The organism is Corynebacterium lipophiloflavum DSM 44291 (assembly GCF_000159635.1).
GTDB classification, from domain to species: Bacteria; Actinomycetota; Actinomycetes; order Mycobacteriales; family Mycobacteriaceae; genus Corynebacterium; species Corynebacterium lipophiloflavum.
The window spans coordinates 2,368-50,241 of the sequence record NZ_GG667196.1; the positions used below are offsets into that span (position 1 = coordinate 2,368).

Below are 47,874 nucleotides of genomic sequence, written 5' to 3' on the forward strand. Positions count from 1 at the left end.
CTCATGTGTTCATGGGGTCCCTCACCGGCAGTTACAGATACACCACGCTAATGGACTCCACCCTTCGGGCATTACGCCTTCGGCAGCTAGCGCGGGCCATCTGCGGAAAAGATCGCCAAGACTCATCTGGAGATCACCCAGGCTGCGGACGAAATCGGCGTGAACAACGCGTCCTTCCGAGTCCACCACTTCGCGCTGCAGGCCTCCGCCCCGATGCCGCTGCTGTGTGCTGTCGCGGCCACCACCAAAAACATCGAGGTGGGCACCGGCGGCATCGACATGCGCTAGCGCATATCGGGGTTGTAGCGTTTGAGTCATTGACTCCCGTCGTCTACAAGTACCTACACACTTGATCGGGGCTGCACGTTTCAGGGTCCGGGTGCGCGGCGTCCTGTCTGAGGTCCGCGATAGTGTCGCGCAGCACGGAGAGCTGCGCGATCTGCTGCTCGATCTCAGCGAGGCGCACGTCAAGCAGGTCGCGCACGTGCTCGCAGGGCGCATGGCCGCCGTCGCGGATGTCGAGGATCTGGCGGATCTGGGCGAGGGTGAGGCCCGCGGCCTGGCCGCGGTGGACGAAGTCGATCCGAGCGACCGTCTCGGGCGCGTAGTCGCGGTATCCGGACGGCGTGCGCTCGGTCGGGGGCAGAAGGCCCTGTTCCTCGTAGAAGCGAAGGGTCTTCGCGGTAGTGCCCGCCCTCTCGGCGAGTTCTCCGATCCGCATTGCTGTCTCCCTCCGTGGCCGCGCTTGACCTTCCCCTGCACTGGAAGGTCTAGTATGGCTGAGACAGAGCAGAAAGCCAAGAGTTGACAGGAGCAGCGATGCCTACGAAGTACGATCTCGCCATCATCGGATCGGGAGGCGGCGCGTTCGCCGCTGCGATCCGCGCCAGCACGCTCGGGAAGTCGGTGGTGATGATCGAGCGTGGCACGCTCGGCGGCACCTGCGTGAACACGGGCTGCGTGCCGTCGAAGGCCCTCATCGCCGCCGCCGATGCACGGCACGTCGCCGCCGACGCCGCCGACCGGTTCCCGGGGATCGCGACGACGGCAGGCCCAGTGGACATGCCCGCGCTGATCGCCGGGAAGCAGGCGTTGGTCGAGACGATGCGGGGCGAGAAGTACGCCGACGTCGCCGATTCATACGGGTGGCACGTCCGGCGGGGAGACGCCGGGTTCGCGGGCACCCCGGACGCGCCGGTGTTGGAGGTCACCGCCGCAGACGGAGCGGTCGAGACGATCGAGGCCGAGCACTACCTGGTCGCCACCGGTGCGCGGCCGTGGTCTCCGCCGATCGACGGCCTGGACGAGGCCGGGTACCTGACCTCGACCACGGCGATGGACCTGACCGAGGTCCCCGAGTCGATGCTGGTGCTCGGCGGCGGCTACGTCGCCCTGGAGCAGACGCAGCTGTTCGCCCGCCTCGGCTCCCAGGTCACGCTGCTGGTGCGGTCCCGGCTCGCGTCGAAGGAGGAGCCGGAGGTGTCCCGGACACTGCAGGAGGTGTTCGCCGACGAGGGCATCCGGGTGGTCCGCCGCGCGGTGCCGACCCGGGTGTCCCGGGACGCGGCGACCGGGCAGGTCGTGGTTACCGCGGACGTGTCCGGCGGCTCGCAGGAGTTCCGCGCCGACCAGGTGCTCGTCGCCTTCGGACGCCGTCCCGTCACCGACGGCTTGAACCTCGATGCGGTCGGGGTGAAGACCGGGGACTCCGGCGAGGTGGTCGTCTCCGACCATCTGCAGTCGTCGAACCCGCGGATCTGGGCCGCGGGCGACGTGACCGGGCACCCGGAGTTCGTCTACGTCGCGGCCCACCACGGCACCCTCGTCGCCGAGAACGCGTTCGCCGACGCCGACCGGTCCGTCGACTACTCCCATCTGCCGCGGGTGACGTTCACCGGACCGGCGATCGGCGCGGTCGGGATGACCGAGAAGGAGGTCGTCGCCGCGGGGATCCGCTGCGACTGCCGCGTGCTGCCCCTGGAGTATGTGCCCCGGGCGGTGATCAACCGCGACACCCGCGGGTTCATCAAGATCGTCGTGAACGCCGATACGAGCGAGATCCTCGGCCTCACCGCCGTCGCCAAGGACGCCGGGGAACTCGCCGCCGCAGGCGTCCACGTGCTCGGCAAGACCATCGCCGAAGTCGCCGACGCCTGGGCCCCCTACCTGACCATGACCGAAGGCATCCGGATCGCCGCGAAGTCCTTCACCACCGACCCGTCACTGCTCTCGTGCTGCGCATGAACGGCAACGCATGCAATCGGAGAGATCTCATCCGGAAGAGGTGCAGACGATGAGCGCCGATCACGACCGCGACGAACGGCGCGCCGGTCCCATCGTCGCCGCAGGGACCGGGCTGCTCCTACTGGCATGCTGCGCGCTTCCGTTGCTGCTCTGCTGCGGCCTGCCGCTCATCGCGGCGGGCGGAGCACTCGCAGGCGTCGGAGGGCTCCTCGGCAATCCCTGGATCATCGGTGCCGGGATCGCCGTCGCGATGGCCGTCACGGCCGGGATGCTCGTCAGGCTACGGCGGCGGCACCGAGGCCGCAGGACTGGCTGCTGCGAAAATCCTTCGACTGCTGGTCGGAACCGGTAGCTCGATCGGATCCAGCCATCACCGCCAACGGGGCCACCTCGGCATCCCGCGGCCCTTCCAGGTCTCCACGAGACCGGCGACCCAGCGGACGGACGCGAAGAGTCCGTAGCCGGCCCCGGCGAGGCCCATGGAGACCACGAGCCAGCGACCGATCCCGAGCCACACGCTCCCGTCCACGTCGAGGGCCCACTGAGCGCCCGTGATAAGCCCGGCGACGGCCATCCAAACACCCGCGACGATCACTGCGACCGGCAGCAGCGCGAGGCACATCGACGCGGCGACAGACCAAAGCTGACGGGCCTCCAGCTTCGCCGTTGTGGCGATGATCTTTTCGGCCCGCTCGTTCGCGGCGTCAATCTTGGCTGTTGCCACGGCCCCGGCGTCGGCAGCGGCCCTCTCGATCGACTGCACAGCCTGATCCCGGGCCGTGCTGATCGCGCTCGTCGCCTCGGCGCTGGCTTGGGTGATCGACTCCCGCCAGGCCTTCTGCGCACCGTTCGCGGCCCGCTCGAACTTAGCCCGGCTCTCATCGAGATGCTTGGCGGCAGCCTCGGACTTAGAGGCTGAGCCCTTCAGACTCTCCCCGTTGAGGTTCACGCTCATACCCGCGAGAGTGGACGCGATTCCGGCGAGCAGTTCGCTGTTCTCGTTCGACTCCGGCGGCGGCGACGTTGAGGTCAGCTGATGCGAGATCGCGGAGAGCTGCTTCTCCTGCTCCTCGGTGTCCACCTTCACGAACCCCGCGAGCTTCTTCTGCTGCTCGGTCAGCGTGGCGATCCTCGTATTCTGCGCCTCGACGGCGGCGAGGATCGAGGTCAACAGCTCCATCGTCTCCGGACTGCCGAGCGGCTGCGGCGACTGCACGGGCCCGTTCTGCTGCTTCAGCCTGTCGAGCGCTGCGCTCATGTTCCTGCTCCATCTGCTGCTGGTGGTAGTCGAAGAACGCCTGCGCGCCCTCCGGGGTGAAGTCCGCCGAGAGTGCGCTCGTGCGCTTGCGGCGCTCGGCACGCCCGGACTCGCCGCGGCGGTCCTCGATGTAGAGCGTCCAGGTCTCCTGCCCGGCGCGTTTGCCCTTCTTGCTGACGGGGCTGTGCAGCCGCATCCGTGGCACCCGATCCCCGTCATCACCGAGCTGCTGGTTCTGCTCCTCGATCACCGAGACCAGACCGGCCTTGTCCACCGCGCGGGGATCGGCCAGTGCGGCGCTCATCCGGTCGCCCATCTCGCGGTCGAGCGACCCCTCGGCGAAGTCTTCGCGGCGCAGCTCCCAGTCCTTCGGCGCGTGCTCCAGCCGCTTCACGACCGAGAGCCCGTGCTCTCGCATCAGCTCGTCGTTCGCCGACTGCACGCCCTTCTGATTCCCGGCCTTGCGGTCGTGGAACGTGCGATAGTCCGAGAGCGCCTTTCCCGTGCGGTTGTTGTGATTGAGAACCAAAATATGGTTGTGCGGCTTCTTTCCCCGCCCATCCACGTGACTGACGACGAGGCAGTCGGAATCCGGGTGCATCTTCTTGGCGAGCTGGTAGCCCAGGTCGTTCACCCGCTGCACGTGTTCGGGGTTCTTCGGGTCGAACTCCTCGTCGCTGAACGACTGGCGGTAGTGCAGCGCCTCGACCTCGCGCGTCGTGTTCTGCGTGAGCGCCCGTGCGCGCGCCGAGAACGCGCCGGGGCCTCCCGGCACTTCGCACGTGATCGCGACGCCCCGCTCGTCCTCCTTCCCGCGGATATAGTGCTCGGTGTCGGCGGCGCTGGTGCTCGGGCTGTAGTGGGTGGTGCTCATGCGACCGTCCGATCCCCGAGCAGGGCGCGGACCTCGCGCAGCAGCTCGATCAGCTCGGGCACCTCCGACGACAGCGCCACCGCCTCACCGGCACGTGCCCGGTGGTCCAGGTCGTTGACGTTGATCGCCAGCGGGCGGATCTGCGCGGCCAGCTCGCGCGCGTCCGCCGACGCCCGCACACGCGCCTCGACCCCGAGCAGGTGCGCGGCCACGGCGGCGTCCAACTCCTCGCTCCGAGCGGGAGGCGTGGAGGGCATCGCGTACGGCGGTCCGCACCCACGTGCTCGGAGCCAGCCCGAGCCGCTCGCGGAAATCAAGGAGTATTTGGAGGTTATCAATGAGAAGCTCGACATTCTCCTTCGCCAGCGCAGAATTGATGCGCTGGCCCAGCTTGGCGGTATCCAGTACACGATTGAAGAAGCTGACTAACTCTACCGACGCGATAACAGCGTTTCGGCAACCACTTGGTCGAAGGTCGCCCACCTAGGATCAGAGCTGAATGGCATCGAGTCTTACGCCATCGAACAACTCGATGACGCAGTTGATCAACTTCGGAAGCAGAAGAACAACTCCAAGAAACTTGAAACCCTCCTAGCTGGGTTGAAAGGCGATCTGCCGCTTTGGCTGGGTGTGGCTGCTCGGAGCATCTACCTCCATGATCGGATGTATGTCTTTGAGATCGCCCACGTGAACGAGTTTGAGCCCCGCCAGCTGGATTCTCACCGAGAGGGAATCCACGACGCGCGCAAGGATCGATTGGAATCGACCACCCGACGTCTGCTCGAGATGGATACAGCCGTCCGTGAGACAGCCAAGTTGAGCAATCAGGTCTGGGTGACCAACCCGATTCGCGCACGCCACATCACTGCTCACGCGAACAGTATTCACGACATTATTAGTGTGTTCGCGCAGCATGTGCGGATGAGTGTGGAGGATGCGGAACGTCTCCAGGTCCAAGGCTGGCGTCAATCTGTGATGTCGCTAGCGGGAGACACGGTCGATGCCGCGAACCGCGCCCGTCAGTCAGCGGTGGATCAGGCGCAGAAGGCCACCGAGAAAATTCGCGACATGAACGACGACCGGCTGCTTGCGAAGGCCGCTGAAATCGAAGCCCGACGGGAGAAAAAGGAGAAAAGAGCGCTCGAATCAACCGACGACGAGAATCGTGCTGAGACAGATTCCCGTCCGTCGCGACGCGGTCTCCGCTTCCGCCGAGACGAGAAAGGGTTGTAGCGCACCTAGGCTGGGCGGCATGAACGACCTGACCATCGCGCCCGGCCCGGGGATCCCCGACGGTGCGGTCATCGCCGCCGCCGATCTCGCGGAGCGGTTCGCAAAGTCGTCGAGTCCGGGCGGCCAGGGCGTCAACACGACCGACAGCAAGGTCCAGCTTTCCATCGATATCACTGAAAGCGCATCGCTTACCGACGACCAACGCCGCCGCATCTTGCGCAACCTCGAGCACCGCTTGGACGGCTCCGTCCTCACCGTGTCTGCGTCGACCCAGCGGTCGCAGGTGCGCAACCGAGCTGAGGCACGCAAACGCATGGCCGCCCTGTTGCGCGAGGCCCTCGCCCCGCCCCCTCGCCCGCGGCGCAAAACGAAGCCGACGCGGGGCTCGGTACGGCGCCGTCTCGAAGCAAAGAGGCGGCGCTCGGAGCTGAAGTCGACGAGGCGACGGCCCCAGATTCCCTAATTCGGGCCTACGCCGAAGCAGCTTGGACCGGCTGAATCTGTTCGATCTCGGCGAGGGCCTTATCCTCCGCCACCTCAATCTCATACTGGTTCTGCAGATTCATCCAGAAGATCGGCTCGACGCCAAAGTATTCTCCGAGCCTGAGCGCGGTGTCAGCTGTAATTCCGCGTTTCCCGTGCACGATCTCGTAGATACGACGAGGGGGCACCCCGATCGATACGGCAAGCTTGTGCTGAGTGATTTCAAATCCCTCAATGAAATCCTCGAGAAGAATCTCTCCAGGATGAATCGGCGGGTAAAGCTTCTCCGACATGGCGTTCCTTAGTGGTAGTCCTCGATGGTCACTGGCTCGGGCCCCGAGCTCGTCCAGCGAAAAGTGATTCTCCACTGGTCATTGACCCGGATGCTGAAAGTCCCTTTCCTGTCGCCCTTGAGCGCCTCTAGGCGGTTCCCGGTCGGCACGCCGAGGGAGTCAAGAGAGACTGCCGCATCGAGCTGGTGGAGTTTCTTGTTCGCCGACTTGTGGATCCGAGGATCCAATTTCGGAACCGGCTCACGCAGAAACACCAGTTCTGTTTGTCGATTCCCGAACGACTGAATCATGCTTCACCCTATCCCCAATAACGCGAAGCGTCAATAACGCATCGCGTTAAACGTTGAACTTGAACTCCACCACGTTATGGCTACCGTGACATTAGAGCTGTCCACCACTCAAGCTGTCTCACTCCTACGTCATAGCCACAGTTCTGTCCCAGCGGAGTCACCGGCTGGCATAACGTACCGACGAACGCTGGTCGATCTGTCAGCGCTGTTCTGTTTGTCCAAGCCGCGGAGAACGAGAGCCTGCCACGAGTCCAGGCCCGACTTCAGCGCTTCCTTCTTGCCTTCCTGGCGTTGTGTTCGTTGTACTCGACGACCACTGCTTGGATATCCAATCCGTCGTCCATTGCTTTCCGTGCTCGCTCCAGTGCTCGATTACTCAGACCCTGCCATGCGATGTTTCCCTTGGAAGTCGTCTTGCAGCTGTAGCACGCCGGATCCGATTTGAGATCAAGGTGATGAATCACTGCGTACCCCTGGTGCCGCGTCAGTCCGAGCTTCTCCCCCAGCTTGCTCAGCTTGAGCGAGTACCGGTCGAAGGTGTCGACCTCGCGGTATGCGGCAGCTTCTTCGCCCTCCCGCGCTGGTCTAACAGGCACGTCCCCTCGCTTGGGGTCGATCCTGAGACTGATTTCCTGGACCTGATCCGAAGGACGTGGCGAACCGACGAGCTGCAAGCCCACCACCCCTGGGAACGCCGAGGTCCAGTCGGAGCTCTCCTTCAGCCCCCGCAAAGCGCGGTTGATCTCCGCTTCGGTCGGCGGCTCGGTCTCCCCGCGAGCGGCATGGTCGAGGGACATGAGGGGCAACAGGCGCGCCCGCGCCTCGGCGCTGCGCCGCTTGCCAGGACGCAATAGCTCCGCGATTTGCTCGGCCTCCTTACCGACCACGAGGCCGACATCGGTGGGCGGGGTGGCCGATACAGGGAGCACCCGCCCGGGCATCACGTCAGCGAGGTCCTGACCGGTGAGGCCGAGCAGCACCTTACGAAAGATCGTCACGGCCGACCGCAAGTGCAACCACAGCACGTCATCGCTCATCGCAATGACGTCGTGGGTCGCCGTGTCCCGATCATTCTTCAGAGCGAGCAGCACGACTCTGTCTCCCTCGTCGATAACACCCAACGACGTTTCCGCGACGGTGACGCACTTGCCGAGATCGAAGGAACGATCACTGCCGGAGAACTTGACCTTCTTGCGCTGCTCATAAATCGCGGCCTTCAACAGCATCTCAAAGGCGTGGGCGGCCAGCATGACCGTCGCGTGCTCACGCCCTGTCGGGCTCGGTCGATTGAACAGCTCGATGGCGAGGGTCAGCGACTCGACGGCGGTCTTGACGTACTGCTTCGTTTTTCGCGCGACCATCCCAGCCCACCAAATTAGTCTGCCAGGACCTGCTTGATCAGCGCGGCGATGTCGTCTCGTTGCACCTGATCACGGAACGTAACCTCGATGCCCTCCGAGCTCATCGACTCGAAGAACCGTCGCGCCGCTGTCATCCTGAGTTTCTCGCTTTCTCGCAGGTCGGAGCGCTTCTTGACGTCCTTGGTCTCAATGATGAAGTTGAGCGACAGCCCGCCGTCCTCGCGCTTCAGCACGTACATGAAGTCCGGGCTTGTTGTTCCGCCGAAGTACAGGGGCACCTTGATCGACCGGCGTGGGATCTTCCCGAAGACGACGACTTCATCGAGCTTGGAGTCACGGATCGTGTCATGCTCCTTCGGTGAGTCGTACACAAACGCGTCGTACAGGAACTTGTCCGGCACGACGGCCTTGTCGTCGCGGAAGACGCCGATGTTGCCCTGCGTGATGCTCTCGAGCGGGGCACCATCTACATCCGTGAGTTCCGTGCCGAGTACGAGCCCCTCGATCTTCGAGTACGTGAACCGCTCGAGGTAGTTACGCTCCATCCACTCCGTGAACCCAGCAACAAACTCATGCAGGGTCGCCTTGTTGAAGAAGTCGGCGGGGAGGCTCTTCTTCGCGTCGAGGCGGACGAGCCCCGCGTGGACACGATCGATCGGCAGTCCCGTCTGAGCACGGACACGCTTCAGCCAGTCGCCGTACGGCATCGTCTCGGTTGCGTTGAAGACCTTCTTCGTTTCCGTCCGAACCTCCAGGGACGAGCCCTCGTCAGCCTGCACGACGACATCTTGCGCGAATCGACCGAACTCCTGCCGGTAGATATCAGCGCGCAGTACCTCGTCGATGCACTCATCGATCTCGCCGGCCGCGAGCTCGTCGAGGCGGAGGTAGTACTTGGCGTTCAGCGTCTCCCAGAGGTCCTTGAGCGCGGAGTACCGCTCGGAGCGAATGCCGACCTTAACCTTCTGATTTCCCTTCACCACCTTGTCAGGCTTCAGACCCGTCTTGTTGAACGCGGGGAAGGCAGCGAACAGGTCATCTTCGCGCCCCGGTACGACGTTCTTGTCAGGATCGACGAGCCCCTGCTGCAGGAGCTCGATGAAGAGTTCCGTCTCCGTCTTGCCGAGCTCGTCGGCGACCTTGGGCAGTAGCTCCTTCACCTTGGCTGGGCCCACGGCGACGTCGGAGTTGATCTCGTCGACGAGAGACTCGGCGAACTTTTGCTCCGTGTAGTCGATGAGGTAGGTGAGGTAGAACTGCTCGCCCGCGAGACGAGTGCCCTTCGCGTCCACGGGCAACCGGAGACCACGGCCCACCTCCTGGAGCTTCGAGATCTCCGACCCGGACGACCGGAGCTTGACGATCTGGAACACGTTCGGGTTGTCCCAGCCCTCACGGAGCGTCCACTTCGAGAACAGGAATCGACGAGTGTTCGGCGCACCGTTCGCCGTCTCGAACGACAGCATCGCCTCCTTGTTGCGGAGGATGTCGTCGACCTCTCGCTGGATGGCCTCGTCGGTTGTGGAATTGTCCGCGGAGAAGTATCCACCGTTCGTCGCCCCGACGTCAGCGAGCGACACCCGCAGGTAGGCGACATACTCCTTCGCGACGGGCGAGGAGTCGCCCTCGCGCTTCTCGATCTCCGCGGTGAGCCGTGCAGCGAGGAGCTCCTCGAAGCGCTGCCTGAGGTGCCCTTTCGAACCGTCGCTGCCGCGATAGGACTCGATCGAGTCGATGAAGAACAGGGTGAGCGTCTTGACCCTGGACGAGCGGCGGAAGTTCTCCCACTCGGTCTCGAAGTGGTTGTCGAGTGCCTGCCGCATCATCAGGCTCTGATAGGTGTCGGAGTACACCCGGGCCGAGAGGATGTCCCCTGTCCCCAGCGCCTGACCGTTGGACAGCGTGACGCCGGACTTGATCGTCGGGTTGTCGATCCTACCGATCCCCTCGATTGTGATGCCCGCGAATGCGCCGTCCGCAATGCCGAGGGACTCCCCCATATCGAAGGTGAGGAACTTCCCCGTGCCGATGTTCTGGAACGTAGCCTGCTTCGGCTTGCGCGCAGAGACGCTCGTGAGTTTCAGGCGCGTCGTATCGCTGCTGCTGTCCTGTGGGTACTGGACCTGGACGCCCTTGACCAACTGCTCGTTAAACGACTCGACGGCACCGAGGTTGAACACGAGGTTGTTGTAGTCGGTCTTTCCCGTCTTGCCGAGCTCCGGGAACGTCGCGCCGAAGCGGAAGACCGCCAGAGGCTGGATCTCGTCGATGAGCGTCTGATACGCCTTGTTGTCGCGTCGGAAGCGGTGCGGCTCATCCATGATGACGATGGGGCGAGTCTCTCGGAGCGCCTCGTACGGGACGCTGGCCGTGCCGAGCACCGTCTGGTCGTAGTTGAACGCCATAGTCTTCTTCGACTGCAGCATGCCGTCAGTCATGAGGAGAGCGGAGATGCGACCAGGCGACAGGCGGGAGCCGAGCGCGAAGTTGACGACGGAGTTCGGCATCATCTTCCGCCCCTTCGACCGCTTCTGCGGGTCGAGGACGTCGAGGCGCAGCTCCATCTGTGGCCCGTACGAGTCAGCGAAGTACTTGCGCGCATAGTCCGATCGGATGAATGCCTTTACCCCCTCCTTGATCGGGGTCGAGGGCACAAGAAGGATGAACTTCGTGAAGCCATAGAGCCGGTTTAGTTCATACATGAGCTGCGTGTAGACCAGGGTCTTGCCGGTGCCGGTCTCCATCTTGGCGTCGACCCCGAGCACGCCGTCATCCACATGTCCCCGCCATGGACGAGGGATCGCAGCGATCCCCTCCACTATTCCGGACTGAATCGCATTGATGTTCTCGCGAATCTGCGAATCAGCGGGGTCGAACGCGATGTTCGCCTCGGGCGGCGTACTGGCGTCGAGCTCCACGTCCTTGAATACGCGGGTCAGCGCATTCAGCGCACGCTGCTGGTGCTCCAGCGTTTGAAGTCGGATCTGCATGGATCAGTACCGCTCGATTACGGAGACGACCTGACCTGACCGGAGCGACTTGAGGTTCTGCCTCAGCTCGTGCATGACCGAGAACGGCACGGAGTACCCGAAAACGACGAGACGCTTCAGATCGAGCTCACCGGCCTCGAGCTTGTCCACGAGCGCCATCACGTCGTCACTATCGAGTCCCGGCTCGATGACGTAACCGGAGTCCTCGCAGACCTGGAGCTTATACTCGTCGAGCTCCACGGCGTTCACTGTGGGCGTCAGGCCGAATCCATCCTGAACGAGCCAAGTGGAAAGCGCGACCTGGGACCCGGGCGTCCCGTTGGAAGCGAACTTGGATACAAAGTCACCGGCAAGCAACACGCCGTCCTCATTCGGATCGAAGGACTGAAGCTGATCGAGTGTCTTTGCACTCGGCTTTTCCAAACGAAAAAGCTTGAACCCATAATCGACGTCAAATTGCGAATCATTCCGGATATTATCTGCGGCACGTTTGATGCGCTCACGACCAACAGCGTCGACAGTTGCGAAGACATGCCGATCTTCGAAATCGGCGTCGACAGTTTCGGGAATCTGAACCGAAATACACCGACGATCTCCGTCATCTTCCGAATTGAGTTGCATCACAGCATCTGCAGTGGTCGCAGAACCCGAGAAGAAGTCCATGACCAGTGGGCGGTCGCCCTTGGGGGTCACAGATCTAATCAAGGTCTTCACCAGTTCGACTGGCTTCGGATACGTGAAATGGCGCGACAGACCGAGTTCATCGAGGCGACCATCGGGCAGGTACTGAACGATCGGAAGTAGCGAGTAGAGCGCCGAAGACATTTCATCGATCGGCTTATATTCAACAATTACATGTCTACCGGTGTCCCGGAACGGCTCGAGAACCAGCTCCCCAGCCTCTATCCGGCGATCGATTTCGCGCTTCTTGGCTTCGCTGTGATACTCGAGAATCTCTTCATACAGACAACGCCGCTCGACCCCCTTATCGTATTTACCAAACTTCTTGCGCAACACATCATCATCTCGAAGATAATCGCGTCCATCGCGGGAGACAACGTGACCCTGAACAACTTTTGGACGAGAGAGCCGGGGGGCCGATTCTTTGTCCGATTTCGAATAGACGTGGATAAGGTCGTGGCCCTTAACATAGTGCTTTGCCATTCCACCACCCTTTGCCCGCTGATGAACCAGTGTCCCGACGAAAGAACTCTAGCCAAACACTTCGTCGCACAAATTGCGGAGATTGGCTTGTTCATTGTCGTCGATGCTAATGAAAATAACGCCGTCATCCGCGAGTAGTTCCTTCGCGAGCTCAAGCCGCGGGTACATGAACGTAAGCCACGCGGAGTGCGACGACTTGCCCTGGAGGGCTATCACTCTCTCGGCTTCGTCCTCGTCAAGACCCACCTTCTCAACCAGGTCCTTCGCGGTGAAGCTGAAGTCATCAATGTAGACGAAGCCATCGGAACCAGTGTTGTACGGCGGATCGATATAGATGCACTTCACCTTGCCCGCGTACGACCCCAGCAGATGCTTCAGCGCGTCGAGATTGTCCCCGACGATGTACAGGTTCTCCGACTCAGCGTTCGTCGCCTCGGCGTTGTGCTCAAGGTCGGGTACCACCACCGTCTCGGTCCGCGTGGAGGTCAGGTACTTGGCGTACGACTTCCCCAGGAACTTGAGCTCATAGCCTTCCCGCGTCATCGACACGTCCGCGGAACTCAGCGCCTCCTGAAGGCGGTCGAGCCTGAAGCCACCGTCCTTGTCGAAGTACTCCGGCAGGGCCGCGCGGAGGCGTGCCAGCTCGAAGTCGTTCGGCTTCGTGGTCTCGTTCGCGTCGTGCGCGTCCCTGATCATTTCTTGCCCCCAGACGTAAGCCCTGTCCGAAACTCCACCACGTCGCCGTCAGCCATGACGTAGTCCTTGCCCTCCATGCGCACCTTGCCCTTCGCGCGGGCCTCGGCCATCGATCCGAGCTCGTCCAAGTCGTCGAAGGCGACGATTTCGGCCTTGATGAACCCCTTTTCGAAGTCGGAGTGGATCACGCCTGCCGCCTTCGGCGCGGTGTCGCCCTTGCGGATGGTCCAGGCACGCGACTCTTTCGGGCCCGCCGTCAGGTAGGTCTGCAGGCCGAGTGTGTCGAAGCCGGCCTTGGCCAGCGTCGCCAGCCCTGGCTCGTTTTGGCCCACGGCGGCGAGGAGCTCGGCGGCGTCGGCGTCGTCAAGCTCGAGCAGCTCGGTTTCGGTCTGGGCGTCGAGAAACACAGCCTCGGCCGGGGCCACCAAATCGCGCAGCTCTGCCTTGCGCGCCTCGTCGGTCAGCACAGCCTCGTCGGAGTTGAACACGTAGAGGAACGGCTTGGCCGTCATCAGGTGGAGATCGCGCACCAGCGCGAGGTCAATCTCACCGGACTTTGCGGCGGCGAACAGCGTGCGGTCGTCCTCCAGCACAGCCTGGGCCTTCTTCGCCTCCGCGGCGGTAGCCGCAATGTCTTTGTCCTTGCGCCCGTCCTTCTCCAGGCGGGGCAGCGCCTTTTCAATCGTCTGCAGGTCCGCGAGGATGAGCTCGGTGTTGATCACGGAGATATCGTTGGCGGGATCGACGCGGCCGTCGACGTGGATGACGTTGTCGTCGGAAAACGCGCGCACCACCTGGCAAATCGCGTCGGCTTCGCGGATGTTGGCCAGAAACGCGTTGCCCATGCCTTCGCCCTCGGAAGCGCCCCTGACGATGCCGGCGATGTCCACGAACGACACGGTCGCCGGCAGAATGCGCTCGGAGGAAAAGATTTCCGCCAGGCGCGTCAGCCTCTCGTCCGGCAGCTCGACGAGCCCGACGTTGGGTTCGATCGTGGCGAAGGGGTAGTTCGCGGCGAGAACGTCGTTTCGCGTTAAGGCATTGAACAGGGTGGACTTGCCCACGTTGGGCAGTCCGACGATTCCAAGAGTAAGGCTCACGGAGACACATCCTATCCCACGGCTGCGGTCGAACCCCGCAGTCGGGCAAGATAGGTGGGGTGAGCCACCCCGTAAACGATGAGATTCGCGACGGCGCCCCCGAGACAACAGTCGACGACGAGCGCCGCGACCTGGTAGACCGAGGCGTCGTCCTCAACAGCTGGCTGAAGTCGGCCGCGATGACCGTGCTGCGCATCCTAATCATTTGCGTCTTCCTCTACGCGCTCAGCCGGCTGATTGGCACGTTCTGGCAAGGCATTTTGCCCGTGATCCTCGCGATCATCGTGTGCACCGTTCTCGCGCCGATTGCCGGATTCCTGCGCCGCCGCGCGCACTTCCCGTCGGCGCTGGCCGCCCTCATTTCGCTGCTCATCTTCTTCGGCCTCATCGGCACCCTCGTGTTCCTCATCGCCCCGGACATCGCGGCACACTCGCGAGTCCTGTACCTGCAGGCATTCGAAGGCATCCAACGCTTGCAGCTGTGGCTGCAGGGCCCGCCAATCAACATGGATCCCGACGACCTCAACGAGGCGGTCAACACGGTCGCCCAATGGCTACAAAACCAAGCTGGCACCATCGCGGGCGATGTCTTCGCGGGTATCGGCACCGCCGCGGGCTTGATAGTCACCCTGACGGTGGTGCTGGTTTTGACCTTCTTCTTCCTCAAAGACGGCCCGCGCTTCCTGCCCTGGCTGCGCGCCACCGCCGGCGGCCGCCCGGGTCTGCACGCCACCGAGCTTCTCACCCGCGCCTGGAACACCCTGTCCGGCTTCATCCGCGCCCAGGCCATTGTTTCGCTTGTCGACGCCTTCTTTATCGGCGTCGGAATCTGGCTCGTGGGCGTGCCGATGGCCTTTACTCTTTCCGTGATTACGTTCATCGCGGGCTTCATCCCGATCGTCGGCGCTGTCGTCGCCGGCGCCCTTGCGGTGCTCATCGCGCTGGTGTCGTTGGGCTTCACCGAGGCCATCATCGTGCTCCTGATCGTGCTTGCCGTCCAGCAGCTTGAGGGCAACGTGTTGTCCCCCGTCCTCCAATCCAAGGCAATGGACCTGCACCCGGTCATTGTCCTGGTGTCCGTCACCATCGGCGGCGGTCTGTTCGGTCTGGTCGGCGCGTTCCTCGCGGTGCCGGTTGCGGCGATGATCGCCGTGGTGTTCCGCTACATGATGGACGTGATGAAGATCCACTCCGGAGAAAAGAAAGCAGACCAGCTTATCTTCTCCACCCCGGAGGGCCTCGCGATCGCGGAGCTGGAGGAGCAAGAATCCATCTACGAGCGCAAACAGTGGCGCGGCGACCGCGACTGGGCAACCACCCCCGTGCCGGCCCAAGACCTTGTCTCGCCGCCGGAAGGCAGCCAAAGCTGGGAAGTTCTGCGCCGCAGCGGGCAGATCCTGCGCCTGGCCAAGCCGAGCGAACTGCGCCGCCGCTTCGCCGCCCGCGACAAGGGTTCGAACACTTAGGCGAGCCCGCCGGTCGCGTTGTCCGGCGTGTGTGGCACAGTATGGCGCATGCAGGTTGCAACCGTGCTCGTAGTTTTCGCCCTCGGCGTGCTCCTCGGCGCTGTTGTGACGTACCTGTCCGCCCGCGGGCAGGCGCCGCAGCCGCAGCAGGCCCTTGACATGCGCCCCGTCTCCGAGGAGCTCGAGAGGCTGCGCGCGCAGCTCGACGAGATGGACGCCGACCGTGCGGTCGCGCTGTCGGCCCTGGCCAGCCAGGTGCAGACAATCACGCGCACCTCGACGCGCTTGACCGATCGCACCGACCAGCTCATTTCGGCCCTGCGCTCCCCGCAAACCCGCGGCCGCTGGGGCGAGGTCCAGCTGCAGCGCGTGGTCGAGCTCGGCGGGATGGTCGAACACTGTGACTTCGACGTTCAAGCAACCGAGCTTGTCGACGGCACCCGCGTGCGCCCCGACATGATCATCCGCCTGTCCGCCGGCCGCAACATCATCGTGGACGCGAAAGTGCCATTTTCTTCCTACCTTGACGCGCTCAACACCGACGACCCGGAAGAGAAGCAGGGCTACCTGCGCCGGCACGCCCACCTCCTGCGCTCGCACGTAGACACGCTCTCCGCCAAGTCGTACATCGCCGCGTTCCAACCGGCGCCGGAATTTGTCGTGATGTTTGTGCCCGCCGACCCTTTCCTCGACGCAGCGCTCGCCCTTGACCCCGGGATGTTGGACTACGCTTTCGAGCGCGACGTCGTCATCGCGACCCCCACTACCCTCTTCGCGCTGCTGCGCACCGTCGCCCTGGGGTGGCGCCACGAGGCTGCCACAGAACAAGCGAAGCAGATCCAACGCCTCGGTGCGCAGTTGTACCAGCGTCTCGGAACATTGGCCGAGCACTACAACCGCGTCGGCCAGTCGCTCGAACGCGCCGTCGACGCGTTTAACTCAACGCTGGCCAGCATGGATTCGCGGGTGATGGTGACGGCCCGGAAGTTCGAGGAGATGGGGGTCGTCAGCCCGAAGCGGTCTACAACTCATGCGTTGGACGCAATCTCCGCAACACCGAGGCATGCCACGGAGCCGGAATGATTGAGTTCACCGGGTAAGGTAATGCAGCGTGTCACACGCGTCGCCTAGGAACTCGCGCGCCACCCGCGCCTCATTCGACGGTCTAGCCACGGGCTCGGCCATAGCCATCGTGTGCGCTGCCCTGTTCACCGGCGCGTTGCTGTCCATCTACGTGGGGCAGATTTCGTGGCCGTTCCTCACGCTTTTCGCCCTCGGTGCGCTCGCGGCGGCAACGCTCGTGAACCCACGCGGGCTGTTCATCACGGTGGCGGTAGTCCCAATCACCTTCGTTGTCGCCGCGGTGGCAACGGGGTGGTTCATTAACTCAGGTGATTCCGGGGTGTCGCGCACGGACGTACTCGTGATCGCTTACCCGCTGCTGCAACTCTTCCCCGTGCTCCTCGCGGCCACCCTCGGCGCAGCGCTGATTGCGTTTACCCGACTGCACCTTCTGAAGCGTTACAACCAGGCCTTGGCGCGTCGCGAGCGGGAGGAGCGCCGCCGCGTCGCGCGCAGCAACCGGCGAACCACCGACGAAGGTCGCCGCGCCCGCGAACGCACCGTCACGGTCAATGAGCTGCGCGAGATCATGGCCCAGCGTGAAGCCGCAGGCCGTCGCCGCGGCCGCTAGACGCGCGAGGGTCGCAGGTCGCGCGGCAGGGAGAACGTGATGGTCTCCGTTGTCGTCGTCGCCTGTTCGATGTCGCTGTAGCCGCGATCGTCGAGGTACTCGAGCACCTCGCGCACCAGAATCTCCGGCACGGAGGCTCCCGAGGTCACGCCGACGGTCATGACACCTTCCAGCCAGGACTCGTCGATCTCGCGGGCGAAGTCCACCAGGTAGGACGCCTTCGCACCCGCCTCAAGAGCAACCTCGACGAGGCGCTTGGAGTTCGAGGAGTTCTGCGATCCCACGACGATGACCAGGTCGCACTTTGGCGCGATCGCCTTGACTGCGACCTGGCGGTTCTGGGTGGCGTAGCAGATGTCATCGCTCGGCGGGTTCTCCAAGTGCGGGAAGCGCTCAAAGAGCTTGTTGACGATCTCCATCGTCTCGTCCACCGACAGCGTGGTCTGCGACAACCACACCAACTTCTGATCCGGGCCAAAGTCCGGCAGTGAAGCGACTCCGTCAAGACCGTCGACAAGGTGGGTGACCTCGGGGGCCTCACCAGCGGTGCCCTCGACCTCTTCGTGGCCCTCGTGGCCGACCAGCAGGATCTGGTAGCCGTCTCGGGCGAAACGCTTCGCCTCGTTGTGCACCTTGGTCACAAGCGGGCAGGTGGCGTCGAGGGTGAGCAGGTTGCGCTGGATCGCCGACTCGCGCACAGCCGGGGAGATGCCGTGTGCGGAGAAGACCAGGTGTGCGCCCTCGGGCACCTCGTCGGTCTCCTCGACGAAGATCACGCCGCGCTCCTCAAGCGTTTCCACAACATATTTGTTGTGCACGATCTGCTTGCGCACGTAGACGGGGGCGCCGTACTTCTCCAAGGCCTTCTCCACGGTCTCGACGGCGCGGTCGACGCCGGCGCAGTAACCGCGCGGGGCGGCGAGAAGGACGTTTTTTCCCTGTTCACTCATGGAACCCAGGGTATCCAAAAGAAGTCTAAAACGATAGACGGCACTAAACTGTGTAGTTTCGCACCTAGAATCCCGCGCGACCGCAACTATCAGATAGGGAGGGGGTTGGATGACCCAATCGACGCAATCGAAGAGTTCGCCGGAGAACCCGTGGCCGGTGGCGCGGCTCAATTCCACGGTAAAGAAGTGGATTGAGCGCCTCGGATGGCTGTGGGTGGAAGGCCAGCTCACCCAGATCAACGTCAAGCCGACCTGGAAGATGTCGTACCTGACGCTGCGCGATACCCAGGAGCAAGTCTCCGTGCAGCTCACTGCCGAGACCTCGCTGCTGCGCTCGCTTGCGACTCCGTTGAAGGACGGCGACCGCGTCGTCGTGTTAGGCAAGCCCAGCTTCTACGCGGGCCGCGGGTCGTTTTCGATTTACATCACCGACATCCGCCACGTCGGCGAGGGTGAGCTGCTTGCGCGGATTGAGAAGTTGCGCCAGCAGCTCGCCGCCGAGGGGCTTTTCGACGCCTCCCGGAAGCAACCGCTTCCCTACCTTCCGGCGACCGTGGGGTTGATTACGGGCAAGGGGTCCGCCGCCGAGCGCGACGTGATGTCCGTCGCGCAGTCACGCTGGCCGGCGGTGAAGTTCAGGGTGATCAACACCGCCGTGCAGGGGGCCAACGCCACCCCTGAAGTCATCGCCGCGCTTCGCCAGCTCGACGCGGACGACACCGTCGACGTCATCATCATCGCGCGCGGCGGAGGCTCCGTCGAGGACCTGCTGCCGTTTTCGGAAGAAGCGTTGCAGCGCGCCGTCGCCGCGGCGCGCACCCCGGTGGTCTCCGCGATCGGCCACGAGCCGGACAACCCCGTGCTTGACAACGTCGCTGACCTGCGCGCGGCCACCCCAACGGACGCCGCGAAGCGGGTGGTCCCGGACGCCGCGCAGGAGTTCCTCTTCGTCGACGAGGCACGCGCGAGGATGAACGCCGCGCTGCGCGGCTGGGTGGAACGCGAGCGCTCCACCATCACGGCGCTGCGCAGCCGACCCGTCCTGGCGAACCCGATGACTTCCTTGAACCAACGCCGCGACGAGGTTCAGCGCGCCGTCGCGCTGATCCGCCGCGACGTGCGCTACCTGCTGCGCGAGGAGTCGGCGAAGGTCTCTGCGTTGCGCTCCCAGGTCTCCGCGCTCGGGCCGTCCGCCACGCTTGCGCGCGGTTACGCCGTTGTCCAGGTCCTGCCGCGCGACGGCTCCGGCCCCGAGGTCGTCACCACCATCGAGCAGTCCCCGCCCGGCTCGCAGCTGCGCATCCGCGTCGCGGACGGTTCGATCACCGCGGCCGCGATGTCGAGCTCGCCGGCCGATTAAAACGCCGATTAGGACCATTGAACAACAAGGAGCACACCGTAGACATGACCACCCCCAACGCCTTTGGAACCGGCGAGGCCGGCGACAACGCCTTTCCCGACCCCGCAACCTTGACCTACGAACAGGCGCGCGACGAACTGGTCGAAACCGTCAAAATCCTCGAGCTCGGCCAGATGAGCCTCGACGAGTCATTGAAGTACTGGGAGCGCGGCGAGGCGCTGGCCAAGCGCTGCGAGCTGCTTCTCGACGGCGCCGCCACACGCGTCGAAGAGGCCATCGGGCGCACCGACAACCAGGCCGGCTCCTAGCCGCGCGGGATCGCTTCGGTGCCCACGGCAACCTCAATGAGCTCGCGGAACTCATCGTCGGTGGCCGCGCCCGTGAACAGCAGGCGCGCATCCGTGATGTCGACCGCCCACACGTCACGCACGTCGTCAGCGGTGGAGCTATAGATCTGCGCCTGCGTACCACCCACCTGCTCGGTGGAGGCGAGCTCGCGCGGGTTGACGTCGATGCCCCGGACGGCGTCGTCAAGCGGCGCGGCGGTCTGGGTCATTTGGATGTACCCGCCGCCGGGGGTGACCCAGCCGATGACGGGCGCCGGGGCGCCGCCGATCATCGAGCGTCGCGCGGAGTTGGTGGTCCAGCCCGCGGGCATCTCCGGGTAGCGCACCGGGAAGTCGACGGCGCGCGACTCCAATTGGACGAAGGAGCGTGCGTCGACCTCCTGAACCGGACCCTGCTCGGGTGCGCCGGGGTTGAAGGTGCATAACCCGGTGAATCCGACCACAACCAGCATGGCGACGATGATGATCGCGACGTTGATCAACATGTCGCGTCCGTCCTGGAAAATGCGGGGTTTTTCGTTGCCTGCCACGTGCCCAAGTATGGCACGTCCACCCGTTCACCCCCGAATTGGCAGCGTCGTGCACTGGGGGTGCCCGGAAGTGTCACAATGGGGGGGAGATCCAATCCGTAATTTGTAGCTCAGGAGGCTGCCTTCGATGACTGACCAGACCGCATCGGGCAAGGTGTACCCGGACCGGAACCTTGCTCTAGAACTCGTCCGCGTGACGGAGGCAGCCGCGCTCGCCTCGGGCCGCTGGGTCGGCCGCGGGAAGAAGAACGAGGGCGACGGAGCTGCGGTCGATGCAATGCGCAAAATGATCAACTCGGTCACCATGGACGGCGTCATCGTCATCGGAGAGGGCGAGAAAGACGAAGCCCCGATGCTGTACAACGGTGAGAAGGTGGGCAACGGCGAAGGCGCACTCGTCGACCTCGCCGTGGACCCCGTCGACGGCACCCGCCTGATGGCGGAAGGTCGCCCGAACGCCATCGCGGTGATCGCCGCCGCCGAGCGCGGTTCGATGTACAACCCGAAGGACGCCTTCTACATGAACAAGATCGCCGTCGGCCCCGAGGCCGCGGGCAAGATCGACATCACTGCCTCGGTGGCGGACAACGTGCGCGCCGTCGCGGCGGCGAAAGGCGTCAAGCCTTCCGAGGTCACCGTGGTGGTCCTCGACCGCCCCCGCCACGAAAAGCTCGTCGCTCAGATCCGCGAGGCTGGCGCGAAGGTCCGCTTCATCATGGATGGCGACGTTGCCGGCGCGATCTCCGCAGCCCAGGACACCAACTCCATTGACTTGATGATGGGCGTCGGCGGCACCCCGGAGGGTGTTATCGCGGCGTGTGCGCTCAAATGCCTGGGCGGGGAGATCCAGGGCCAGCTAGCGCCGCAGAACGACGAGGAGCGCGAGCGCGTGCTCGCTGCCGGACACGATCTCGACCGCGTGCTGTTGATGGATGACCTCGTTTCCACTGACAACACCTACTTCGCCGCGACGGGTGTGACCAACGGCGACATGCTGCGCGGGGTGTCGTACCGCAAAAACGGCGCGACGACGCGCTCGCTGGTGATGCGAGGCTCGTCCGGGACTGTGCGCTACGTCGAGTCGATCCACCAGCTGTCCAAGCTGCAAGAGTTCTCCGTGGTCGACTACTCTGACCCCACGGAATAGATCCCGCACTAGATCACACGCACATACACCTTAAAAGGAGCTTTTACATGGCTGATCAGCAGTACCGCATCGAACACGACACCATGGGCGAGGTCAAGGTTCCCGTGGACGCTCTGTGGCGCGCGCAGACCCAGCGCGCCGTGGAGAACTTCCCGATTTCCTTCCGCGGCTTGGAGGCGCAGCAGATCCGCGCCCTCGGTCTGCTCAAGGCCGCCTGCGCCCAGGTGAACAAGGACATGGGCAACCTGGACGCGCAGAAGGCTGATGCCATCATCGCGGCCGCGAAGGAGATCGCGGAAGGAAAGCACGACGACCAGTTCCCGATCGATGTCTTCCAGACCGGCTCCGGCACCTCCTCGAACATGAACACCAATGAGGTCATTGCGTCGATCGCCAAGGCGAACGGCGTTGAGGTCCACCCCAACGACGACGTGAACATGGGCCAGTCCTCCAACGACACTTTCCCCACCGCCACCCACATCGCCGCGACCGAGGCCGCTGTCGAGGACCTCGTCCCCGGCCTGAAGGTGCTGCACGCTTCGCTGGACACGAAGGCGAAGGAGTGGCACTCGGTTGTCAAGTCCGGCCGCACCCACCTGATGGACGCCACACCGGTCACCCTCGGCCAGGAGTTCTCCGGCTACGCGCGCCAGATCGAGCTGGGTATCCAGCGCGTCGAGGCCACCCTCGAGCGTCTCGGTGAGCTCGCGATCGGTGGTACCGCTGTGGGCACCGGCATCAACACCCCGGCCGACTTCGGCGCCAAGGTCACCGCGGAGCTGAAATCCCTGACCGGGGTTGAGCAGCTCTCCGAGGCGAAGAACCACTTCGAGGCGCAGGCGAACCGTGACGCTCTCGTCGAGTTCTCCGGCGCGATGCGCTCGGTGGCGGTGTCGTTGTACAAGATCGCCAACGACATCCGCCTGATGGGCTCCGGCCCGCTCGCCGGCTTCGGCGAGATTCACCTGCCCGACCTGCAGCCGGGTTCCTCGATCATGCCGGGCAAGGTCAACCCCGTGCTGTGCGAGACCGCCACCCAGGTCTCCGCCCAGGTGATCGGCAACGACGCAGCAGTCGCGTTCGCGGGCACCCAGGGCCAGTTCGAGCTCAACGTGTTCATCCCCGTGATGGCCCGCAACGTGTTGGAATCGGCGCGTCTGCTGGCCAACACCGCGCGCCAGTTCGCCACCAAGCTTGTCGACGGCATCGAGCCGAATGTCGAGCGCATGCGCACCCTGGCTGAGTCGTCGCCGTCGATTGTCACGCCGTTGAACTCGGCGATCGGCTACGAAAACGCCGCCAAGGTGGCTAAGACCGCGCTCAAGGAGGGCAAGACCATCCGTGAGACGGTCATTGACCTCGGCTTCGTCGACGGTGAGAAGCTCACCGAGGAGGAGCTGGATCGCCGTCTCGATGTTTTGTCGATGGCGAACACCGACCGCAACTAGGGCAGGAATTTTGCACAGGGTGTAACATTGCACCCTGTGCCTACTTCCCCCTGCTTGCGTGAACGCAAGCGCCTGGCGACGCTTTACCGCATTTACGACGAGTCACTCGCACTCGTCGAACAACACGGCGCTGACGCCGTGACCGTCGAAGACATCTGTGCCGCAGCGGACATCTCGCGGCGCACATTTTTCAACTACGTCGCTTCCAAAGACGACGCCATCCTCGGGGCATTCCCCTTCGAACTCGACAGCGAGGCGCTGGCCACCATTGAGTCCACCCCGAGCGACAACATAATTGAGCTCATCGTCTCGCAGCTGAAAGAAAACGCCGAGCACCTCGACCGTGGTCTGCTCGAACGGCGCCGCGTCATGGTCGCCGACAACCCCTCGTTGGCCCACGCGACGCACAAGCGCCGCGTCAATGTCCTCACCGCGCTGGCTCGGGCCGTCGAGAAGCATTTTGAGCGCTTCCCCGACGACCGCAAGCTGCACGACCTCCCCGTCCACGTGGAAGTACACGCCGTTATCGAGGTGTTCCGCAGCGCGCTGTCGCTATTTCTCTCAAACCCGCGATTCCCCGCCGACACCGATTCAGCCGTCGACGGGGTGCGTCGCGCGGCGCGCATCTACACCACGTACTACAAGGAGTTGGCATGGTAGAGGCGCAGCGACCCCGCATCGGGCTCATTTTCGGTGCTCTCATGCTCACTATGCTGATGAGCTCGCTGGGCCAGATGGTCTTCGGCACCGCGCTGCCCACCATCGTCGGCGAGCTCGGCGGCGTCGACCACATGAGTTGGGTCATTTCGGTGTTCATGGTCACCATGACCATCGCCATGCCACTGAACGGCAAGCTTGGCGACGGCCTCGGCCGCAAGTGGCTCTACATCGGCTCAATCTCGCTGTTCATCATCGGCTCCGTCATCGGCGGGTTCGCCGACTCCATGGATGCGCTGATCATCGGCCGCGCCGTTCAGGGCTTCGGCGCGGGCGGGATGATGGTGAACTCGCAGTCCATCATCGCCGAGGTCGTCCCGGCCAGGCAACGCGGCAAGTACATGGGCGCAATGGGCGCGGTATTCGGCGTCTCCTCCGTCCTCGGGCCAGTGCTCGGCGGCTGGTTCACCGACGGCCCCGGCTGGCGCTGGGGACTGTGGATCAACATCCCGCTGGGCCTGATCGCAATGGTGGTGTGCCTCGTGGTCTTGCGGCTGCGCGGGCCGAGCCCGGAACCGCTGCACTTCGACTGGCTAGGCACCGTCCTCATGGTGGTAGCCACCTCGAGCATCACCTTGACCGCCACGTGGGGCGGCACCGACTACCCCTGGGGCTCCCCGCTCATTCTCAGCCTGATCGCCACCGCGATCGTCTCCTCGGCGCTTTTTGTTGTCGCGGAGAAACGAGCGCGCAACCCCTTGATCCCGATGTGGCTGTTCCGCAACCGCAACATGGTTCTCACCACTGCGGCAGGTGTGGTGCTGGGCTTTGCCATGATGGGCGTGCTCGGCTACCTGCCGACATACTTGCAGATGGTCCACTCCCTCACCCCGACCGAGGCCGGTTTGATGATGCTCCCCATGGTCCTCGGCCTGCTCTTCGTCGGCGTCGCCGTCGGCTTCGTCATCTCCCGCACCGGCCACTACAAGCTCTACCCCATTGCCGGTATGGCGGTGACAGCGCTGGGGCTGCTTCTGTTTTCCCAACTGGAGCCGACCACGCCTCTGCCGAAGCTGGGCGCCTACATGTTCGTCTTCGGAGCGGGCCTGGGAATGGTGATGCAGGTGCTAGTTTTGATCGTTCAAAACTCGTTCCCCGTCTCCATGGTGGGCACCGCGACCGCCACGAACAATTTCTTCCGCCAGCTGGGATCGGCGCTCGGGGCGTCATTGGTGGGTTCGCTGTTCATCCACAACATGACCCAGAACCTCAACGAGCACCTGCCCGGTGACATGCTCGCCGGCGACGCTTCCCGCAACAGCTTCACCCCAGAGATCGTGGCAACGCTTCCCGACGCTGTCCGCGACGCCGTGATTTCCAGCTACAACGACGGGCTCACCCCCGTATACCTGCTCATGGCCCCAGCGGCGCTTGTCGCGCTGGTGCTGTTGCTTCCCGTGGAGCAGGAGCCACTGAAGGAGACTGTCGCCTAAGCAGAAGGCTTGCCCGGGGTCGGCAGCAGCAGTTCGTAGACATCGGTGGCGCGCCACTGTCCCGCCATGTCGCCGTAGGTCATCTTCGCCATGTTGTGGAAGGTGCCTACCTTGGTAAACCCGCGGGACATGTGCAGCTTGGACGAACCTTTGTTCTCGGGGAAGATCCACGAGTGGATTGCCCACATGTCGAGACTTGTGCAGGTGTCGATGAGTTTGTCCAGAAGCGCGCTAGACACCCCGCGCCCTTGAGCGTCGGGGTGTATATAAATCGAATCTTCCACTACTCCGTGGAAGACACTGCGCGAGGACGCCTTCGCCGCGGCGACCCAGCCCACAACCCGGGAGTTGTCCTCCGAGTCGACTGCGACGAAAACGGTTTCAATGATCATCTTGCTCCGGAATTCCTCCCAGCTTTGTCCCTTGGATTCGTAGCTGGCGTGGCCCGATTTCAGACCCAGCTCGTAGATTTCCCGAACCTGCGGGTAATCCTCCGGGCGGATTGGTCGGAGCGTGAAATCATTAAAAGACATGCACACTATTGTGTAGCGAAATCAATGGCTACGCAATAGTGCTGTCTACTTTTTTAGTTGGCCTCGATAAGAGGTCCGAACTCGCCGGTTGCCTCATCAAGCGCCCAGCTGATGGTGCCGTTCTGGAACTCCTGGGTCCAGCCCATCTCGCCCGGGATCGGGGTCTCGGCCGCGGTCGGGAAACCGACGCCGCCCTCGCCCCAGTTCTCATCTGCCCAGGTCTCGCCGATCTTGCCCCAGATCGGGGCGCCACCGGTCTCTTCGTTCCAGGTGATGTAGTGGCCGTTGTCGTAGGCTGCGATCCAACCCTGCTCGGTCTCGTCAATGCTGACCGGCTCACCCCATTCGTCGCCGCCGTACTCCGGGGAGGTGAACTTGTCCATGGCCTCGGCCAGGCCAGCCGGGACCATTGCCTCGGTGCCGTCAGCGGTGGCGACCGGCACGCCGTCGGCGACCTCAGTGCCCGCAGTGGTCGCCTCGGCGGGATCCTGCGTCTCGGTCATGGTGTTGGTCTCGGTTGCGGTCTCTTCGACCGTCGTGACCGCTCCCGTGTCGCCCTCTTCGTTGGCGCAGGCGACGAGGCCCATTGAGAGGGTGGCAGCTGCAGCGACGGCGCCGATCTTGCGAGAAATATTCATGGTAAAACCTTTCCATAGAACGTTGTTTATTTTTCCATTATGCAAACTTTAGGTTAACGGCGTCCGCGTCTCCCCCCTGTACGGGGGGACGAGCGCGAGGACCTCGGCGTCCTCCCCTTCGCCACACCGACGAAATCCTGTATTGCGTCGCTGTCCTCATCTCGCCGCCACACCAGCGCGATCTGCGTTGGATCCCCCTCGACACCGCGTACCGTGACCTGCTTTTTCGCCAGCACCTTCAGCAGCGGCTTCGGCGCGAACGCCACCCCGACATTCGCCGCAACTACGCGCAGAGCGTCACGCAGATCGCTTGTCGACGCCCCCTCCACCCAACGAAAGTTCTCAATCTCCCCGTCGAGGTCTGCCGCTGTCAGCTGCTCTGCGGACAGCGCGTAAAGCGATTCCTTCGGCACCGCCACCCCAGGCGCCTCGTCGTAGAGCACCACGACGTGGTGACGATCGTCGACTCGCGCATCGGGAAGGCGCATCAGCGCGAGGTTGCATTCGCCCTGTTCAAGCAGCGCAAAGGGGTCGTCGTGACCGATCTCACGCAGGCCGTGGTCGGTTCCCTGCCGGTAGCGCGTAAACCATTTTCCCGGTTCGGTGCCGGTGACGAAACTAAGGCGCAACATGCCCAAATGCTACCGTCGAGCCCATGACTGACTCGTTGACCCCCTCCGGCACCGCGATGAAGCCGGCGACCGCAGCCGCGAAGCTCGGCATCTACCTTCCCGCCACCCCGGATGAGTTCCGGGAAGGCGCAATCACCCACGCCCGCCTGCGTGAGCTTATGGCCAACCCTCCCGAGTGGCTCACCGAGCTGCGCCTCAACGGCCCCCACCCCCGGCCCGAAGTGGCGCGCAAGCTCGGGATCAGCATCACCGCCTTGAAAAAGAACGGCATGGATTCACCGCTGACCACCGAGCAGATCAGCGCCTTGCTCAAGGATCAACCCGAGTGGCTGCGGGCCGCCCGCGCGACCCACGCCGCGGAGCGCTAGATCATCTTCCAGCTCTCGAGCTCCGGGTAGAGCGGGAACTTTTCGGCCAACGCGTCCACGCGTGCGTGGAGCGCCTCGCGGTCGGCTGCCTCGCCCTTGATCAGGGTTTCGGCGATGATCTTGGAGACCTCCGTGAAGTCCTCGTCGCCGAAACCGCGGGTTGCCAGCGCTGAGGTCCCGATGCGCAGGCCGGAGGTCACCTTCGGCGGGCGCGTGTCGAACGGCACGGCGTTGCGGTTGACGGTGATGCCCACGGAGTGGAGCAGGTCCTCGGCCTGCTGGCCGTCCATGTCGGAGTTGCGCAGGTCAACGAGGACGAGGTGGACATCCGTGCCGCCGGAGACGACGTCCACGCCGGCAGCCTTGGCGTCGTCACGCATCAGCCGCTCGGCGAGGATGCGCGCACCGTTGAGGGTGCGCTGCTGGCGGTCCTTGAAATTTTCGGTGCCCGCGATCTTGAATGCCGTTGCCTTCGCGGCGACCGCGTGCATCAGCGGGCCGCCCTGCTGACCGGGGAACACCGCGGAGTTGAGCTTCTTGTGCAGCTCAAGGTCGTTGGTCAGGATGAACCCGGAGCGCGGACCGCCGAGCGTCTTGTGCACCGTCGAGGACACGACGTGGGCGTGCGGCACAGGAGAGGGGTGCAAGCCCGCGGCGACCAGGCCCGCGAAATGCGCCATGTCGACCCACAGGTACGCGCCGACCTCATCGGCGATGGAGCGGAACTCCGCGAAGTCCTGCTGACGCGGGTACGCAGACCAGCCGGCGATGATCACCTTCGGCTCGACCTCGCGCGCCTGCTCACGCAGCTTCGCCATGTCGATCTGGTGGGTGTCGGGCTCCACCTGGTAGGCGGCGACCTTGTAGAGGCGACCGGAGAAGTTGATCTTCATGCCGTGCGTCAGGTGTCCACCGTGTGCGAGATCGAGGCCGAGAATCGTGTCTCCGGGCTCCGCCAGCGCCATCAGCACCGCGGCGTTGGCCTGCGCACCGGAGTGGGGCTGCACGTTGGCGTACTGGGCACCAAACACCGCCTTCGCGCGGTCGCGGGCGAGGTCCTCAATGACGTCGACGTGCTCGCAACCACCGTAGTAGCGGCGGCCGGGGTAGCCTTCGGCGTACTTGTTGGTCAGCACGGAGCCCTGCGCTTGCAGCACTGCGCGCGGCACGAAGTTCTCGGACGCGATCATCTCCAGCGTGTGCCGCTGGCGACCGAGCTCGTTGACAATGGCCTCGTGAACTTCGGGGTCCAGTGAGGCGAGCTCCTGGTAACGGAGGTCTTCAGACACGGTTTCACGGGTCCTTTCGTATCGGGGGCTGACCGCTAAGGTCATCCATTTTCAGCCAGTATAAGCGCCAGATGCCACAATGGGTGCCATGTCCCGCCCCGCTGATTCCAGCCCCTCCAGCCCGTACGTGGACTTCCGCCGCGAGGATTGGAGCCGCCGCCGCGCGGCAATGCCCCAGGTGCTGACGGAAGATGAGCTCGCCCAGCTCGCCGGCATCGGCGAAAACATCGACTTGCGCGAGGTGGCGGACATTTATTTGCCCATCTCCCGTCTCATCCACCTGCGTGTCGAGGCCGCGCAACGGCTCAATACCGCCACGGCGATGTTTTTGGGCGAGTCGATGCGGGTGCCTTACATCATCGGGGTAGCGGGCTCGGTGGCAGTGGGAAAATCCACCACCGCCCGCCTCCTGCAGGTGCTGCTGCAGCGCTGGGAGTCCCACCCGCGGGTGGACCTGGTTACCACGGACGGTTTCCTCTACCCCACCAAAACGCTGCGTGAACGCGGCCTGTTGCTGCGCAAGGGGTTTCCCGAATCCTATGACCGGCGCAACCTCATGCGCTTTGTCACCGACGTCAAATCCGGGGCTCCAGCGGTCGAGGCACCCGTGTACTCGCACAAGCTCTACGACATTGTCGCCGGTGAGCACCAGCTTGTTGACAAGCCCGACATCCTCATCCTCGAAGGCCTCAACGTCCTGCAGACCGGCCCGACCCTGATGATCTCCGACCTGTTCGACTTCTCCGTCTACGTCGACGCCAAAACGGAGCACATTGAGCAGTGGTACATCGACCGCTTCCTGCAACTGCGCACGACCGCCTTCCGCGAGCCAGACGCGCACTTCGCTCGATTCGCCGAGCTTGACGACGCCTCCGCGACCCGCGAAGCCCGCGAAATCTGGCAGTCGATCAACCTCCCGAACCTCGTGGAAAACATCCTGCCCACCCGCGTGCGGGCCTCCCTCGTGCTGGGCAAGGGTGCCGATCACTCCGTGCAGCGCGTACGCATGCGCAAGATGTAGTTACTTGCCGAAGCGGCGAGAGCGCTGCGAGTAGTCGCGCAGCGCGCGGAGGAAGTCAATTTTCCGGAACGCCGGCCAGTACGTATCGGTGAACCAGATCTCCGAATAGGCGGCCTGCCACAGCAAGAACCCGCTGAGACGCTGCTCGCCGGAGGTGCGGATCACGAGATCCGGGTCGGGCTGGCCCGAGGTGTAGAGGTTCTCCCCGATCGAGTCGATTGTGACGCGGCTCGCTAGATCCGCGGCTGCCGTGCCCGCGGCGAGCTCGTCGCCAATCAGGGCACGCACGGCGTCGACAATTTCTTGGCGCCCGCCGTAGCCGACCGCGATGTTGACGCTGAGCCCGCGCTTCGCGCTCGTCGCCGCCGCCGAGCGCTGCATTCTCTCCGCTACCTCCGGGGGCAGAAGCTCAAGGTGGCCGACGAGCTTGATACGGCAGGAGTAGTCCTCGGCCGCGAGATCAGCAACAACGTCAGAGATGATGTCGAAGAGCAGCTCGACCTCCTCGGTCGTGCGCTGCAGGTTTTCGGTGGACAGAAGGTAGATGGTGACGACCTCGATGTCCATCTCGGCCGACCAGCGCACCAGCTCACCGATTTTCGCTGCGCCGGCGCGGTGGCCGTGGGAGACGTCGGTGTATCCGACGTGGCGCGCCCAGCGCCGGTTGCCGTCGGCCATCACCGCAATGTGCCGGGGGCGCTTTTCGCCCCGCAGGTCACGCCTCAACCGCGCCTCGTAGAGGCGGTAGAGGATTCTCGACAGCACAGTCACGATTCCACCCTACAGCCGAGCGGTTAGATAAAGCGCTGACGACGACGGTCGAGCACGCCCGCCTCGGCCATGGCCGCGTCAATTGCCTCCTGGTCGAAAGGGTCGATACCGTGCTGCTCTGCAAACAGCCGACGCCGGTTAAAGCGCGACAGTCTGCGGTGGAAGGCGAAGCCGAGGCTCAAGATCACCACCGCGAGGGCGACGACGATGAGCATGCCGATCGGCGAGGCCTTGCCGAACTCCGGCCCAACCGGGGTCTCCGGCGGCGCCTGGGCGAGAATCCACCCGGTGGCGTTGGTCAGCGTGGCAGTATCGATCACTGCTCCTCCTCCGTTTCGCTGATGCCCGCGAACAAGTCGTCCTCCGGCAGGTGCGTGGACACGCGGGTCTTGGCCAGCTCGAACTCCTCGGTCGGCCAGACCGCCTGCTGGTCCTCGACCGGGCTGGCCAGGAACGCGCCGGCGGGATCGATCTGCGTGGCGTGCGCAACCAACGCCTGGGCGCGGCGGTCGAAATAATCGGCGCACTCGATGCGGGTTGTCACCCGGCTCATCACGTCCGCCTGGTTTTCCTTCCAGCGCTTGATCATGGAGCCGTAGGGGCTGGCAACGCCCTGCTCGATGAGTCGGTCGTGCAAAAGCTGCATGCGTTGGAGAATGAATCCGTGGGTGTAGTAGAGCTTCAGCGGCGTCCAGGGCTCACCGGCCTCGGGAGCGAACTGCGGGTCCGGCGCCTTTTCCCACGCCTGCATGGAAATTTCGTGCACCTTGAGGTGATCAGGGTGGGGGTAGCCGCCGTTTTCGTCGTAGGTGATGATCACGTGCGGCTTGAACTCGCGGATGACCTTGACCAAGGACGCCGTCGCCTCGGTAGTGTCCGCGAGTGCGAAACAGCCCTCGGGCAAGGGTGGCAAGGGGTCCCCCTCGGGCAAACCGGAATCCTCGTAGCCCATCCACTCGTGCTCCACCCCGAGCGCAGCTGCGGCGCGCGCCATTTCCTCACGGCGCACCTCCATCATGTTTTCGAGCACACCCGGGCGATTCATCGCCGGATTCAAAATGTCGCCGCGCTGGCCGTCCGTGCACGTTACGACCTTTACACGGTGCCCTTCAGAGACGTAGCGCGCCATGGTCGCCGCCCCTTTCGACGACTCATCGTCTGGGTGGGCGTGAACTGCCAAGAGGCGCATGCAACATCTCCAGCCGTCGTAGGTGCAATCTGTAAGTAGTAGGCCATCTTAGTACTATTGATGCGAAAGTCATTACTGCCACTAGCGAGGATGCCCTACCGTGCCCGATACCGACCTTGCCCGCCCATCGAGCCGCTACGGCGACCGGGATTCCGCGAATACGCCTGGCGGGATCGGCGGAAAAGTGCTTGCGATCGCCGCGGTGCTCATGGTGGCGCTGGTGATCGCGGCGGCCGCGAGAAACTACCTGCAGCGCCAGGCGGTGCCCGTCACAGCAAGCTTTGTCACGCAGGAGGCTGTCGACGACGCCACCACGCGGTTGTGGATCGACGTCACCCGCCGCGACCCCTCCATCGACTCGTACTGCATTGTCACGGCCGTCAACTACGACTTCGCTGAAGTGGGGCGCAGAGAAGTCATCATCCCCGCCGGCGGCGAGGAGCTCATCCACGTCGGTGTCGACCTGCCCGTGCGCGAGCCCGCGGTGTCCGGGCGCATCTACGGGTGCTCCGAGAACATCCCGTTCTACATGGACACATCCAGGACCTACACCGAGGCCTATCCCACGCCCGCACCGTGATAGAATTCGGCCCAGTATTAGCATGTAACGGAAGGTTTATATATGGCTGAGACCCAGAAGCAGTACATCACCCCGGAGATGAAGGCGAAGCTCGAGAACGAGCTGCAGGCTCTCATCGACAACCGCCCGGTCATCGCCGCCGAGATCAACGAGCGCCGCGAGGAAGGCGACCTGAAGGAAAACGCTGGCTACGACGCCGCGCGTGAACAACAGGACCAAGAAGAAGCCCGCATCAAGCAGATCTCCGAGATCCTGGCGAATGCCACCACCGAGCGCTCCGGCGTCATCGAGGGTGTCGCCCAGGTCGGCTCCGTCGTCCACGTTTTCTACAACGGCGACGAAAGCGACAAGGAAACCTTCCTCATCGGCACTCGCGCCGCCTCCACCGGCAACAAGGATCTGGAGACCTACTCGGAGAATTCCCCGTTGGGTGCCGCGGTCGTCGGCGCGTCCGAGGGCGAGACCCGCACCTACAGCGCCCCGAACGGTCGCGAGATTACGGTCACCATTGTCTCCGCCGAACCGTATGATTCAGACAAGGCTGCGACCCCGCGCACGGGATCGTAGAGGAAAACTTGGGATTTTAAGGACGTCATCACAGTGAACATCACCACTACCCGCAAGGCAACGGCGGGATTCTTCGCCCTGGCAGCTCTCGGACTCGCCGCCTGCTCCCCTCCCAACCAGGTGGATTCCGGTAACAAGGTCGACACCGCCACCAGCCAAAACCCGGATTCGCTCGCGGGTTCCGGCCACGAGACCCCGGCTAGCGCGACCCGCGCCAACGTTGTGGAGGCCTCCCAGGCCAACGCCACGCCCACCCCGGTGGCCGCCGGCGAGCTTCCCACGCTCATCAACTGCGGCACGGCCACGGGCAACGAACCTGAGCGGCTCGTCCTGTCCTGCGAGGACGGCAACGACTTCATCGAAAACATTACCTGGAACGAGTGGTCGGACGAGATCGCCTCCGGCACGGGCACCCGCGTGACGCTCGACCCCGACCGCCGCGTCGAGGGCACCCAAGTCATCCTGGGCAATCCCGAGGTGATCGAAGGCACCTTCGTCTTCACTACGGTGAGCGTGGACGGGACCTCGATCAACCCCGAGAGCAACTACTAGTTAGTCGCGGTTGGCGTAGGACAAAAGACGCAGGATCTCGGTGTAGAGCCAGACCAGCGTCACTGCCAGGCCCAGTGCCACGCCCCAGGCCATTTGCGACGGCGCGCCGGTGCGCACGAGGCGATCGGCGAGGTCGAAGTCCTGCAGGAACGACAGCGCGGCGAGGATGATGCAGACCACGCCGAAGATGATCGCCAACGGTCCGCCATCGCGGAGCGGGCTGAGTCCCGTGAACAGGAACAGCACCAGGTTGCCGAGCGCCATCACCGCGACACCGACGATGGCGCCGGTGAGGATCCGGTTGAAGCGCGGGGTGACGCGCACCGCCCCGGTCTTGTAAACGAACAGCATGCCGAGGAACACGCCGACCGTGCCGAGGATGGCCTGGGAAATCATCGCCCCGGCGTTTGCACCGCCGACCATCCAACCGGACAGGATCAGCGAGAACCCGCCCACGAACAGGCCCTCGAAAGCTGCGTAGATAAGGGTCACGGTGCGGGACCCGAATTTCTTGCCAAAGGCGTGGACGAGGACGGTGATGAAACCGCCGATTGCGCCGACGAATGTAAGGATGGTCGCGATGTCGGGTCGCCCCGCCAGCGCGATACCGAAGTTCGCGACGGCGAACGCAACGATCACTGCGAGAGTGATGCCCGTCTTGGTCACCACGTCGTCGACCGTCATGGGCCGGTCGGTCTGTGCCGACCCGTAGCCAGCGAAGCCATCCTTCTCGGGCAGTTGGGTCAAGACAGGGTTGTTGCTTCTCATTATCCCTGGTTTCCTTTCAGTATTTAAAACAATGGTCTAGCCGGACTCGCATCCACACGGTACAACGCCCGATTCGTTTCTTTAGTTCCCGAGCTCGGACATTAGGATGGCAAGCAATGTTAGTTACTCCCCGCCTGGTGCTGCGCCTCTGGGCTCGTAGCGACGCCCCGGCGCTTTTCACCCACGCCTCGCACCCCGAGGTCGGCCCGCGTGCCGGCTGGCCGGCGCACACAAGCCTCGAGGAAAGCCGGCGCTCCATCAGTGATGTCTTATCCGCGCCCGGCACCTTCGCGATCACGCTCGACGGTGAGCCGGTCGGCTGCGTAGCGCTACGCCCCGGCGAGTTCCCGGAGCTCGGCTACTGGGTGGCAGCGCCTTATTGGGGCCGCGGTATCGCCACCGAGGCGGCGTCCGCGTTGATCGAGCACTCCAACTACCCCTTTATCATTGCCTCCCACGCAGAGGGAAACCTCGGCTCGCAGCGGGTTCTGCTCAAGCTCGGGTTCCGGTTTACTCACACGGGCGAGAAGTGGCTGGCCCCGCTGGGCGTTTCTCGCCCGTCGCTATTCTATGCCCTGTCGCGATGAGTACCCCGACGATTGTATGGTTCCGCGACGACCTGCGCTTGGCCGATAACGCCGCTTTGACTTGGGCGACCGAGCGCGGCCCCGTCGTGGGGCTTTACGTCCACGAGACGGTGGGCCGGGGCATCGGCCGGGCCGCCGCGTGGTGGCTGCGCCACAGCCTCGATGCCTTGCGCGAATCCCTCCCAGCTCCGTTGATTGAGCTCGCGGGCGACCCGCGCGAGATCGTCCCCCGCCTCGCGCGCGAGCTTGGCGCGGCAGTGACGTGGAACCGCCGCTACCACCTGACGGACATTGATGCCGAGGTCAAGGAGGCCACCGGTGCCGTCTCGCACCCCGGCTACCTGCTCACGGAGCCCTGGGACGTGCGTGCGACCCCGTACCGCGTGTTCACGCCGTTCTTCAACGCCGCGCGCAGTGTGCTTCTCGACGCCCCTCCCACGCCTCTTCCCGTCCCCCACATCACCCCGGCCGACATCGGTCCCGCCACCGTGTACGCGCCTGCCGAGCCTGCGTGGGCCGCATCGCTGGCGCAGCACAACACCCCCGGCGAAGGCGCCGCCCGCGAGCAGCTCAAGCGCTTCATCGCCGCGAGCGCCGACTACGACAACAATGCGCTCGATGGGGTTACCTCAGGCCTGTCGCCGCACCTGCGCTTCGGCGAGATCAGCCCCGCCGAGGTGTGGCTCGCCGCCGTCGACGCGGGGGCGTGGGCGTTCGCGCGCCAGCTGCTGTGGCGCGATTTCGCCTGGCACCGCTACTACCACGTGCCCGACATGGCGACGAAGAACGTGCGCCGGAAGTTCGACCGCTTCGACTGGGAGTGGACGCCCAACGCGGTGCCAGGCAGCACGGACGCGGCGTTCGCTCACGCAGAGATGGACCCTGGCGCCCAGCACATGAAAGAGCTCGCGGCGTGGCAGTCGGGCCGGACCGGCATCCCGCTTGTCGACGCCGGAATGCGCGAGCTGTGGGCGACCGGGCGGATGCACAACCGGGTGCGCATGGTCAGCGGGTCGTGGCTGACGAAGAACCTGGGCATCCACTGGCGCCACGGCGAGGAGTGGTTCTGGGACACGCTTGTCGACGCCGACGCCGCCTCCAACGCGTTCAACTGGCAGTGGGTCGCCGGATCCGGAGACGACGCCGCCCCGTACTTCCGCATCTTCAACCCGCTAACGCAGGCGGAGAAGTTCGACCCGCACGGCTCCTACGTTGCGCGCTGGTTGCCCGATACCGCCGACTACTCGGAGCCGATGGCGGACGTTAAGCAGTCGCGGCTGCGGGCTCTCGTTGCCTACGACGACATCAAGAACGGTTAAGGCGCGCGATTTCGCCGGTCAGCACGGTCGCGAAGGCGCACCACAGCGGGTAGGGGGCAAGGAGCAGCCCGCGCGTCGGCGAGCGCCGGTGTGCGCGGCGCACCAGGTCGGCCGATGAGACTGCGAGGGCGCCTGCCCAGAGCGTCGACAAGCGGCGGGCGCGCGAGCGGAAGAAGACCCCGCTCCAGCCGGCGTTGAGAACCAGGTTGCCGGCCAGCGCGAGGGCGTCGTTGCGCGCTGCACGAGGCTCGCCCTCCTCCAGCGAATCGGCGATCGTGGTGGTGGCGATGACCGCGATGTCGACGTAGAGCAGCGTCCACACGATGGGAAACGCAACCGCCGGGGGCTGCCAGGAGGGCTTCTTCAGCCGGGCATAGCGGGCGGATTTCGGGTCGGTGAGGAGCGACCCGGCCACGGCCGTGGCCAACACGCCGAAGTGGACGGCGTTGGCGATTCGTCCGTAACGCGCGGGATGGGTGCCACGCGCGGCGATCTCGACGGCCTCCTCGAATGTCTGGTTCCCACCCTCGGGGGCACCCACCAGCTTTTCCAGGTCGCGTTCCTTGAGCACGGTGTCCGAGGACACGGAGTCGAAGATGGGCAGGATCTCCTTCATCGACAGCGGCGTGAGCACCGACAGGCCGAAAGACGCGAGGCGGCGGGTCATAATCGGGGCCGCCACAAATGGCCTGCGTCGCACACCGACGACCTGGGTGTAGCGCTGCATCATATCCACGTACGGCATGGTGTCCGGCCCACCGATGTCGAAGGCGCGGTCCTCTGTGGAAGGAAGATCCGCCGCCGCTACGAGGTAGTGGACGACGTCGCGCACGGAGATCGGGGTGATGCGGTTGGTGATCCACTTCGGTGCCGCAAAAGTGGGCACGCGCTCGGCGACGTGGCGAAGCAGCGCGAAGGACAGCGAACCGTCGCCGATGACCACGCCCGCTTGAAGCGCCGCAGTGGGCACGCCAGCGGCGCGCAGCTCCTCGCCGACGCGCACGCGCGACTCCAGGTGCTCGGACATCTCTTCGTTGTCCGGGTGGAGCCCTCCGAGGTAGATGATCCTGCCGACCTCGTGCGCCGCCGCGACCTCGCCGAACTGGCGCGCCATCTGCGCCTCCTGATCGGCGAAGCCGCTGCCCGAGGACATCGAGTGAAGCAGGTACCAGGCGCAATCGACGCCTTTCAGAGCGCGGTCGACGTCGGCCCTTTCGGCCGCGTCGCCCTCGACGATCTCCACCTCCCCACTATCAAGGTAGCGCGCCCAGTCCATGGTCAGGGCCTTGTCGCGGCTGCGGCACAGGCAGCGAACCTTCGACCCGCGTTCGACCAGTTCGAGGACGACGCGCTGGCCGATAAACCCGGTGGCACCTGTAACGAGAGCAGTCTTCATAGTCTTCAGCTTATACTTCCACTGATGGCACTACCTAAGTTCACTTTCCTCCTGCCGTGCCTGCTGGGCGCCGCGGGACTTTTCGTCGCCCGCCAATCGGGTGATGGATCGGCGGGCTTTTACGCGGCAACGGTACTGACAGCCATCGTCTACGCCACCACCTGGTGGCTCATGGGCTCGCGCAACGCTTTCGCCGGGCCCGGCAAAGCCGCTGACATCGCGCGGGGGGTGGCCATCGGCGCGGCCCTAGCCGCCATCTTCGTGGCCGGGGCCGTTATTGTCAGCCGCATCCCTCTCCTCGCTGAACCTGTCGGCCAGCTGCTGGCGACGACGGAGAAAGGCGGGCTCGCGCCGACCCTGCTCGTTCTCATCCTCAACGGAATCGGCGAGGAGCTCGTTTACCGTGACGCGCTCCCGCGCCAACTCCGCGTGCACGGCCTGCTGCACCACACGACGTCGATGAGCGCGGTGTCGCTGGCGCTGTACTGCCTTGTCACCGCGGCGATGGGTGTCTGGCTGCTCATTCTGGCCGCCGCAGTCATCGGTGCCGTGGCCCACTACGAAGCTTTCCGCAGCGGGAGGCTATACAGTTCGATTTCGCTGCACCTGACCTGGAGCAGCGGCATGCTTTTCCTTTTGCCGCTGTTTTTCCGCTGAGGCTTCCCGATAATCCTGGAGGACGGACATGATCGAGTTCCGCAACGTGTCAAAGACCTACGACGGCAACGCCCTCCCTGCCGTCGCCGACTTCAGCTTCACCGTGGGCACGGGAACAACCACCTGCTTCGTGGGGCCCTCGGGGTGTGGCAAGACAACATTGCTGCGCATGGTCAACCGCATGGTCGAACCCGACTCGGGGAGAGTGCTTGTCCGTGGAGCGGATGTGGCCGATTCCGACCCAGTCACGCTGAGACGCAGCATCGGGTATGTGATGCAGCACTCCGGCCTGATGCCCCACCGCACGGTACTGGATAACGTCGCCGACATCGCGAAGTTGTCCGGGGCAGGCAAGGGCGAGGCGAAGCGGCGCGCCGCGGACATGCTTGAGCTGGTCAACCTCGGCTCGTCCCTGTTCGGCCGCTACCCGGCGGAACTCTCCGGGGGCCAGGCCCAGCGCGTCGGCGTGGCCCGTGGCATGGTGACGCGTCCGGACATCCTCATCATGGACGAGCCTTTCGGCGCGGTTGATCCCGTGGTCCGCCGCAGCCTGCAACGCGAAGTGCTTGCGCTGAAGGACACTGTGGCCACGACCGTACTCATGGTCACCCACGACATCGACGAAGCCTTCCTGCTTGGTGACGAAGTCGTGATCCTCGGCCAGCACGCCCGAATCGAACAAGCGGGAACCCCGGAAAAAATCGTCGCGCACCCGGCCAATGAGGCGGTGCGCGAGTTCATCGGGGCGGAGAACTGGCACGTGCGTACCGTTCAGCGCGACGGGGAGACCCTGGTGGTGGACGCGACCGGCAAGGTGCGGGGGGTTCTGAAATGAATTGGACGTGGCTCGGATCCAACGCAGGGCGCATCGGGTCTCTCGCGATCGACCACCTGTTGCTGGCGCTACCCGCGATCTTCGCAGCGTTTTTCATCGCGGTGCCGATCGGTTGGTTCGCGCATCGCGCCGGCCGCGTACGCGAAACCCTCGTCGTGGCCACGAGCCTGATTTACGTCGTGCCCTCGCTGGCCATGTTTGTTCTGTTGCCGCTTGTGCTGGGCACCTCGGTGCTCTCACCGCTCAACGTCGTTGTCGCCATGACCCTCTACGGAATTGCGCTGATGGTGCGCTCGGCGACCGACTCCTTCGGCTCCGTGCCCGCGGATGTGCGCCAATCGGCGATCGCGACCGGGTACTCCCCGCTGAGGCGGATTCTCCGAGTGGAGCTTCCCCTCGCGGGCCCGGGGTTGCTCGCCGGCGTGCGCGTCGTGGCGGCTTCAACGATCAGCCTTGTTTCGGTCGGCGCCCTCATCGGTGTCCAGTCGCTGGGCACGCTGTTCACGGAGGGGTTTCAACGGTCCTTCCCCACTCAGATCATCGCGGGGCTTATCGGGACGATTCTCCTCGCCGTGCTTGTCGACGCACTCCTCGTCGCGTTCGGCAGAGTCACCATGCCGTGGACACGTAAGGCGGGTCTGAAGTGAACTATCTTGTGACTCGTGAGAATTGGGGTGGGGACACCGGATTTGCCGTCCGTCTCCTCGAGCACGTGGGGTACTCTGCTCTCGCCGTTTTTCTGGCGCTGTTAGTTGCGGCGCCAGTGGGGATCGCTATCGGTCACTCCCGGCGCGGCGCGAACACCGTCCTTTCCATTGCCGGCGCCTTGCGTGCGTTGCCCGCCCTGGGGCTGCTGACATGGTTGGCCATTTCGCTTCCGCGGGGCGCAACGCTGCCGCTGATTCCGGCGACGATCGTCCTCGTGGTGCTGGCCATCGCTCCCCTCCTCGCCGGGTTTGTTGCCGGATTCGATTCCGTTTCGCGTCAGGTCGTGCACTCCGCCAGAGCAGCGGGTTACAGCGAGGCCCAGATCCTGACCCGAGTTGAGCTCCCGTTGGCGGCACCCGTCATCATCGGCGGGTTGCGCTCCTGCGTTGTACAGGTCATCGCGACGGCGACGGTGGTTTCATTTATCGGCCTCGGAGGATTGGGGCGCTACCTCATCGACGGGCTCGCCGTGCAGGACTACCCGCGCATGGTTGCAGGAGCACTGCTGGTCACAGCCTTGGCACTGGTAACCGACCTGACCCTCGCGGGGGTGCAACGCTTCCTGGCTCCGCGATCGCATTAAAGTGGGCGCACATGAAACTCACTGCAGCCGCGGGCGCAATTGCCCTGGCCACCTTGACCCTCACCGCGTGCGGTTCCGACGATCCGTTCGCCGTCAGCGGTGAGGCGGGCACCGTTGTCATTGGAACCGCGAATTTCCCTGAATCCGAGATCATCGGCCAGATCTGGGCCGAGGCGCTGCGCCAGGAAGGTTTCGACGTCGACGTCAACTCCGGCATCGGTTCCCGCGAGGTGTACCTCGGGGCACTGCAGGAAGGCAGCATCAATGTCGTCCCGGAGTACTCGGGCAATCTCACCCAGTTCTACGGCGGCACCCCCGCCGATGAAGCGGCGCTCGCCGAGGCCTTACCGGATGACCTGGAAGCCGGGGATTTCAGCCCGGCCGAGTCCAAGGACGCCTACCGCGTTACCCGGCAGCTCGCGGATGAACGAGGCTTGGGAACCATCGCCGATTTGGACAAGCTCGACCAGATCACCATCGCAGCGCCGCCGGAGTTCGCCGAGCGGCCGTACGGCCCCGCAGGCCTGAGCGATATCTACGGAATCGATGCCGCCAAAATCAGCGTCAACCCGATCTCGGACGGTGGTGGCCCGCTGACCGTTCAGGCCCTCGTCGAAGGTGCCGCTAACGTTGGCAACATCTTCACAACCTCCCCCGCTCTGCTGAGCAACGGGGAGGAAGCCGACGTGGTCATTCTCGAAGATCCGGAGAACCTCATCCCCCCGCAGAACGTCGTTCCGGTGATCAAGGCGGGCTCGCTGCCCGACGGCGCCCTCGACGTGATTAACTCGGTAAACGCGCAGCTAACCACTGAGGACCTCGTTGAGATGAACCTGCGCAATGTCGGCCCGGAGCGTGCTGAACCGAGCGCCATCGCGCAGGATTTCGTCTCTAGCTTGAGCTAGCGACTGTCACGCGCACGCCCGACTTCGGTCGGGCGAGGATCTCGGTCATGGAGTAGTTGATGTCGATCGCCTCCGCCGAGATACGGACCTCCGGTCGCGCGAGAGCCTCGACAGCTGCGGACAGAGCCGTCACCGCGATCTTCTCCCCCGGGCAACGATGCCCAGTGCGCACGTCAGCACCGCCCTGCGGGATGAACGGCTTGATTGTCTCCGCCTCGGACTGGGTTTCGTACGCCATGAAACGCTCCGGATCAAAGCTCGCCGGGTTATCCCACTCCTCGGCCGAGTGGAGGGTGCCGACGAAGTCGAGGATGACGCGCTGCCCCTGATGGATGGGGCAGCCCTCGAATTCCGTGTCTTTGGTCGCCTTGGCTGGAAACATTGGCACGAACGGGTAGAAACGGCGAACTTCCTGGGCGAATGCGAAAGCTTCACGGCCGGTTTCGGACTCGTTGATGCGGGTGCGCCACTGAGGGTTCTCCGCGAGCGCAACGGCGGCGAAAGAGGCGAAGAAGCCGACGGCGACCGTGGGGCGCGTGAGGTTTTGCAGCTCGATGCCGGCGGTTCGGGCGTCGACACGCTCGCCGCTGGCGTCGGTGAGTTGTGCCATGTGCTCGAGCACGCAGTCCGGGCGGGCGGTAATCCTGCCTTCACGGACATCGGTGATCAGCGCTTCGGCCCAGTTGTCGAGCTGGCGGCGCTGCCAAAATGCTTTCGGGGTTCCGGTGGCGGTGCCGAAGTTGTCAAGCAGCGTGATCATGCGGCCGACTAACTCGTCGGTGTTTTCTGCGGGCAGATCGATGCCCGCCCAGCGGAAGGCAGCACGACCGAACGCGAGGGAAAGATCCTCGAAAACGTTGCCCTGGGCGCCTTCCCAGCCAGCGACTGCTCGCTCCACTTCCTCCGCGACCAGCGGCGCGAACTCGGCGACCCGCTCGTCTTCGTAAGCCATCGCCGCCATCTGTGCTTTACGCACCTTGTGCTCTTCGCCGTCGAGATTGTGCACCGCGCCTTTGCCCACGAGGGCATCGCCGATGACGGGCGGCATGGCACCTTCGCGCTGCATGACATCCTCGTCGTAGAACAAGTCGATGCCGGCAGAACCGCGCACGATGGTCGCGTCCTGTCCGAGAAGTTTTGTGGTTACGGGGCACATGGATTCGGGTTCGAGGCCCGCCGTTTTTCGTAGGTTCGAGGGAAGAAGGTAGCCGTCTGTGAGGAATTGGATGGTGCGGTCGCCTGAGACTCGTGGGTTCTGGTTGGAGGTCATGCGCACCAGCGTACGTATACTCGCACCGTGCCCGCTCCCCGTATCGGCCTCGTCATCCCCTGTCTCAATGACGCGGACCTGCTCGCCCCCTGCCTAGACAGCGTGTCGCGCCAGCGCGAACCCTTCGACTGCGTCATCGTGGTTGATAACGGATCGACGGATAACACAGCAGATGTGGCGCGTTCCTATGGCGCGGTCGTCGTTTCCGAACCCCGCCGAGGCGTGACGTGGGCTTCCCACGCGGGCTACAGCGAGGCGGCGGCGCGGGGCCTCGATGTCATCGTGCGTATCGACGCCGACGTGCGCGTCTCGCCAACCTTCAGCCTGCAATGGAAAAACGCATGGGAGGAGGCAGCCAGCAACCCGAACAAGGACGTCGTTGGCATGACCGGCGCCGCACGCTTCGACCTCCCCGGGTGGCGCGGCTGGCTCCTCAGCGCCTTGTATCTGCGTGCGTACCGTTACAGCGTGGGCTCCGCGCTCGGACACACGCCGTTTTTCGGCACGAACTGCACCCTGTCCGCCGCCTGGTGGCTCGACGTGCGCGACGTCATTGACCCGAGCGACACCTTCTCCCACGATGACATCCAGATGTCTTTCGCGGTGCGCGCCCACGAAACGGTTCTGTTCCGTCCGGAGATCACGCTGCTGACTGACCCCCGCCCGCTGCGCGGCGCCCGCCAGCTCGCCCGACGCTTCTCGCGCGGGATGCACTCGATGCGCCAAGGATTCAGGAACTCCCCGCCGCAGCGTCGACTGTGTGAGCGCGTATAAGCTTTGTCAGCATGGAGTCGTCCCGTACCTTGTCCCGCTACGACCTGATGTGCGATCGCGTCGCCGCCCAGGTCATTGCCCAGTACTCCACGAGTTTTTCTCTGGCTACTCGGTTTCTCGCCCCCCGCGTGCGCACTGACGTGCGCAACCTCTACGCGATGGTGCGCATCGCCGACGAAATTGTCGACGGGACCGCCGGAGCGGACGCGGCACAGCTTCTCGACGCCTACGAAACGCAGGTTCTCGCCGCACCAGCGGCACGCTTCCATACCGATCCGGTACTCCACGCCTGGGCCAATAGCGCTCGCCGGTGCGATTTTTCCGCGGAGCATGTCACGGCCTTCTTCGCCTCCATGCGCCGCGACCTGAACCAATCCACTTACAACCCGGCCGAGTTCGATGCCTACGTGTACGGCTCAGCAGAGGTCATTGGTTTGATGTGCGTGTCGGCATTCGTGGCGGAAGAGCCTGTGCCCGCCTCGACGCGCGCCGAGTTGGATGATGGTGCCCGCGCGCTGGGTTCCGCTTTCCAGAAGGTGAACTTCTTACGCGATCTCGCCGAGGACCGCGAAAACCTGGGCCGCACCTACTTCCCCCAGTTGGGTGAGCGCGAGATCGACGACGCCGTGAAAGCTGAACTCGTCGCCGACATCCGCGCCGATCTCGCCCGCGCGCGCCGCGCCATCGGACTTATCCCGGGATCGGCGCGCGGCGCCGTCGCCGCAGCCGAGGCCCTCTTCTCCGAGCTCACCGAGCTTATCGACGCCACGCCAGCCGCCACCCTCGCCACCACGCGCATCTCCGTTCCCCGCCACCGCAAGCTCTACGTCACCGCGAAAGCCCTGAGGAGGGCACATGTCTGAAACAACCGCCATCGTGATCGGCGGCGGCGTCGCCGGCCTCGCCACCGCCGCCTTGCTGGGTCGTGAAAATTACAAGGTCACCCTCGTTGAGCGCCTCGACTCCGTCGGCGGCCGCTCCGGTGAAGAGACTATCGACGGTTACCGCTTCGACACCGGCCCATCCTGGTACCTCATGCCCGATGCCTTTGACCGCTTCTTCGCGCTCTTCGGCAAACGCACCGAAGATCTTCTCGACCTGGTGGACCTCGCACCCGCCTACCGCCTTTTTCCGGAAAATGACGAACCCGTCGACGTGTTCTCCGGGCGGAAGGAGGCAATTGCGCTCTTCGATTCCATCGAACCCGGCGCCGGCGCTTCCCTCGCGAACTACCTGGATTCCGCTGCCGACGCCTACGACATGGCAGTCGAGCACTTTCTCTACACCACGTTCAGCTCTGCGCTGCCTTTTCTTTCTGCCCCGCTTCGTCGCCGCGCCCGCGACCTCGCCCGGTTGCTCACGGTGCCCCTGGACAAGTTCGTCGACTCCCGCTTCAGCGACACCCGCCTCCGGCAAATTCTGCAGTACCCTGCCGTTTTCCTCTCGTCCCACCCGCAGCGCACGCCATCGCTGTATCACCTGATGAGCCACACCGACTTGGTGCAGGGCGTGAAATATCCCCAGGGCGGTTTCGCGGCCGTCGTCAATGCTCTGGCCGGGCTCGCCGAGGACAACGGCGTAGACATCCGACTGGGCGCCGACGTCAACGCGATCACCTACTCCGGTGACAGGGCAACGGGGGTGCGACTTGTCGGCGGAGAGCAGATCACGGCCGATATCGTCGTGTCCGCCGCCGACCTCCACTTCACCGAGACGCGTTTGCTCCCGCCGTCGAAACGCTCCTACGACGAGAAATGGTTCGGAGCGCGCGACCCCGGGTTGGGCACAGTGCTGGTGATGCTCGGCATAGATACAAAGTTGTCGCAGCTCGCCCACCACAACCTGCTGTTCAGCGAGGATTGGGACAGCGACTTTGACGCGGTGTTCGACGGCCCCGTCGCCTCCCGCCCCTTGGATGCCTCTCGGTCGATCTACGTCTCCATGCCTTCGGCCACCGATCCCTCCACGGCACCTCCAGGTTGCGAGAACCTGTTCATGCTCGTCCCCGTCCCCGCGGCAGCCGACTTCGGGCACGGTGACCTCTACCAGGCGGAGTCATCCCCCGCCGTTGCCGCCGTCGCGCATGCGGCCGTTGACCAGCTCGCCCAGTGGTGCGGCATCGAGGATCTGCGTGAGCACATCACCGTCATGCGCACCCTCGGCCCCTCCGACTTCGCCGAACGCTACCGGGCGTGGTCTGGCGGCTCGATCGGCCCGGCCCACACCCTGCGCCAGTCCGCCTTCCTCCGCGGGCGCAACGTGTCCAAGAAACTGCGCAATCTCTATTACGCAGGCGCGACCACGGTGCCCGGAGTCGGCGTACCGATGTGCCTCATTTCAGCCGAGAACGTGCTCACTCGCGTGTTGGAGCCGCGCTCGTGATGCATCTTTCCTATCTCATCGTTTTGCTCCTGACACTCGGGTGCATGGTGCTGTGCGACTGGCGTTGGACGCTGGCCTTCTTCGCGGACCCCCGCCGCGCCGCCGTGCTGTCGCTGTCTGTCGTCGCCCTATTCCTGCTGTGGGACGCCCTGGGCATCGCCACCGGCACATTTTTCCGGGGTGACTCCCCCTTTATGACGGGCATCGAGCTTGCACCGGAAATGCCCCTCGAGGAGCCGATGTTCCTATTCTTTCTCACCTACCTCACCATGAACCTCACATCCAGCGTGCGAAGGATGGTAGCGCAGTGACGTACCTGCTGTTGAGCCTGCCGTTTCTGCTTGGGGCGGCGGCGCTGTGGGGGTGGCGTCGTCACGCGTACGCTGCCCAGGGCAAGGTGACGGCGATCGTGGCTGCGGTGTTGCTCACGCTAACCGTCGTTTTCGACAACCTGATGGTCGCGGCCGGGCTCGTGGAGTACGACGGTGCGAACAACCTCGGTATCTATCTGGGCCTCATCCCCGTCGAGGACTTGTTTTACACGGTGTTCGTCTGCCTCGTTATCAGCGCCCTGTGGCCGGGGGAGGTCTCATGATCCGCGCAATTCTCGCCGCCTCGCGCCCCGTGAGCTGGGTCAATACCGCAGTCCCCTTCGCCCTGGCCTATCTGCTGGACACCAGCCGCTTCGACTGGCTCCTGCTCGTCGGCTTCGTGTTCTTCCTCGTTCCGTACAACATCGCGATGTACGGCATCAACGACGTGTTCGACTACGAGTCAGACATCCGCAACCCGCGCAAGGGCGGCATCGAAGGTGCCGTGCTGCCGAAGAGCCTGCACCGGCCCCTGCTCGTCGCGGCGGGCGTGACGACGCTCCCCTTCGCGCTGGTCCTCTACGCCGCGGGCACCACCGCATCGGCGTTGTGGCTCACGCTAGCGCTGTTCGCGGTCTACGCGTACTCGGCCCCGCCGTTTCGCTTCAAGGAGATCCCCGTCCTCGATTCGGTGACGTCCTCGAGCCACTTCACGCTGCCGGCGCTCGTCGGCGCCACGATCGCCGAACCCGCGGTTTCTCGTGGTTTCTGGCTGGCGGTGGCCGCGTTCTTCCTGTGGGGGATGGCAAGCCACGCTCTGGGTGCGGTCCAGGATGTCGTCGCCGACCGCGAAGGAGGCCTGAGCTCGATAGCGACGGGCCTCGGCGCCCGGCTGGCGACTCGCCTGGCCTGCGGCGGGTACGCCATCGCTGCCGTGCTGTGCTTCGCGCTGCCCTTCCCGGGCTGGATCGTGGGGGGACTCGGGCTCGGCTACGCGGTCAACGCGCTGCGCTTTGCCAACGTCACCGATGAGACGTCGGCCGATGTGAACCGGGCGTGGCGGGTGTTTTTGTTACTGAACGTCGCCACCGGCGGTGTGATCACCGTGTCCGTGCTCTTTTTCCTGTTTCCGCCCGCCCTCTAGGATTGTTTGGGGTACAAACATAGTATGCGTACCCACACCATGGCCCTCACCCTGTGCGCCGCCCTTGCGTGCTCTCCCCTCGCCCAGGCGCAGATCTACGATTCCGGCCTTCAGGTGCCCGCACCCCAAGGGCCCGCAGGGACGCTACTCGCGTCCACCGCGCTCGACCCGAGCGTCGGTCTGAGTAGCGCGGCGGCGCAATATCGTTTCGCGTACACCACCACCAACCAGCACGACGCGCCCGCGGTGTCCACCGGGGCAATCTTCGTGCCCCGCGGTACGCCGCCGGCTGGTGGCTGGCCCGTGATCGCGTGGGCGCACGGCACAGTGGGGCTGGGCAGCGAGTGCGCCCCGAGCCTCAACCCCCGCTCGCCCCGCGACGCGGAGTACCTGAACCGCTGGTTGGACGAGGGTTACGCGATCGTCGCTACCGATTACACCGGGCTTGGCACTCCGGGGTTCCACAGCTACCTCAATGGCGCCGTTGCCGCCTCCAACGTCGTCGACTCCGTCGCCGCGGCACACCAATTGCCGGAGATTGGACTGTCTCCGAAGTGGTCGGTGGTCGGGCAATCTCAGGGCGGGGGCGTTGCGCTGCACGTCGCGCACCGCGCCACGCGGCTCAGCCAGGAGCTCGGCTTGGACTACCGCGGGGCGGTTGCGACGGGCGCGCCCGCCTATATCGAGGACCTGATCATTGCCGGCGGGCCCGCCTTCCCGCCGGTGCCTTTGCCGGCTGGACTGACCACGTACGCGCTCTACATCATCGCCGCGCTCGACGAGGCCTACCCGGAGCTGGATATTGACTCCGCGCTCACCGACGAGGGCCGCCGCCTAGTCGCCGAAGCCTCCAAGGGCTGCTACGCCGCGGTCGCCGAGGCCTCGCGCGGGGTGAACCTCTCCCGCGCGTTCAACCGCCCGTTGCGCGATATCCCCGGATTCGAGCAGGCCGCGCGGGAGTTTATGGCCACGCCGGTTGTAGGTTACGACAAGCCTGTATTTTTGGGCCATGGGCTTC

The 47,874-nt window shown here is 64.4% G+C and carries 54 protein-coding genes and 2 pseudogenes; 33 read left to right on the forward strand and 23 right to left on the reverse strand.

Features of this window, described 5'->3' with window-relative positions:
* Positions 1 to 63 precede the first annotated feature (63 nt).
* Positions 64 to 285: pseudogene (locus tag HMPREF0298_RS12925) on the forward strand (LLM class flavin-dependent oxidoreductase); the annotation flags it as partial.
* A gap of 46 nt (positions 286 to 331) precedes the next feature.
* Here HMPREF0298_RS12925 and HMPREF0298_RS09450 read toward each other — a convergent pair.
* Positions 332 to 721 (reverse strand): heavy metal-responsive transcriptional regulator, encoded by a 390-nt coding sequence (locus HMPREF0298_RS09450; RefSeq protein WP_006840950.1) that lies wholly within the window; start codon positions 719 to 721, stop codon positions 332 to 334.
* 98 nt (positions 722 to 819) lie between these two features.
* Here HMPREF0298_RS09450 and merA point away from each other — a divergent pair, with 98 nt between their 5' ends.
* Positions 820 to 2,244, forward strand: coding sequence for a mercury(II) reductase (gene merA / locus HMPREF0298_RS09455; protein WP_006840951.1), 1,425 nt, complete (start codon positions 820 to 822; stop codon positions 2,242 to 2,244).
* Between the two features lie 370 nt (positions 2,245 to 2,614).
* On the opposite strand, the gene HMPREF0298_RS09465 is transcribed toward merA, so the two are convergent.
* Genes HMPREF0298_RS09465 through HMPREF0298_RS09475 form a run of 3 tightly spaced genes read right to left on the reverse strand, consistent with a single transcriptional unit; the run spans position 2,615 to position 4,633 of the window.
* Entirely contained in the window at positions 2,615 to 3,199 is a 585-nt protein-coding gene (locus tag HMPREF0298_RS09465) for an ABC-2 transporter permease (RefSeq protein ID WP_006840953.1), read from the reverse strand.
* Positions 3,153 to 4,376: a relaxase/mobilization nuclease domain-containing protein gene (locus tag HMPREF0298_RS09470; protein ID WP_050758405.1), complete on the reverse strand. Its 1,224-nt coding sequence runs from the start codon at positions 4,374 to 4,376 to the stop codon at positions 3,153 to 3,155. Before HMPREF0298_RS09470 ends, HMPREF0298_RS09465 begins: the two co-directional genes overlap by 47 nt.
* On the reverse strand, positions 4,373 to 4,633 hold the full coding sequence (locus HMPREF0298_RS09475) for a hypothetical protein (protein ID WP_245527484.1): 261 nt from the start codon (positions 4,631 to 4,633) through the stop codon (positions 4,373 to 4,375). Before HMPREF0298_RS09475 ends, HMPREF0298_RS09470 begins: the two co-directional genes overlap by 4 nt.
* Between HMPREF0298_RS09475 and HMPREF0298_RS12760 the strand changes: the two genes are divergently transcribed.
* The 3 genes from HMPREF0298_RS12760 (at position 4,623) to arfB (ending at position 6,072) form a co-directional block, all read left to right on the forward strand.
* Positions 4,623 to 4,805 (forward strand): hypothetical protein, encoded by a 183-nt coding sequence (locus HMPREF0298_RS12760; RefSeq protein WP_006840955.1) that lies wholly within the window; start codon positions 4,623 to 4,625, stop codon positions 4,803 to 4,805. The genes HMPREF0298_RS09475 and HMPREF0298_RS12760 overlap by 11 nt on opposite strands.
* A gap of 171 nt (positions 4,806 to 4,976) precedes the next feature.
* Positions 4,977 to 5,609, forward strand: a complete 633-nt coding sequence (locus tag HMPREF0298_RS09480; protein ID WP_245527485.1) for a hypothetical protein — start codon at positions 4,977 to 4,979, stop codon at positions 5,607 to 5,609.
* A 19-nt stretch (positions 5,610 to 5,628) separates the two neighbouring features.
* On the forward strand, positions 5,629 to 6,072 hold the full coding sequence (arfB, locus tag HMPREF0298_RS09485) for an alternative ribosome rescue aminoacyl-tRNA hydrolase ArfB (protein WP_006840957.1): 444 nt from the start codon (positions 5,629 to 5,631) through the stop codon (positions 6,070 to 6,072).
* 7 nt (positions 6,073 to 6,079) lie between these two features.
* On the opposite strand, the gene HMPREF0298_RS09490 is transcribed toward arfB, so the two are convergent.
* The 7 genes and pseudogenes from HMPREF0298_RS09490 to ychF all read right to left on the reverse strand — a co-directional run bounded on the left by HMPREF0298_RS09490 (position 6,080) and on the right by ychF (position 13,986).
* The gene (locus HMPREF0298_RS09490) at positions 6,080 to 6,385 is read right to left on the reverse strand and encodes a HigA family addiction module antitoxin (protein WP_006840958.1); all 306 of its coding nucleotides are present in this window, start codon (positions 6,383 to 6,385) and stop codon (positions 6,080 to 6,082) included.
* 8 nt (positions 6,386 to 6,393) lie between these two features.
* On the reverse strand, positions 6,394 to 6,675 hold the full coding sequence (locus HMPREF0298_RS09495) for a type II toxin-antitoxin system RelE/ParE family toxin (RefSeq protein WP_006840959.1): 282 nt from the start codon (positions 6,673 to 6,675) through the stop codon (positions 6,394 to 6,396).
* Positions 6,676 to 6,938: 263 nt separating this feature from the next.
* Positions 6,939 to 8,036 carry a DUF3644 domain-containing protein gene (locus HMPREF0298_RS09500; protein ID WP_006840960.1) on the reverse strand — a complete coding sequence of 366 codons (1,098 nt, stop codon included), beginning with the start codon at positions 8,034 to 8,036 and terminating at the stop codon, positions 6,939 to 6,941.
* 14 nt (positions 8,037 to 8,050) lie between these two features.
* The gene (locus HMPREF0298_RS09505) at positions 8,051 to 11,026 is read right to left on the reverse strand and encodes a type III restriction-modification system endonuclease (protein WP_006840961.1); all 2,976 of its coding nucleotides are present in this window, start codon (positions 11,024 to 11,026) and stop codon (positions 8,051 to 8,053) included.
* Positions 11,027 to 11,029: 3 nt separating this feature from the next.
* Positions 11,030 to 11,689 (reverse strand): hypothetical protein, encoded by a 660-nt coding sequence (locus HMPREF0298_RS12930; protein ID WP_425358147.1) that lies wholly within the window; start codon positions 11,687 to 11,689, stop codon positions 11,030 to 11,032.
* Positions 11,690 to 12,886, reverse strand: a pseudogene (locus tag HMPREF0298_RS12770) (site-specific DNA-methyltransferase); the annotation flags it as partial. It lies immediately after the preceding gene.
* Positions 12,883 to 13,986: a redox-regulated ATPase YchF gene (gene ychF / locus HMPREF0298_RS09515; protein ID WP_006840964.1), complete on the reverse strand. Its 1,104-nt coding sequence runs from the start codon at positions 13,984 to 13,986 to the stop codon at positions 12,883 to 12,885. The gene ychF and the pseudogene HMPREF0298_RS12770, both read right to left, overlap by 4 nt.
* A gap of 59 nt (positions 13,987 to 14,045) precedes the next feature.
* On the opposite strand from ychF, the gene HMPREF0298_RS09520 reads away from it, so the two are divergent.
* From HMPREF0298_RS09520 to HMPREF0298_RS11655, 3 genes are read left to right on the forward strand one after another with little or no spacing between them, the layout of a single operon-like run.
* Positions 14,046 to 15,452, forward strand: a complete 1,407-nt coding sequence (locus tag HMPREF0298_RS09520) for an AI-2E family transporter (protein WP_006840965.1) — start codon at positions 14,046 to 14,048, stop codon at positions 15,450 to 15,452.
* 48 nt (positions 15,453 to 15,500) lie between these two features.
* A complete protein-coding gene (locus tag HMPREF0298_RS09525; RefSeq protein ID WP_006840966.1) occupies positions 15,501 to 16,535 on the forward strand; it encodes a DNA recombination protein RmuC in 1,035 nt (344 codons plus the stop codon).
* A 28-nt stretch (positions 16,536 to 16,563) separates the two neighbouring features.
* Positions 16,564 to 17,145, forward strand: coding sequence for a DUF6542 domain-containing protein (locus HMPREF0298_RS11655; protein ID WP_006840967.1), 582 nt, complete (start codon positions 16,564 to 16,566; stop codon positions 17,143 to 17,145).
* Here HMPREF0298_RS11655 and HMPREF0298_RS09535 read toward each other — a convergent pair.
* A complete protein-coding gene (locus tag HMPREF0298_RS09535; protein ID WP_006840968.1) occupies positions 17,142 to 18,095 on the reverse strand; it encodes a 4-hydroxy-3-methylbut-2-enyl diphosphate reductase in 954 nt (317 codons plus the stop codon). The genes HMPREF0298_RS11655 and HMPREF0298_RS09535 overlap by 4 nt on opposite strands.
* Positions 18,096 to 18,204: 109 nt before the next feature.
* On the opposite strand from HMPREF0298_RS09535, the gene xseA reads away from it, so the two are divergent.
* Both xseA and HMPREF0298_RS09545 read left to right on the forward strand, forming a co-directional pair.
* Positions 18,205 to 19,455, forward strand: a complete 1,251-nt coding sequence (xseA, locus tag HMPREF0298_RS09540) for an exodeoxyribonuclease VII large subunit (RefSeq protein ID WP_006840969.1) — start codon at positions 18,205 to 18,207, stop codon at positions 19,453 to 19,455.
* Between the two features lie 44 nt (positions 19,456 to 19,499).
* Complete coding sequence (locus tag HMPREF0298_RS09545) at positions 19,500 to 19,763, forward strand: exodeoxyribonuclease VII small subunit (RefSeq protein ID WP_040423083.1); 264 nt, start codon at positions 19,500 to 19,502, stop codon at positions 19,761 to 19,763.
* On the opposite strand, the gene HMPREF0298_RS09550 is transcribed toward HMPREF0298_RS09545, so the two are convergent.
* The gene (locus HMPREF0298_RS09550) at positions 19,760 to 20,332 is read right to left on the reverse strand and encodes a DUF4245 domain-containing protein (RefSeq protein WP_006840971.1); all 573 of its coding nucleotides are present in this window, start codon (positions 20,330 to 20,332) and stop codon (positions 19,760 to 19,762) included. The two genes, HMPREF0298_RS09545 and HMPREF0298_RS09550, sit on opposite strands and share 4 nt — an antisense overlap.
* 127 nt (positions 20,333 to 20,459) lie before the next feature.
* Between HMPREF0298_RS09550 and glpX the strand changes: the two genes are divergently transcribed.
* Genes glpX through HMPREF0298_RS09570 form a run of 4 tightly spaced genes read left to right on the forward strand, consistent with a single transcriptional unit; the run spans position 20,460 to position 25,077 of the window.
* On the forward strand, positions 20,460 to 21,479 hold the full coding sequence (gene glpX / locus HMPREF0298_RS09555) for a class II fructose-bisphosphatase (protein WP_006840972.1): 1,020 nt from the start codon (positions 20,460 to 20,462) through the stop codon (positions 21,477 to 21,479).
* Between the two features lie 47 nt (positions 21,480 to 21,526).
* Complete coding sequence (locus tag HMPREF0298_RS09560) at positions 21,527 to 22,927, forward strand: class II fumarate hydratase (RefSeq protein WP_006840973.1); 1,401 nt, start codon at positions 21,527 to 21,529, stop codon at positions 22,925 to 22,927.
* A 36-nt stretch (positions 22,928 to 22,963) separates the two neighbouring features.
* Positions 22,964 to 23,587: a TetR/AcrR family transcriptional regulator gene (locus HMPREF0298_RS09565; RefSeq protein WP_083789559.1), complete on the forward strand. Its 624-nt coding sequence runs from the start codon at positions 22,964 to 22,966 to the stop codon at positions 23,585 to 23,587.
* The gene (locus HMPREF0298_RS09570; protein ID WP_006840975.1) at positions 23,581 to 25,077 is read left to right on the forward strand and encodes an MDR family MFS transporter; all 1,497 of its coding nucleotides are present in this window, start codon (positions 23,581 to 23,583) and stop codon (positions 25,075 to 25,077) included. Before HMPREF0298_RS09565 ends, HMPREF0298_RS09570 begins: the two co-directional genes overlap by 7 nt.
* Here HMPREF0298_RS09570 and HMPREF0298_RS09575 read toward each other — a convergent pair.
* From HMPREF0298_RS09575 to HMPREF0298_RS09580, 3 genes are read right to left on the reverse strand one after another with little or no spacing between them, the layout of a single operon-like run.
* Complete coding sequence (locus tag HMPREF0298_RS09575; protein WP_006840976.1) at positions 25,074 to 25,610, reverse strand: GNAT family N-acetyltransferase; 537 nt, start codon at positions 25,608 to 25,610, stop codon at positions 25,074 to 25,076. The genes HMPREF0298_RS09570 and HMPREF0298_RS09575 overlap by 4 nt on opposite strands.
* Before the next feature lie 53 nt (positions 25,611 to 25,663).
* Positions 25,664 to 26,248: an LGFP repeat-containing protein gene (locus HMPREF0298_RS11660; protein WP_006840977.1), complete on the reverse strand. Its 585-nt coding sequence runs from the start codon at positions 26,246 to 26,248 to the stop codon at positions 25,664 to 25,666.
* 53 nt (positions 26,249 to 26,301) lie between these two features.
* A complete protein-coding gene (locus HMPREF0298_RS09580; protein WP_006840978.1) occupies positions 26,302 to 26,880 on the reverse strand; it encodes a LysR family transcriptional regulator substrate-binding protein in 579 nt (192 codons plus the stop codon).
* Between the two features lie 23 nt (positions 26,881 to 26,903).
* Here HMPREF0298_RS09580 and HMPREF0298_RS09585 point away from each other — a divergent pair, with 23 nt between their 5' ends.
* Positions 26,904 to 27,248 (forward strand): DUF5997 family protein, encoded by a 345-nt coding sequence (locus HMPREF0298_RS09585; protein WP_006840979.1) that lies wholly within the window; start codon positions 26,904 to 26,906, stop codon positions 27,246 to 27,248.
* Here the strand turns inward: HMPREF0298_RS09585 and glyA are convergent.
* Positions 27,245 to 28,537 (reverse strand): serine hydroxymethyltransferase, encoded by a 1,293-nt coding sequence (gene glyA, locus HMPREF0298_RS09590; RefSeq protein WP_040423084.1) that lies wholly within the window; start codon positions 28,535 to 28,537, stop codon positions 27,245 to 27,247. The genes HMPREF0298_RS09585 and glyA overlap by 4 nt on opposite strands.
* An 88-nt stretch (positions 28,538 to 28,625) precedes the next feature.
* On the opposite strand from glyA, the gene coaA reads away from it, so the two are divergent.
* Entirely contained in the window at positions 28,626 to 29,558 is a 933-nt protein-coding gene (gene coaA, locus HMPREF0298_RS09595; protein WP_040423085.1) for a type I pantothenate kinase, read from the forward strand.
* Here the strand turns inward: coaA and HMPREF0298_RS09600 are convergent, their stop codons facing one another.
* The 3 genes from HMPREF0298_RS09600 to mca are packed head-to-tail and all read right to left on the reverse strand — an operon-like array spanning position 29,559 to position 31,518.
* Positions 29,559 to 30,329: an isoprenyl transferase gene (locus HMPREF0298_RS09600; RefSeq protein ID WP_006840982.1), complete on the reverse strand. Its 771-nt coding sequence runs from the start codon at positions 30,327 to 30,329 to the stop codon at positions 29,559 to 29,561.
* Between the two features lie 23 nt (positions 30,330 to 30,352).
* Positions 30,353 to 30,649: a hypothetical protein gene (locus HMPREF0298_RS09605; RefSeq protein ID WP_006840983.1), complete on the reverse strand. Its 297-nt coding sequence runs from the start codon at positions 30,647 to 30,649 to the stop codon at positions 30,353 to 30,355.
* Positions 30,646 to 31,518: a mycothiol conjugate amidase Mca gene (gene mca, locus HMPREF0298_RS09610; protein ID WP_006840984.1), complete on the reverse strand. Its 873-nt coding sequence runs from the start codon at positions 31,516 to 31,518 to the stop codon at positions 30,646 to 30,648. The genes HMPREF0298_RS09605 and mca overlap by 4 nt, the downstream gene beginning before the upstream one ends.
* A gap of 100 nt (positions 31,519 to 31,618) precedes the next feature.
* On the opposite strand from mca, the gene HMPREF0298_RS09615 reads away from it, so the two are divergent.
* The 3 genes from HMPREF0298_RS09615 to HMPREF0298_RS09625 are packed head-to-tail and all read left to right on the forward strand — an operon-like array spanning position 31,619 to position 33,217.
* Positions 31,619 to 32,098, forward strand: coding sequence for a DUF4307 domain-containing protein (locus tag HMPREF0298_RS09615; protein WP_040423086.1), 480 nt, complete (start codon positions 31,619 to 31,621; stop codon positions 32,096 to 32,098).
* A gap of 42 nt (positions 32,099 to 32,140) precedes the next feature.
* A complete protein-coding gene (greA, locus tag HMPREF0298_RS09620) occupies positions 32,141 to 32,665 on the forward strand; it encodes a transcription elongation factor GreA (RefSeq protein WP_006840986.1) in 525 nt (174 codons plus the stop codon).
* 33 nt (positions 32,666 to 32,698) lie between these two features.
* Positions 32,699 to 33,217: a hypothetical protein gene (locus HMPREF0298_RS09625; protein ID WP_006840987.1), complete on the forward strand. Its 519-nt coding sequence runs from the start codon at positions 32,699 to 32,701 to the stop codon at positions 33,215 to 33,217.
* On the opposite strand, the gene HMPREF0298_RS09630 is transcribed toward HMPREF0298_RS09625, so the two are convergent.
* Entirely contained in the window at positions 33,218 to 33,985 is a 768-nt protein-coding gene (locus tag HMPREF0298_RS09630; protein ID WP_006840988.1) for a Bax inhibitor-1/YccA family protein, read from the reverse strand.
* Positions 33,986 to 34,101: 116 nt separating this feature from the next.
* On the opposite strand from HMPREF0298_RS09630, the gene HMPREF0298_RS09635 reads away from it, so the two are divergent.
* Entirely contained in the window at positions 34,102 to 34,572 is a 471-nt protein-coding gene (locus HMPREF0298_RS09635; RefSeq protein ID WP_006840989.1) for a GNAT family N-acetyltransferase, read from the forward strand.
* A complete protein-coding gene (locus HMPREF0298_RS09640) occupies positions 34,569 to 35,891 on the forward strand; it encodes a cryptochrome/photolyase family protein (protein WP_006840990.1) in 1,323 nt (440 codons plus the stop codon). Before HMPREF0298_RS09635 ends, HMPREF0298_RS09640 begins: the two co-directional genes overlap by 4 nt.
* Here HMPREF0298_RS09640 and HMPREF0298_RS09645 read toward each other — a convergent pair.
* Positions 35,878 to 37,287 (reverse strand): SDR family NAD(P)-dependent oxidoreductase, encoded by a 1,410-nt coding sequence (locus HMPREF0298_RS09645; RefSeq protein ID WP_006840991.1) that lies wholly within the window; start codon positions 37,285 to 37,287, stop codon positions 35,878 to 35,880. The genes HMPREF0298_RS09640 and HMPREF0298_RS09645 overlap by 14 nt on opposite strands.
* Positions 37,288 to 37,311: 24 nt before the next feature.
* Between HMPREF0298_RS09645 and HMPREF0298_RS09650 the strand changes: the two genes are divergently transcribed.
* The 5 genes from HMPREF0298_RS09650 to HMPREF0298_RS09670 are packed head-to-tail and all read left to right on the forward strand — an operon-like array spanning position 37,312 to position 40,975.
* Entirely contained in the window at positions 37,312 to 37,944 is a 633-nt protein-coding gene (locus HMPREF0298_RS09650; RefSeq protein ID WP_006840992.1) for a CPBP family intramembrane glutamic endopeptidase, read from the forward strand.
* A gap of 28 nt (positions 37,945 to 37,972) precedes the next feature.
* A complete protein-coding gene (locus HMPREF0298_RS09655) occupies positions 37,973 to 38,779 on the forward strand; it encodes an ABC transporter ATP-binding protein (protein WP_006840993.1) in 807 nt (268 codons plus the stop codon).
* On the forward strand, positions 38,776 to 39,426 hold the full coding sequence (locus tag HMPREF0298_RS09660; RefSeq protein WP_006840994.1) for an ABC transporter permease: 651 nt from the start codon (positions 38,776 to 38,778) through the stop codon (positions 39,424 to 39,426). Before HMPREF0298_RS09655 ends, HMPREF0298_RS09660 begins: the two co-directional genes overlap by 4 nt.
* Before the next feature lie 8 nt (positions 39,427 to 39,434).
* Positions 39,435 to 40,070 (forward strand): ABC transporter permease, encoded by a 636-nt coding sequence (locus tag HMPREF0298_RS09665; protein WP_245527486.1) that lies wholly within the window; start codon positions 39,435 to 39,437, stop codon positions 40,068 to 40,070.
* An 11-nt stretch (positions 40,071 to 40,081) separates the two neighbouring features.
* The gene (locus tag HMPREF0298_RS09670; RefSeq protein ID WP_006840996.1) at positions 40,082 to 40,975 is read left to right on the forward strand and encodes an ABC transporter substrate-binding protein; all 894 of its coding nucleotides are present in this window, start codon (positions 40,082 to 40,084) and stop codon (positions 40,973 to 40,975) included.
* Here HMPREF0298_RS09670 and HMPREF0298_RS09675 read toward each other — a convergent pair.
* Positions 40,962 to 42,245, reverse strand: a complete 1,284-nt coding sequence (locus tag HMPREF0298_RS09675) for a cytochrome P450 (RefSeq protein ID WP_040423088.1) — start codon at positions 42,243 to 42,245, stop codon at positions 40,962 to 40,964. The two genes, HMPREF0298_RS09670 and HMPREF0298_RS09675, sit on opposite strands and share 14 nt — an antisense overlap.
* A 27-nt stretch (positions 42,246 to 42,272) precedes the next feature.
* Here HMPREF0298_RS09675 and HMPREF0298_RS09680 point away from each other — a divergent pair, with 27 nt between their 5' ends.
* The 7 genes from HMPREF0298_RS09680 to HMPREF0298_RS09710 all read left to right on the forward strand — a co-directional run.
* Positions 42,273 to 43,019 carry a glycosyltransferase family 2 protein gene (locus tag HMPREF0298_RS09680; RefSeq protein ID WP_006840998.1) on the forward strand — a complete coding sequence of 249 codons (747 nt, stop codon included), beginning with the start codon at positions 42,273 to 42,275 and terminating at the stop codon, positions 43,017 to 43,019.
* An 11-nt stretch (positions 43,020 to 43,030) separates the two neighbouring features.
* Entirely contained in the window at positions 43,031 to 43,882 is an 852-nt protein-coding gene (locus HMPREF0298_RS09685) for a phytoene/squalene synthase family protein (protein WP_006840999.1), read from the forward strand.
* Positions 43,875 to 45,401, forward strand: a complete 1,527-nt coding sequence (gene crtI, locus HMPREF0298_RS09690) for a phytoene desaturase family protein (protein WP_006841000.1) — start codon at positions 43,875 to 43,877, stop codon at positions 45,399 to 45,401. The genes HMPREF0298_RS09685 and crtI overlap by 8 nt, the downstream gene beginning before the upstream one ends.
* Positions 45,401 to 45,712 carry a lycopene cyclase domain-containing protein gene (locus HMPREF0298_RS09695; protein WP_006841001.1) on the forward strand — a complete coding sequence of 104 codons (312 nt, stop codon included), beginning with the start codon at positions 45,401 to 45,403 and terminating at the stop codon, positions 45,710 to 45,712. The genes crtI and HMPREF0298_RS09695 overlap by 1 nt, the downstream gene beginning before the upstream one ends.
* A complete protein-coding gene (locus tag HMPREF0298_RS09700) occupies positions 45,709 to 45,996 on the forward strand; it encodes a lycopene cyclase domain-containing protein (protein WP_006841002.1) in 288 nt (95 codons plus the stop codon). The genes HMPREF0298_RS09695 and HMPREF0298_RS09700 overlap by 4 nt, the downstream gene beginning before the upstream one ends.
* Positions 45,993 to 46,856, forward strand: coding sequence for a prenyltransferase (locus HMPREF0298_RS09705; RefSeq protein ID WP_006841003.1), 864 nt, complete (start codon positions 45,993 to 45,995; stop codon positions 46,854 to 46,856). Before HMPREF0298_RS09700 ends, HMPREF0298_RS09705 begins: the two co-directional genes overlap by 4 nt.
* 24 nt (positions 46,857 to 46,880) lie before the next feature.
* Positions 46,881 to 47,874: alpha/beta hydrolase (locus HMPREF0298_RS09710; RefSeq protein WP_006841004.1), on the forward strand; the 994-nt coding region annotated here is incomplete at its 3' end.

Bases quoted from the DNA above. Each gene is read 5' to 3' on its own strand.
- HMPREF0298_RS09450 (WP_006840950.1), bottom strand. From the start codon at position 721: ATGCGGATCGGAGAACTCGCCGAGAGGGCGGGCACTACCGCGAAGACC.
- merA (WP_006840951.1), top strand. From the start codon at position 820: ATGCCTACGAAGTACGATCTCGCCATCATCGGATCGGGAGGCGGCGCG.
- HMPREF0298_RS09465 (WP_006840953.1), bottom strand. From the start codon at position 3,199: ATGAGCGTGAACCTCAACGGGGAGAGTCTGAAGGGCTCAGCCTCTAAG.
- HMPREF0298_RS09470 (WP_050758405.1), bottom strand. From the start codon at position 4,376: ATGAGCACCACCCACTACAGCCCGAGCACCAGCGCCGCCGACACCGAG.
- HMPREF0298_RS09475 (WP_245527484.1), bottom strand. From the start codon at position 4,633: ATGCCCTCCACGCCTCCCGCTCGGAGCGAGGAGTTGGACGCCGCCGTG.
- arfB (WP_006840957.1), top strand. From the start codon at position 5,629: ATGAACGACCTGACCATCGCGCCCGGCCCGGGGATCCCCGACGGTGCG.
- HMPREF0298_RS09490 (WP_006840958.1), bottom strand. From the start codon at position 6,385: ATGTCGGAGAAGCTTTACCCGCCGATTCATCCTGGAGAGATTCTTCTC.
- HMPREF0298_RS09495 (WP_006840959.1), bottom strand. From the start codon at position 6,675: ATGATTCAGTCGTTCGGGAATCGACAAACAGAACTGGTGTTTCTGCGT.
- HMPREF0298_RS09500 (WP_006840960.1), bottom strand. From the start codon at position 8,036: ATGGTCGCGCGAAAAACGAAGCAGTACGTCAAGACCGCCGTCGAGTCG.
- HMPREF0298_RS09505 (WP_006840961.1), bottom strand. From the start codon at position 11,026: ATGCAGATCCGACTTCAAACGCTGGAGCACCAGCAGCGTGCGCTGAAT.
- HMPREF0298_RS12930 (WP_425358147.1), bottom strand. From the start codon at position 11,689: ATGGACTTCTTCTCGGGTTCTGCGACCACTGCAGATGCTGTGATGCAA.
- HMPREF0298_RS09525 (WP_006840966.1), top strand. From the start codon at position 15,501: ATGCAGGTTGCAACCGTGCTCGTAGTTTTCGCCCTCGGCGTGCTCCTC.
- HMPREF0298_RS09535 (WP_006840968.1), bottom strand. From the start codon at position 18,095: ATGAGTGAACAGGGAAAAAACGTCCTTCTCGCCGCCCCGCGCGGTTAC.
- xseA (WP_006840969.1), top strand. From the start codon at position 18,205: ATGACCCAATCGACGCAATCGAAGAGTTCGCCGGAGAACCCGTGGCCG.
- HMPREF0298_RS09545 (WP_040423083.1), top strand. From the start codon at position 19,500: ATGACCACCCCCAACGCCTTTGGAACCGGCGAGGCCGGCGACAACGCC.
- glpX (WP_006840972.1), top strand. From the start codon at position 20,460: ATGACTGACCAGACCGCATCGGGCAAGGTGTACCCGGACCGGAACCTT.
- HMPREF0298_RS09560 (WP_006840973.1), top strand. From the start codon at position 21,527: ATGGCTGATCAGCAGTACCGCATCGAACACGACACCATGGGCGAGGTC.
- HMPREF0298_RS09570 (WP_006840975.1), top strand. From the start codon at position 23,581: ATGGTAGAGGCGCAGCGACCCCGCATCGGGCTCATTTTCGGTGCTCTC.
- HMPREF0298_RS09575 (WP_006840976.1), bottom strand. From the start codon at position 25,610: ATGTCTTTTAATGATTTCACGCTCCGACCAATCCGCCCGGAGGATTAC.
- HMPREF0298_RS11660 (WP_006840977.1), bottom strand. From the start codon at position 26,248: ATGAATATTTCTCGCAAGATCGGCGCCGTCGCTGCAGCTGCCACCCTC.
- HMPREF0298_RS09580 (WP_006840978.1), bottom strand. From the start codon at position 26,880: ATGTTGCGCCTTAGTTTCGTCACCGGCACCGAACCGGGAAAATGGTTT.
- HMPREF0298_RS09585 (WP_006840979.1), top strand. From the start codon at position 26,904: ATGACTGACTCGTTGACCCCCTCCGGCACCGCGATGAAGCCGGCGACC.
- coaA (WP_040423085.1), top strand. From the start codon at position 28,626: ATGTCCCGCCCCGCTGATTCCAGCCCCTCCAGCCCGTACGTGGACTTC.
- mca (WP_006840984.1), bottom strand. From the start codon at position 31,518: ATGCGCCTCTTGGCAGTTCACGCCCACCCAGACGATGAGTCGTCGAAA.
- greA (WP_006840986.1), top strand. From the start codon at position 32,141: ATGGCTGAGACCCAGAAGCAGTACATCACCCCGGAGATGAAGGCGAAG.
- HMPREF0298_RS09630 (WP_006840988.1), bottom strand. From the start codon at position 33,985: ATGAGAAGCAACAACCCTGTCTTGACCCAACTGCCCGAGAAGGATGGC.
- HMPREF0298_RS09635 (WP_006840989.1), top strand. From the start codon at position 34,102: ATGTTAGTTACTCCCCGCCTGGTGCTGCGCCTCTGGGCTCGTAGCGAC.
- HMPREF0298_RS09640 (WP_006840990.1), top strand. From the start codon at position 34,569: ATGAGTACCCCGACGATTGTATGGTTCCGCGACGACCTGCGCTTGGCC.
- HMPREF0298_RS09645 (WP_006840991.1), bottom strand. From the start codon at position 37,287: ATGAAGACTGCTCTCGTTACAGGTGCCACCGGGTTTATCGGCCAGCGC.
- HMPREF0298_RS09650 (WP_006840992.1), top strand. From the start codon at position 37,312: ATGGCACTACCTAAGTTCACTTTCCTCCTGCCGTGCCTGCTGGGCGCC.
- HMPREF0298_RS09655 (WP_006840993.1), top strand. From the start codon at position 37,973: ATGATCGAGTTCCGCAACGTGTCAAAGACCTACGACGGCAACGCCCTC.
- HMPREF0298_RS09660 (WP_006840994.1), top strand. From the start codon at position 38,776: ATGAATTGGACGTGGCTCGGATCCAACGCAGGGCGCATCGGGTCTCTC.
- HMPREF0298_RS09670 (WP_006840996.1), top strand. From the start codon at position 40,082: ATGAAACTCACTGCAGCCGCGGGCGCAATTGCCCTGGCCACCTTGACC.
- HMPREF0298_RS09675 (WP_040423088.1), bottom strand. From the start codon at position 42,245: ATGACCTCCAACCAGAACCCACGAGTCTCAGGCGACCGCACCATCCAA.
- HMPREF0298_RS09685 (WP_006840999.1), top strand. From the start codon at position 43,031: ATGGAGTCGTCCCGTACCTTGTCCCGCTACGACCTGATGTGCGATCGC.
- crtI (WP_006841000.1), top strand. From the start codon at position 43,875: ATGTCTGAAACAACCGCCATCGTGATCGGCGGCGGCGTCGCCGGCCTC.
- HMPREF0298_RS09695 (WP_006841001.1), top strand. From the start codon at position 45,401: ATGCATCTTTCCTATCTCATCGTTTTGCTCCTGACACTCGGGTGCATG.
- HMPREF0298_RS09705 (WP_006841003.1), top strand. From the start codon at position 45,993: ATGATCCGCGCAATTCTCGCCGCCTCGCGCCCCGTGAGCTGGGTCAAT.